The organism is Peptoniphilus obesi ph1 (genome assembly GCF_000311865.1).
Classification (GTDB): domain Bacteria; phylum Bacillota; class Clostridia; order Tissierellales; family Peptoniphilaceae; genus Peptoniphilus_E; species Peptoniphilus_E obesi.
The window spans coordinates 307,865-365,535 of sequence record NZ_HE978580.1; the positions used below are offsets into that span (position 1 = coordinate 307,865).

The following is a 57,671-nucleotide window of genomic DNA, read 5'->3' on the forward strand; positions in this document are numbered from 1 at the left end:
CTCTCTTGTACAGGATTTTTTATATCTAAACATAAATTAAAATAGTTTGCAAAATAAAAAACCATTATCCAACTCAATATATTATTTTAAAAACCTTTATTGATAAAATAATATATAAAGATAAAAAAATAACAGTCCAACTCAAAATGTTGGACTGTGTGGATATAAATGGTGCGGGAAAGAGGACTTGAACCCCCACTCCAAAGGAACTAGATCCTAAGTCTAGCGCGTCTGCCAATTCCGCCACTCCCGCAAACAGTTAACAAGATAATTATACTTGTTATATTTTTATTTGTCAAGAATTTTTTTATTTATTTTTTTCATAACTTGACAACAAAATCATTATACATTAGTTTTACATTTTTTACAATAGTTTTTTTTATTTTATAAAAAGCTTTTAAATGATATAATTGATTTGGTGATTGTATGAAAGAAAAATTTCTCAAATTTATGTATGGACGCTACGGATCCCAATACGGTTTAGATAGTTTAACAAAGTTCATACTTATATTATCGATTTTATTTAATATTTTAATTATTACAAATTTCATACCAAATAAGTTTTCAACTATTAATTATGTTTTAATAATTCTTCTTTATCATAGACTATTTTCAAAAAATATTCCTAAAAGATATGCTGAAAATCAAAAGTTTGAAGCTTTAACTAAAGACTTTACAAGACCTTTTAGAAGATTTTATAAAAATATAAGTGATAGAGAATATAAATATTTTAAATGCCCTAATTGCAATCAAGAGTTAAGAGCTCCAAGAAGAAAAGGCAAAATTATGATTAATTGCAATAAATGCAAACACAAATTTCAAGTAAGAACTTAAGTTTTATGGAGGAATTATGGATTTATCAAAAAAAATTAGAAACATTGAAGATTATCCCGCTGAAGGAATTATTTTCAGGGATATAACAACTCTTCTAAGAGAAGACGATTATTTTAAGGAAGCCATAGATCAAATGGCAGATTTAAGAAAAGATAGTAAAATTGATATTGTTGTTGGAATAGAAGCCAGAGGTTTTATAGTTGGTGCTCCTGTTGCCTATAAATTAAATTGTGGTTTTGTTCCAATTAGAAAAAAAGGAAAACTTCCTTCAGATAAGATATCTGCTAGCTATGATCTTGAATATGGTCAAGATGTAATAGAAATTCACAAGGATGCAATCAAAAAAGGTCAAAATGTTTTAATTGTGGATGACCTTCTTGCAACTGGCGGCACATCAAGTGTTGCTATTGATCTTATTGAAAAGCTTGGTGGAAATGTTGTTGGACTTGATTTTTTAATTGAACTTGTAGATCTTAAGGGTAGGGAGAAAATTAAGGATTATGATGTTAAATCAATAATTAAATATTAATAAAGATCTTTGAAGCTGAGCTGGAAAATATCAAAATCAACAAGGTTTGATGCAGATATACCCATAAGTCTTAGCTTTTTTTTATTATAATTTTTTTCAAATATTTCTATGCTATGTTTGTAGATATCTTGGTAACTTTTTATCGGGTTTAAAAATGATTTGGAAAAAGTTCTAATTTTAAATTCTGAATCTTTCATCTTTAAGGTCAAAGTTTTAAAGGCTCTGTTCTCTTTTTCTAAGTCTGCAGCAAGTTCCTTACTATAATTATCCAAATAACTTTTTAAAAGCTCTTCATCATTTGTATCGAGAAAAGTTCTCTCAACTCCCATGCTTTTTCTGATTCTTTTTGTTTCAACAGGTCTATTATCTATTCCTCTTATCCTTAAATAGATTTCAGAACCCATCTTCCCAAACATATCAACTAAAAATTCCTCATCTAATTTTATTAAATCTTCAACCTTATTTATTCCAATATTTCTAAGTTTAGCTTGAGATTTTTCTCCGATTCCCTTTATCTTTTTTATATCTAAATTATATAAAATGTCTGGCATATCAGCTTCTGAAATTATCATAAATCCGTCTGGTTTTCTCCAATCACTTGCAAGTTTTGCAAGAAATTTATTGTAGGACAAACCAATACTAACTGTTAATCCAAACTTTTCATGAATTTTCTTTTTAAGCATATAGGCAAATCCAACAGGATCTTTTTTATCGCTAATATCCAAATAACATTCATCAATAGATACTTTTTCTATATTTTTGCAATAAGATTTAATTAAAGAAAAAATTTCTCTTGATTTTTTTCTGTATTTTTTCATATCAGACTTTACTATTATTAAGTCTGGGCACAAGCTTTTTGCCATAAAAATTGGCATGGCTGAATGAAGATTGTATCTTCTTGCCTTGTAGTTTACAGTTGCTATTATTGACCTATCACTCACTCCACCAACAGCGACAGGTTTCCCTCTTAAGTTTTCATTTTCCACTTCTTCTACCGATGCATAGAAGGCGTCAATATCTATATGAATTATATTTCTCTTCATAAGTATCACCCTATTATAAGCTTATCATTGTTTTTATTATTTGATATAATTAATCCGAGGTGGACGATGATTAAAAAAATTGCATTCTTTGATTTTGATAAAACTTTAACTGACCAAGATACAATAATTTTACTATGGAAGTTTGCCATGGACAAGAATATGATAAGTAAAACTTATTATTACAAAATGATTTTATCTGGCGGAATAAATTACCTGAAAAAATTTAATTTTGATGATTTTAAATCAAGTGTATGTCAAATTTTTCATCATTTTTCAGAAGAAGACCTAGAAGAATTTGTGGATTATGTATACAAAAACCATATGCTAAAAGATGGCCTTGAATTCTTATCAAATTTAGAAGTTGATTATAAAATGCTTGTTTCTGCATCTCCAATAAATTATCTTAAATATTTTAATAAGTATTTAGATTTTGATAAGATTATAGGAACCAAGTTAGATATCTATTGCAATATTTTGGATGGAAATAATAAACATAATTTAAAAGTTAAGAGGATAAAAGAACATCTAGAGGAAGAAAATATAGAAATCGACTATGAAAACTCACTCGCTTTTTCTGATTCTTACAATCATGATAGACCCATGCTTGAACTTGTAAAAAATAGATTTTTAATAAATTCTAGAAAGAAAGTTTCTGGATATACAAATTTATATTGGCAATAAAAAAAAAGAGAGTTTTCACTCTCTATTTTTAATCATGCTAAATTTTTAATGTCCTCAAATTCTACTTCATCATCTAATATTGTGATTTTTACATTGTGGGTCAGTACGTCTGAATATGTGTAAGTAGATGTAGTTAATTCATCGCCATTTTCAACATCAACAGAAAAAATACTAGGATAAACAGATTTTAAAATACCTTTTCTAGTAACAAATTTTTTTCTACCTTTATTGGCTTTGACAATTACTCTCTTTCCTAAATTCTTTTCCAACTTATTCTTTATCTGCAACATTTGATCCATGGACATCTCTCCTATACTAGTATAAAACTAATTAATATTATAGTATAGAATTCTAAAATTGTCAACCGATAATTTTACTATCTAGCTTTGAGATTGTCAATAGAATTTTTAAATTTTTTATTTTTTTATATATATTTTTGTTTTAGTGCTTGTTCAATTTTCCTATTAGCATCTTTTTTAGCAAGGGTATCTCTTTTGTCGTATAATTTTTTACCTCTTGCTGTTGCAAGTTGGACTTTAACCCTCCCCCTTGAAAGATATAAGTTTAAAGGAATTAAAGTATAACCTTTTAAAGTCACAACCCTTTCAAGTCTTCTTATTTCTTCTCTGTGTAAGAGAAGTTTTCTTTTTCTAAGAGGATCCATGTTGTGTATATTTCCCTGTTCGTATGGAGAAACATGCATATTATTTATAAACACTTCTCCACCATCTATATCAACATAGGCATCAGATATATTGGATTTTCCTTTTCTTATTGATTTAACTTCTGTACCCTTTAATTCAATTCCTGCTTCTATCGTGTCTTCTATAAAATAATCATGTCTTGCTTTTCTATTTGTTGCAAGATTATTTGATTTTTGAGCCACTTAATCACCTATTCTATTATTTCAAAATCTATATTGCCCTTAATACTATCTGCTGCAACTACCCTAATCTTAACTTTATCCCCAATATGGAAAGTCTTATTGCTATCTTGTGCCTGAGCCTCATATAAATCTTCATTAAAAGTATAAAAATCATTTAACGAAGAATATGAAACAAATCCTTCAATTGTATTTGCCAATTGCACAAAAATACCAAAACTTGTGATACTAGAGATAACTCCCTTGTATTCTTCTCCAATTTTTGATTCCATATATTCTGCAAACTTTACAGATTCAACTTGTCTTTCTGCTTCCATTGCTTGGATTTCAGTTTTTGATGTCCTATCTGCTATCACTGGCATCATAGCTTCATAGTATTTTATTTTCTTTTGTCCCAAACTATTGCTTAAATAGTCTTTTATTACCCTATGGATGCTTATGTCTGAATATCTTCTTATTGGGGCTGTAAAGTGTGAATAATATTTTGATGCTAGTCCAAAGTGGATATAATTATTTTCAGAATATTTTGCTTTTTTCATGCTTCTTAAAACTAGACCTGAAACAAAAATTTCTTCATCTTTTCCCTTAACTTCTTCTATTAATTTTTGAACATCTCTTGAGCTAAGGTTTTGAGTTGAAAGTTTGAGTCCTAAGTGTCTAATAACAGCATTTAAAGCTTCTATTTTTTCTTCTGATGGTTCTTCATGAATCCTGTATAAAAACGGAAGGTGCATCCAGTAGAATTGTTCTGAAACGACTTCATTTGATATAATCATAAATTCTTCAATTATTTTATTTGCAATTCTTCTTTCTGCAACTTCTACATTTATAGGTCTGCCATTTTCATCTACTGTAATTTTGCTTTCTGGAAAATCAAAATCTATTGATCCTCTGTCATGCCTTTTCTTTCTCAATATTTCTGCAAGCTCGTCCATAAGTTTTAAATCTTCTTCTAAGCCTTTTACGCTTTCATCAACTCTTCCATCTTCGATGAAATCAGAAACATTTTTATACACTAACCTTTTATTAGAATTTATAACAGTTTCAACAATTTTGTGGTCTTTTACACTACCATTTTTATTTATTTCCATAAGGACTGAAAGACATAGTCTATCCTCACCTTCGTTAAGAGAGCAAATTCCATTTGATAATTCAACTGGAAGCATCGGTATAACCTTATCTATTAAATAAACTGAATTACCTCTTTTAAAGGCTTCCTTATCAATCTCATCACCATTTTTTACATAGTGAGCTACATCTGCTATATGGACTCCAAGTAAATAATTTCCATTTTCTAATTTTTCTATTGAAACAGCATCATCAAAGTCTTTTGAATCTTCTCCATCAATTGTAAATGTAGTCTTATCTCTTAAGTCTAATCTGTTTACTATTTCTTCTTCAGAAACCTTATCTGGCAATTTTTTTGCTAGGTCTAAAGCTTCTTGGCTAAATTCCATTTCCAAATTCATGGCAGCCGCTATACTTAAAATATCAACTCCCTTTTCTTTTGGATAGCCAAATACACTTATTATCTCACCTTCAGGATTTTTATCTTTTTCTGGCCACTTTTTAATTTTAACCAAAACTTTTTGTCCATCTTTTGCATCCAAGGAATCCGAATTTTTTATAAATACATCAAAAGCAATTTTGCTTTCATCTGGTAAAACAAATCCAAATTTTTTGCTTTTTTGATAGGTTCCAACAATTGTTTCATTTGCTCTTTTTAAGATTTCTACAATTTTTCCTTCTATGCTATCGCCCTTGGATTCTTTGTTTATCTTTACTAGGACTTCATCTCCATTTAAGGCTCCATTTATATTTTTCTTTGCTATAAATACATCTTCGCCATCTTGAAGTAAAAATCCAAAACCTTTTTCATTGCCTTGTAAGATTCCACGTCTATATTTTTCATTATCTACAAGCACATATTTATCTTTTACAAGGTAAAGTTTTTCCTCATCTACCAATTTGTCTAGAATTTTATAAAAATCATGTTTTTCTTTATTCTTTATCTCAAATAGTTTTGCTATCGCCTCTTTTTTCATCGGTGCTCTGTTTTTAAGTGCATCTAGGATTTTTTCCTTTATCATTGTATTTTCGCCCCATAATTTGTCATATTTAATAAATCAACATCATATGTAGTCAAGTTTTCTTTTCTTCTAGCATATTTAGACTTAGCTAAATCTATTAGTCTTGATATTAATTCTGTAAAATCTATTCCCTTTTCTTCCCATAGATAAAATGCTATTGATCCTGGAAGAGTATTTATTTCATTTACATATACTGTATCTTCATCCAATAAAAAGTCTATTCTTGCATCGCCAACAGCATCGATTGCATTAAAAGCTTTTTTTGCAAGCTCTTCAATTTCTTTTTGCACTTCATCTTTTAAATCAGCAGGTAAGGCTCTACTTTGTCCTTTCATTCCAGCTTTTCCTGAAGATTTAGATCCTTGTATATATTTATCTTCGTATTTTAAAAGGCCTGTCCAGCCAAGTGGTTCTTCGCAAGGAGAAACTATAAGATCATCTTCTTCTCCCATTACTGCTATATTTATTTCTCTTGGATTTTCTACTGCCTTTTCAATAATTATTTTCGCATCGTATTTAATTGCAAGTTCAATCGCTTCAATTAATTCTTCCCTGTTTTCTACTCTGGATATGCCAACTGAAGAACCTAAATTTGCAGGTTTTACAAATAAATTGTAGCCAATTTTTTCTGCTTCTTTTATTATGCTATCTTTTTTAGCTGGCCAATTACTTCTATAAAAACCAAAGTAGTCTGTCATCCTTATTCCATTTGCTGAAAATACTTTTTTCATAGTCAGTTTATCCATTCCAGCAGCTGCACTCATAACTCCACAACCAACATATGGAATTGAAATCATTTCAAGAAGTCCTTGAAAAACTCCATCTTCCCCGTTTGTTCCGTGTAGGGCTGGAAATACTATGTCGATATTTTTATAAACTTCAACTTGTTCAACTTTTGGTCCTAAAAATGAAGCTTTTTTTGAACTTATGGTATATAAATTGTGGTCATTTGCAAATCCTTTAAAAAATACTTCTACTGCTTCATCAAAATTTTTATGTTTAAAGTTGGCAATATTTTTTAAAGCATCTCCTGATAAAAATCTTCCCTCTTTTGTAATATATAAAGGAATTGGATTATATTTGCTTTTATCCATATTTTCCATAATTTGCATGCCTGTTATTATAGAAACTTCGTGTTCAACGCTCCTACCACCAAAAACTACTGCTACATTTTCCATAATTTCCCCCTACTCTTCACTGTAATTATCAGGAAGATCATTTTCAAATAATAATATATCATTAGGCCTGTTTATTTTTGCAAGTTCATCTGTTGCTGCCTTTAAATTTACAAATTGGTAAACTTTATCCATGTCATATCCTGCATCTTTTAAGCCTTCATAAATAGGTTTTGTCCTATTGATTCCAACTAAAAATACATAGTCACAAACTTTTGCTATTTCTTTACCAATCTTATAATTTTCTTCTTTTTCCAAAGCTCCTAGTTCAACCATGCCTGGAGTTATAATAAATTTTCTTTGTTCTTTAAATTCAGCTAGAACATCTAAAGCTGCCCTAAAACCAACTGGGTTTGAATTGTAAGCATCATCTATTACTAATATTCCTGTCTTTGGATCTATTAATTGAAGTCTGTGTTCAACTGCTTCAACTTTCTCTACTCCTCTTGAAATTTCTTCAAGGCTCATTCCCAAACTATAAGCTGCTGAAGCTGATGCTAAAAGATTTGAAATGTTGTGCTTGCCAAGTAAAATTGTTTTACAAGCTATCTCTCCAAGTCCTTTTATTCCTAAAGTAAAGCTTGAGCCGCTTGTAGTAACATTGATATCTTTAGCATATACATCTAATTTTTCTATGTTTTCTATTCCGTAATTAATTTTCTTAAGTCTTACTGTCTTATCGGATAATTTTTTTACATATTGATTGTCATAATTAAATATAGCAACTCCATCATCCGGAAGTGCTTCTATTAACTCATATTTAGTCTTCATAATATTTTCTATTGTCTTATAAATTTGCATATGAGTTGGACCAATTGCTGTAATTATTCCAATATTTGGTTGGACTAATCTTGCAACTTCTTCAATTTCTCCTGGTTTATAGGCTCCAAGTTCTGCTATAAAAACTTCTGCATCTTCTCTTAATTCATTATTTATAACCTTGGAAAGACCCATTGGTGTATTATAAGAAGAAGGTGTGTTTTTTACCCTCAAGGCTTCTGCTAAAACTGTATTTGAAATAAATTTAACAGATGTCTTTCCAAAAGATCCTGTAATTCCTAAAACCTTAAGTCCATGGTTTTCTTTATAATCTTTAATTTTTGCCTGTGCTTGAGTATAAAATCCATGGTTAATTTCAAGTTCTTTCTTTAAGGCTAATTTATTTGAAAGTAAAAGAATCCTATATTGAAAGAAGTATATACAAATAGAAAAAACTATAAAAACGCTTAAAGTGCTTAGTTTGCTGTAGGTTAAAATATAAACTAAATAGCTAAAACCTAGACCAAGAACTATAAAAATAATATTTACAAGATCATGCTTTTTCTTAAGCCTTTTTACCCTATCTGTCCAAACAAGCGGAGTTTTTTGCTCCTGATTTTCTTTATAGACAAGTCTATTTACTTTATCTGAATTAAGCTTTATCCAATCAGCATATTCTGAATTTTTATATTCAGAAAGTTGCAGCATATTTAAAGGATATTCAGTATGTTTTGAAGAAAGATAAAAGCAAATTCCTGCAATTAAAACAATAAAAACATAAAAAAACATAACTAACTCCTAACTTAAAAAAGAATTTACAACTTTTGAAAAAGTGTAAAAATCATCTAAATAACTATAATGGCCTGCGCCTTTTAATATAACTAAACCACTGCCCTTAATTTCTTTTTCAAACACTTCTGCCATATAAACAGGAGTGTCTTGGTCGTTTTCTCCCCAGATAAGAAGAGTTTCTGCCTTTATTTTTGGAAAATAATCAAGAGTTGACTCATTAACAACTTTTACAAAAGTTTTTCTCATAATTCCTTGTGAATCCTTGTAGTCATCTGAACCAAAACGTGAGTAAAAGTCTTTTATCCTGTCTTCTTTATTCTTGAAAATATTTAATTTAGTGTAAATAAATTTTAAAAATTTAAAAGAATATACCTTAAAATAATAATCTATTCCTCTTTTTGGAAGAACTCCAGAAGCATCAACAAGTATTAATTTATCAACAAATTCGGGATGTTCTGCAGCAAATATAGTTAGAGTTTTTCCTCCGAAAGAATGTCCTATAAAAGTGCCCTTATCTATATTTTTTTTCTTCAAAAATTCTAATAGATAATCACTATAATCTTTTGTTGATAAAACTTTCTTCGGATCATCACTTTGTCCAAATCCAGGGGCATCATATGCATAAACTTTATAATTTTCTTTTAAAAAGTTTACCATTGGCATAACTGTTTCAATGTAAGCTCCCCAGCCATGCAAAATTACGAGTGGGCTTCCCTCTCCCTCTTCTATATAAGATATATCACTATCAAAAATATTAATTTTCTTCCTTTGCATTATAATTTAAGCCTTTCTATAAATATTAATCCTCACCTTTTTCTAAATCTTTTTCTTTCTTAAAATCTGAATAAGACTTATCTCTGATGAGTTGGTCTTCGTTTATAGTTATAGAAGACTCTTTTTCTTGAGCTTTACTATTTTCAAAATCAGGTCCTGCTTTTTGTGTGTATTGATTATTGTCCGGATAGTTAACTGAATTGTTAAAATCGTCTAATTTTATTTTTAAAGATTCTAGCCTAGCTATACTTATATCAATTTGTTTGATATATTCTTCAAAATCTATTTGATCATTATTATTATCTTTATTTGCATCATAAACTTCTTTTCCAAGAGCTTGATAAATTTTTTCTAGACTTCTTTTTTCAGATGCAATTTCAAACTTTATCTTCGCTTGACTTTGAATTTGTTTAGAATTATCTTCTAATTTTTTGCTAACAAGATCAAGATTTTCTCTTAAATCTTTTAAATTATCTAAAAAATCATTAAATAGGCTCATAATATCACCTCTGATACGGAGTTATTATATCAAAAAATCAGCTATTTTTAAATGATTAATGATTATCTAGCTAGGGTATGAATTTTTTGAAGAGGTGATTTTGTGGAAAAAAAATTATTTGTAGGAACAGTTTGTCCTTTTTGCAAAAAAGTAGAAAATTTTATAGATTAAAATGATATTAAAGATGTTGAAATAGTAAATATTGATACTGACAAGGAAGCTAGAAATTATTTAGTCGAAAAGGGTGGAAAAAGGCAAGTGCCTTGTTTGTTCATTGATGAAAATCCCCTATATGAATCAGACGATATAATAAAATATTTAAAAGAAAATAAATAAGGAGTTTTAAATGAAAAATTTAAGTTTATATTTTTTCCCTGAATGTCCTTTTTGTCAAAAGGTATTAAAATTTATTGATGAAAATGATATTAAGAATATTGAATTTTTAGATATCAAAAAAGATGAAAAAAATAAAGAAGCTTTGATTGAAAAAGGCGGCAAAAATCAAGTCCCTGCCCTACTTCATGATGGCGAAATTCTTTATGAGTCAGATGATATAATTGATTATCTTAAAAAGAATAAATAAAAAGAAAAAACTATGCGAGACTGCATAGTTTTTCTTATTTTATACACACATTCTATTTTATTACAGAAATTAAAAGCTTTCCTTGTCCTTTGATTACAATGCTTTCTCCCTTATCAAGTTCTATAAGGCTCATATTTTCAAATGTATTTTGATCATACTTTAAATTAGAATCATAATTAAAGATCAACATTTTTTCATGGTCATTTTTAAATTCTTTTTCCCCATCAATACTTTCCTTGTATAAATCTGCTTCTAATCCATTTTTTACAATTAAATTGAAATCTCTTACCTTGCTGTGAGAACTCATTTGATCACTACCATCAAATTTATAAACTTCAAAAGGTTCAAGGTCAATTTTTTTGCCCATATGATTTAATTTTAAAACTTTATCAAGTGGAGTTATAAATCTTGTAAATCCACCATATTCAGAAAATTCACTACTATCTAGATTACAAGTTGCAGAAGAAATTCTGTAGTCAAATTTCCTATTTTTAAAATCATCCCCTTCTGGACAAATAACAATCTCGTCAGTTTCTCCTCCAGCCCATGTTGATGTTTTAAAATCATTCTTATTTTTTACTTTCATAATATCTCCTCTTTTTATTTTTATTAAAATCTCTAATTTAATTATATAGTTATTTATTTCTTTATTCTACTTTTACAAGAATTAAAGTCAAATTTATTAACTTTTATATATAATTTTTTAAAATAATAGATAAAAAGTTAAATTATTCACTTTATTTGATATATAATTTTGATATCGTTTGCTTTTGGTTTATAATAGGGTTAGTTATAAAAATATTGTGGAGGTAATCATGGATTTTCATAAAAGTTTAAAAAAACTAGGATACATAGAATCACGTTATATAGAAAATATTGATATTGACAAGTTGCATATAAGGGGCAGCAGTCTTCATGCAGAATATATGGACTTTTCACACGCAAATATTGATGCTCACGAACCAATTCCCGGAGCAATAAAAGAATTTAACTTTGGCTACAATCAAGGTAGACAATTTGCTTATACTCCAAACAAGGGAGATTTATACGTTAGGGAAAGATTGGCAGAAAAAATTTCTGCTTTTACAAATTCAAAAATAGATCCTAAGAAAAATATAACAATCACACCAGGAACTCACGCAGCTTTATTTTTAAGTATTGGATCTGTGATCTCTCCTGGAGATAAGGTAGCAATTATTGAACCTGATTATCTAGATAATAGAAGAATCTTAGAATTTTTAGGTGCAGAAACTCTTGCTGTAGGATTTAATTACCTAAGCAGTGAAGGAAATGATGCAGGAATTGACTTAAGACAATTAGAAAAAGCCTTCCAAGATGGTGCAAAACTTTTCGTATTCTCAAACCCTAACAACCCAACAGGTGCAGTATACTCACAAAGTGAAATTCGTAAAATTGCACAACTTGCAGCAGAATATGATGCAACTTTAATAGTTGACCAACTATATTGTAGACAAGTTTATGATGATAGAGAATTTATAAATATTTGCTCTAGAAAAGAAATAAATCCTGAAAAAATAATAACAATAATGAGTCCATCAAAAACAGAATCTTTAAACGGATTTTCTCAAGCAGTAGCATTTGGATCTGCAGAAATAATTGATAAGATGGAATCTCTACAAGATGTTGTTGCTTTAAGAGCAGCTGGATACAGTCAAGCTGTTTTAAATACTTGGTTTAACGAACCAGATTCTTGGTTAGAATATAGAGTTAATAGCCACCAAGAAATTAGAGATGCCCTATTAGTTCAATTCAACAGAATGGACGGAGTTAGACTTAGACCAACAGAAGCAGGATCAAATATGTTTGTTAAGCTACCAAACCTAGACATTGAAATGGATGAATTTGTAAAAGTTTTAAGAGTTCTAGCAAATATGGTAGTAATTCCAGGAACAGATTTTGGACCTCAATTCGATAAAAGTATCTTAATTAACTTCTCTCAAGACAAAAACAAGGCAATTGAAGGAGTTAAGAGAATAGAAGAAATTTTATCAAGATACAGAAGATAAAAATTAAAATTTATTAAAAGACCTAGATGTCTAGGTCTTTTTTTAGTTCTTCTGATTTTAAAATTGATACTTAAATAAATTTCTATTTTTATAAACTTTCCAATAAGATAAATCTAAATATAATTGCACAAAGAAGTCTAAGATCTGACTTAGACTTTAATTTTTTATTTTACTAATTCCATATTTACAAATCCTAAATCCCTATTAAAGATTTCATATTTTTCGTATTGATTAGCCTTGATTGAAAGTTCTACTTCCCTGTCTTCTAAAATATCTCTTGCCTTAATCTTATATTCATCTTGTAATATATCTGTATACATTACGTTCTCAAAAGTTTTTAGCCAGTCTTCAAAGCCGTACTTTTCATCATCAGTAATTAAATATCTTTCATCAATCATTGTAACTTTTAAAAATCCACCTTCTGTAACAAGATCGTCTAAAGTTAAAACAATACTCTTTTTATTTTCAGCTTCAAAATCCGGATAAATTTCATTAATTATTTTTTCAACCTCTTCAGAATTTTCACCTGTTAGCATTTCATACACAGTTTGGCTGTATATGCAGTCATCATTGATTTCTCCAGTATACCTAGTTCCGTTCCAATTTACCCTAAATAATTTTTCCCAGTTTCTACCTAAATCTCCTCGATAAAAGTGAGTATTATCTTCATTTTCATGAATTGTAATTACTGTATTTAAATCTAGATCCTTATCTTTTTCTTCTTCTAATAAATTTTTAAACTCTTCTAAGTCTCCTTTTAATATTAAATCATGCATATTTTTTATATTTTTTATCCTAGCTAAGCTTTTAATCATTTTAAAATCTCCTCTTTTATTTTACTTATTATATTTTTTAATTTTTTCATTTAATTTTTTATATTAACAATTTAATTTTGATTTTCTCCGCTTACCTTCTGATTATATCAAATAGTACTAAATATTTATATTCAAGTATATTTGTTTTAATACTTTATATAGAAATATCCTATAAATTTTATTTAAACTACTTTTTCATCTTTAATTATTTTTGCTATCTTTATAGTTTAAATTTTAAAGTAAAATCAAATTTTTAAATTATTATATAAAATCAAGCAAATTTCAAAATAAAAAAACACGTAAATCACTAAGACTTACGTGTTCTTATTGGTGCGCCTTCAGGGACTCGAACCCTGGGCCCATTGATTAAGAGTCAATTGCTCTACCACCTGAGCTAAAGGCGCAAACTACAATAAATATATTTTACAACTCATTTTTCATTTGGTCAATAGATTTTACAAATTTCTTAAATTTTATATTTTAATCTTCTTTAGCATAGTATTGACTTAAATTTAAAATTTTATTACAATTTTTGAAATGGAGGTTATTAATTATGAGTTTAATTGTTTCAAAATTTGGTGGTACTTCCCTAGCAAGTTCAAAAGCTATACTTCAAGTTGCAAATATTATAAAAGAAGACAAGTCTAGAAGATATATTGTTGCATCTGCTCCGGGAAAAAAGAAAAATGAAGATACTAAGGTAACTGATTTATTATATTTAACTTACGATCTAGCTAGTCATGATATAACTTTTACTGACACTCTAGACAAGGTTATAAAAAAATATAAAGAAATTATTGATGGATGCAATATTGATCTTGATATAGATGATTTTTTTGCTAAACTTTCTGATGAATTGAAGGGAAAAGTTTCAAGAGAGTATATAGCTAGTAGGGGTGAATATCTTAATGCCTTAATTCTTTCAAAAGTTCTTGGTTATGATTTTATTGATGCTAGAGATTTAATATTTTTTGATAATGATGGGAATTTTATCGAAAGTAAGTCCTACCAAGCTATAGAAGATATGAAAAATAAACATGAATATGCAGTTATCCCTGGCTTTTATGGAGAAAATTTAGATAAAAAGATTAAAACTTTTTCCAGAGGTGGATCTGATTTAACTGGTTCTATTATTTCAAAAGGAGTTATGGCTGACTTATACGAAAACTGGACCGATGTTTCTGGTTTTTTATCAGCTGATCCGAGAATAGTTAAAAATCCAAAACAAATTGAAAAAATTACTTACAGTGAATTGAGAGAGCTTTCATATGCTGGTGCTTCTGTTTTACACGAAGAAGCTATACTTCCCTTGATTAATGATGGAATAACCATCCAAGTTAAAAATACTTTCAAACCTCAAGACAAGGGTACCTTAATTGTTAGCGATTCAGCTAAAAAAGAAAACTCATCAGATATCACAGGAATTAGTGGAAAAAAACATTTTTCAGTTATTAATATTGAAAAAATTCAAATGAAAAAAGATAAATCTTTTTATAGAAAATTAATGAGTGTTTTGGAAGTTAATAGAATTGAGCTTGAACATATGCCAACTTCAATCGATTCTATCTCATTGATTGTAAAAGAAAACCAACTTGCTTCTAATTATGAAACAATTATTAACGAAATAAAAACCTTCTGTAGTCCAAATGATATTTCTGTGGAATCAAATATCGCCCTTATCACCGTTGTTGGTGCTGGAATGAAAAACCATGTTGGTTTATCTGCAAAACTATTTTCAGCCCTTGCTGAGGCGAATATAAATATAAGAATGATAATTCAAGGGTCAAGTGAATTAAATATTATTATTGGTATTAACCAAGATTATTACGAAAAGGCGATTGATGTAATTTATAAAGCCTTTATTAATTGATTAAAAACCCTTTATCTTTGGGTATATATTTTTTAGGAGGAGATTTATGAATATTAAGAAATTGACAGGCGTTATAACTATGGGACTTTTATTAACTGCATGTAACAAGGCAGACAATGCAGCTACAGTTAACAATAGTCCAGAAAAAACAGAAAATAATACAAAAGTAGAAAGCAATGTAACTAATAATACTTCAGCAACTACAAATGACAAAGCAGTTACTTCTAATACTGGCATTGATTACACTTCAGATTCTCTATATGCAAATCCTAATGTGAAATTAACAGCTAAAGAAGCTGCTGATGTTCTTCTTGCTAAGTATCCAAATGCAAAGATAAAAGATATAAGTTTTGATAGTGATACTTTTGAATATGAAGTTACTGGGATAGACGGAACTACTGAATATGAATTAGAAATCAATCCTGAAACTGGTGATATCATAAGAGAGTCACAAGAAAGTGAAAATGAAAAATTCTTTTTAAGTGATGAACAAATTTTAAAGGTTGAAAAACTTTTAGAAGTTGCTGTAAATCATTCTGGTAATGATTTTAAGGTAAATGAATATGGTATATCTTTTGATGATGGTATTTGCGAATTAGAAATTGAACTTAAAAATGCTGATGGTGCTGAAGTAGAATATAAATATGATGTTGATACAGAAACAGCTATCTAAATAAAATTTAAATATAGGATATAGATCAAAGGAGACTAAATAGTCTTCTTTTTTCTTGACTATAATTATCTTCAAGTATATAATCTTAGTATCTTATCAAGAGAGGTGGAGGGACTGGCCCTATGAAACCCGGCAACCTGTTTTACAAGGTGCTAATTCCTGAGTTTTAACTAGAGATAAGAGGCTTATGCTCTCTTATTGAGAGTATTTTTTTATGTAAAGATTAATTGGAGGAACTATGATAGAAGTAAAAAATTTAGTAAAAGAATTTTCTACTGATAATGGAACTCTAAGAGCTATAGACGATGTATCTTTTAAGGTTAATAAGGCTGAAGTTTTTGGAATTATTGGCTTGTCCGGTGCTGGAAAATCCACCTTGGTACGTTGTATAAATAAGCTTGAAGAACCAACATCTGGAGAAATAATTATTGACGATGTTCCAATCCTAGAATTAAATAATGAAGAGTTATTAAAACACAGAAAAGATATAGGGATGATTTTTCAATCTTTTAATCTTTTTATGCAAAAAACTGTTTATGACAATATAGCCTACCCGCTTAAAATTGTTGATACTCCTAAAGATAAAATTAAAGCTAGGGTTGAAGAACTTTTAAAATTTATAGATCTTGAAGATAAAAAAGACAACTACCCTGCTCAACTATCTGGAGGTCAACAGCAAAGAGTCGCTATTGCAAGAGCAATTGCTACAAATCCTAAAATTTTATTATCCGACGAGGGCACATCTGCTCTTGACCCAGCTAATACAAAATCAATTTTGGAATTACTTAAAAAAATTGTAGAAAAATATCATATGACTATAATTATGATCACACACCAAATGGAAGTTGCTCAAGATATCTGTGATAGGATTGCAGTTATGGAAAATGGAAAAATTATAGAAGAAAACACAACTGATGAACTTTTTAAAAATCCAAAACACTCTATGACTAGGTCTTTTATAAAAAATCTTGGTAGCAATAACTCTGAGACTGAAGTCCTTGCAAAAGATTTTGATAATCCTATTTATAGGTTGGCCTACTTAGATTCAAATTATAAGGAGGCTGTTTTATCTCAATGTATTAAAAAATTTGATGTAGATATAAACCTTATAGCTGGAAATATAAACAGAATCAAAGACAAGGCTGTTGGTTATTTAATCGTTGAATTTATCGGAAACGATACTGATAATGCAATTGAATATTTAAGAAGCTTAAATGTATCAGTAGAGGAGGTAAAAAATGAATGAAATTGCTAGCATAATTTTACCTGCTATTCCTCAAACTTTAATTTTAGTTTTTGTTTCATCTTTTATTTCAGTTCTGTTAGGAATGCCTCTTGGTATATTATTGACCTTGACAAGACCTGGTGGTTTAAAAGAAAATCCAAAGCTTTACTCTGTGATTGATTCAATTGTTAACTTTTTAAGATCCGTTCCATTTATTATCTTGATGTTAATATTGATTCCTGTTATGAGATTTATTGTAGGAAAATCATATGGTACTGCTGCAACTGTTATTCCTCTTAGTGTAGCTGCTATTCCTTTTTTTGGAAGATTAATGGAAACTTATCTTTCTCAAGTTGATAATGGAATTTTAGAAGCTGCAAAATCTATGGGATCAAATAACAAACAAATAATTTTCAATGTGTTAATACCTGAAGCTATGCCTCAAATTATTAATGGCATAACTTTGGTTATAATAAATATTATCGCCTATTCTGCAATGGCTGGTGCTATCGGTGGCGGAGGACTAGGAGAAGTCGCTGTAAGATATGGCTACACCTATAAAAGGACAGACGTTTTGTGGATTGCGGTAATTATAATTGTAGCACTAGTACAAGTAATACAATTATTAGGCAATTTTCTTGAAAAGAAAGTTGATAAAAAATAAGGAGGAGAAAAATGAAGAAAAGTTTATTAGCAATTCTTTTACTTTGCTTTGCCCTAGTTGGATGTAATAAATCAACTAACAATCAAGCAGCTGGCGAAGCAACAGCAGAAGGAGAAGACAACAAAATAGTTATTGGGGTTAGCCCAGTACCACATGGAGAAATTATTAACGGACTTAGCGAACAATTTAAAGAAGCTGGTTTAGATGTTGAAGTTGTAACATTTGATGATTATATTCAACCAAATGAACAATTAGCAGCTGGAGACCTAGATGCGAACTACTTCCAACACGGTCCTTACTTAGATGAATTTTGTAAACAAAATAATCTAGACCTTGTATCAATTGGAAATGTTCATATCGAACCAATAGCTTTATATTCAGACAAAATTAAAGATGTTAGTGAATTAAAAGATGGCGATGAAATTATCATCCCTAACGATCCATCAAATGGTGGTAGAGCTTTAATTTTACTTGATAAAATCGGTATAATTAAATTAAAAGACAACACTAATCTTCTTTCAACTGAAAATGATATAGCTGAAAATCCTAAAAATATCAAAATCGTACCAATGGAAGCACAAAATATTCCAAATACCTACACTGATGCAGCTGCAGCAGTTATAAATTCAAACTATGCTATTGGAGCAGATTTAAATCCAAACTCTGATGCCTTAGTTGTTGAAGATATTGATTCACCATATGCAAACCTAGTTGCTGTAAGAAATGGTGAAGAAAATCAAGAAAAATTTAAAAAATTAATGGAAGTTCTTCAATCTGAAGATTCTAAAAAATTCATTGAAGAAAAATATGATGGAGCTATTATTCCAGCATTTTAAGTAATTTAAAAAGGAGTTCAATTGAACTCCTTTTTTTGTACTCATTTTTATATATTATCTATTTGAATTTCTCCAAATACCAGCTGCTTCTGCTTGTTTAATTAAATCATCTCTAAATTCTGGAGCAGCTATATTTATAATACCTTCTGCTCTTTCCCAAGTTGATTTACCCTTGCAATTAAAGATACCATATTCAGTTACTATATAGTGAGTGTTAGGTCTTGCAGCAGTGATTGCTGATCCTTGTGGGAAATCCATTACTATTCTAGATTCATCTTTTCCTGTTTTCTTGTTGTGGAATTTAGATGATAGACAGATAAATGATTTTCCGCCTCTTGATAGGTAAGCACCTAGAACAAAGTCAAGTTGTCCACCCGCTCCTGATATATGTTTTCTTCCACTTGATTCAGATGATACTTGTCCAAGTAGGTCAACATTTACAGCATTATTAATTGATACAAAATTATCTATTGAAGAAATTATTCTTGCATCGTTTGTATATGATACTGGAGCTGACATACATTGTGGGTTGTTATCTATAAAGTCATATAGTTTTTTAGTTCCAGCAGCAAAAGCATAAACTTGTCTAAATCTATCAATTTCTTTTTTTGCTCCTGTTATTTTTCCTTCATTGTATAAATCAACAAAAGCATCAATAAACATTTCTGTATGAACGCCAAGGTCTTTTAAATCAGATTCTGCTATTAGAGAACCTACTGCGTTTGGCATTCCACCTATACCTAATTGTAGACAAGCTCCGTTTGGAATTTCATTTACAATTATTTCAGCAACTTTTCTATCAACATCTCCAAATGATCCTGCTGGTAGTTCAGGAATTTCTTCATTGTCACCTTCAACAATATAATCAACTTGGTCAATGTGAATTACGTTTTCAAATCCGCCAAGTGCTACTGGCATTTTTTCATTAACTTCAATTACAACCTTATCCGCAACTTCTATTGCTGCCATTAAGTGAGAAGCATTTAGACCAAAGTTAAAATAACCGTGTTGGTCCATAGGTGTAGCTGCTATATAAGCAACATCTACCTTACAGTTTTCTCTGTAATATCTTGGTAGTTCAGAATATCTAATTGGTTCATAGAATCCTGCATCTGTTCCATTAATTCTTTTTCTATCAGCTCCACCTGAGTGCCATGAATACCATATAAAAGCGTCTCCATTTGGATCTGCCTTGAAAATTTCAGGTTCAGCTAATAAAACCCCACCTCTAACTACAACGTCTTTAAGTTCTTTTGCTCTTTTGGCAAGTGCCTTATCAATTGCTACAGGAGTTTGTCCTGCCCAAGCAAAATCAACAAAGTCTCCACTTTTTACAAGTGAAGCTGCCTTATCAGCACTTACTAATTTTTCTTGATATTTTTGTTTATAGTCCATATTATCTCCTTATAAATATCTTTTTGTTTATTATAACATAAATATTACTAACAAGTTAATTAGCTAGTCAAGCTTTACCCTATTTAATCTTAAAGCATTACTTACAACAAATATTGATGAAAAACTCATGGCAAAAGCTGCTATCATAGGGTTTAATTTTAAATCAAAGCTTGAATAAAATAAACCAGCTGCAATTGGAATTCCAATTACATTATAGAAAAATGCCCAAAATAAATTCTCTTTAATATTTTTTATTGTTTTTTCTGATAATTTAAAAGCATCTACTAGATCAGACATATTAGATTTCATTAAAACAGCATCGGCTGATTCTATTGCTATATCTGTTCCTGCTCCTATTGCTATTCCAACATCTGCCCTGGCAAGTGATGGAGCATCATTTATTCCATCTCCTACAAAAGCTACTTTTTTTCCTTCTTTAATTTTTTCACTTACAATTTCTTCCTTGCCCTCTGGTAAAACTTCTGCATAAACTTTATCTATATTTAATTTTTTAGCCAGACTTTCAGCTGTGTTCTTATTATCACCTGTTACCATAATAACTTCTTTTCCCATAGAATGAAGTTCTTCTATGCTTAATTTTGCATCTTCTTTTACAGTATCAGCTAATGCAATTATACCAAGAACTCCATTTTCGTCTGCAAAATAAATTGGAGTTTTTGCATCTTTAGATAATAATTTTGCCTTTTCTTCAAAGTTTTTCATTTCTATATCTTCATTATCTAAAAGTTTTTTATTTCCTGTAAGATAAGATTTTCCATCTATTTTTCCTATCAGTCCAAGTCCTGAAAGACTTGTAAAAAATTCTGGTTCTTTTATTTCAATTTCATTTTCCCTTGCATATTTAACTATTGATTTTGCCAAAGGATGTTCTGATTTTATTTCCAAACTTGCAGCAATTTCTAAAAGTTCTTTTTCACTAATTACTTCGTCTGTAATTATATCAGTTACTGAAAATTCTCCACTTGTTATGGTTCCAGTTTTATCCAATAAAACACTTTCTACTTGGTGAAGATTTTCTAATGATTCTGCTGATTTAAATAATATTCCATGCTTTGCAGCAAGACCTGTTCCAACCATTATCGAAACTGGAGTTGCAAGTCCTAGTGCACATGGACAAGAAATTACAAGGACTGAAATAGCCATTGCTAAAGATAATTCTAAGTCCCCTCTTATAAACATCCAAGCTATAAAAGTGATTATAGAAATTGTTATTACTATTGGAACAAAGACAGAAGATATTTTATCTGCAAGTTTTGCAATTGGTGCCTTGCTCGAGTTTGCATCTTCAACAAGTTCTATAATTTTTGAAATTGTTGAATTTTTTAAGTCTGATTCTGCCCTGTATTTTATAAATCCAGTCTTATTAGTTGTTGCAGATATAAGTTTATCGCCAACTTTCTTTTCCACTGGAATACTTTCTCCAGTCAAGGCAGACTCATCTACATCGCTCGATCCATCTATAATTTCTCCATCAACAGGAATATTTTCTCCAGGTCTTATTAAGATAATGTCGCCAATTTTTACATTGTCAATCGATATTTCTTTTTCTTCCCCATCAACTTCTATGTTTACAGTTTGTGGTGTTAAATCCATAAGAGCTGATATAGCTCCGTTTGTTCTTCTCTTAGCCTTAGCTTCAAAATATTTTCCAAGAGTTATTAAAACCAAAATCATGCCTGCTGATTCAAAGTATAAATCGTGGGCAAAATGTTCTAACACGCTTGGATCATTATGTGATAAGCCATAGGCTAATTTATAAATAACATAGACTCCATAGACAAAGGCTGCAGATGATCCAATTGCAATTAAGGAATCCATATTTGGCATAAATTTAAAAAGTGATCTGAATCCATTTACAAAAAATTCCCTATTAATTATCATTATTGGAATTGTTAGAAACATTTGAGTCAGCGCCAGTATTAACAAATTTTCTTTTCCTGCTAAAAACCCTATTTCTGGTAAGCCAAGCATGGGACCCATGGCTATATAAAATAAAATTATCATAAATACAGCCGAATATTTTAATCTCTTTTTCTTATTTTCTAATTCTTCGTCATATATTTCTTCAAGGCTTGGTTTTTTTGAATTACTTTTCTCATCAGCAAGGCTGGCAGAATATCCTGCATCTTTTACTGCTGCAATGATTTCTTTTTCACTAAGCTTATCCTTGTCATAATCAACCTTCATGCTGTTTGTTAAAAGATTTACATTTACATCATTTACATCTAGTTTTTTAACTGCTTTTTCAACTGCATTTTGACAAGCAGAACAAGTCATGCCTTTGATATTATAATTTTCTTTGATGATAACCGCCTCCTAAATTTTGTAACTTTCTACATCCAAGATAAAATCTGAAAATTTTTCTAAACTTTTTTCTACTTCTTCCCTGCTAATATCAATTTCATATTCTTTTTCATCTAAAGTTGATAATAAAAAGGCAGAAGATATTTTTATATCTCTTAATTTTTCTATCGCTGCGAGATAGATATGAATTTGATGCTTATATAAATCTTTTGCTTGGTCATTTAAGTTACCAGTTTTTATATCAATAAGCTGATATTCTCCATTAACTTTTCTCAATTGGTCAATTTTTCCACGGACTATGCTAGTCTTAAATTTATAGAAAAATTCTTCTTCCCTGCTAAGAATTTCTCCCCTATTTAATTTTTCATAAGATTCTATGTGTTTTTTTATTAAATGCCTTGCCCTATCTTTATTTATATCATAGATGTCAAACTGGCTATCTATAAAACTATCTATGTTTTCTGAACTAATTTCTGCATATTTGTGGACAATATTTCCCAATATGATTGGATCTATTTCATATTTAATCCCAGTTTTTAATCCATTTTCAGTAAGATCTTTATCTTGATATCCTAGGAAATGTGATTTAAAAAAGTTTTCTTTATCATATAAATAATATAAAAAATCTGTTGGAGTATAGTATTTTATAATCTTGTTTTTTTCTATTTTATTTTCTATATAATGATCAGCTTCTGTGAAATTATCTAAAATCTCATAATTTGAAGCTAGATCAGTTTTTTCCAAGTTTGGAATTTGAAAAACTTCAAGATCCTTATCTTCTTTTTCATCTGCTTCTATAATTTCATAATCATGGAAGTCTAAATCTTTTAAAAAAGATAAATATGAAGCATTTTCTATGTCTATCTCGTCATCTTTTAAGTTTGCACCAAGAAATAGTTCTTCTCTCGCCCTTGTCATGGCAACATAGAGAAGTCTCAATTCTTCTTCATTTTCTTTTTTATTCTTCTCTTCTTTTATAATGGAATGCTTAGATTTAGATTTTTTTAAATCTAAACCAAGTCCTATATCTCCTACTGCGAGTTTTGACATGGCTTTTGACCTTATTGCCTTACCTGCATTGGCAAGAAAAACTATCTTAAACTCAAGTCCCTTTGACTTGTGGATTGTCATGAGTTTTACGCCCTTTTTATCATTTTCATCTTCGATTGATAAGTTTTCTATATATTCTGTAAAGGACATATATTTTTTCATTGACATGATTTCATATTCTTTTGCTGCCTTTATAAGTTTATCTATATTTATTAGGGAATTTTCTCCATTTTCTATTAGAGAAATTTGATAATAATTTAATTTTTCCAATATTTTAATTATCAAATCAGATATAGAATAATATTTATTGTAATTTCTAAAATATTCTAAATTTTCAATTGCCTCTAGGTATAAGGACTTGTATGGCTCAGCTAAGTTTTCTGAGGCCTCATGGTCTAATAAATTATTTTCCTTATAGTAGAGAGCTAGCTTAAAAATAGAATTCTCATCTAGACCAACATAGGGACTTTTTAAGTATGCCAAGATATTTACTATATCTTTTTTATTTTTTATGGCTTTTAATATTATTAGCAAGTCACTTATTTCATTTTCATCTTCAAATTTATTTGAAGAATCATTTACTCCAATCTCTCTTTTTATGAGTTCTTTTTTTAATGGAGCAATTTCCTTGTTAGTCCTAAATAAAACTGCTATGTCCTCTTCTTTTATTCCACTTTCTACTAGGTTTTTTATTTTATTTGCTAGTCCAATATTTTGGTCTTCCTCGCAAGTTAAGATTTTTATTTTCTCTTCCCCAGCAATATTTGCATTTATTGAACTGTAATCATCTTCTAGTAGTTTGGTAAAAATTTCATTAAAGGATTCTATGAGTTTTTTACTTGACCTATAATTTTCAGTCATCTCAAGCTTTATCGCACTTTCTTCTATCATTTGATTTGTAAAAGACTTATAGGTCTCTAGGTCTCCTCCCCTGAATCCATATATACTTTGTTTAGGATCCCCAACTACAAATAAATTTATATCACTCGATAAGTTTTTTGTAAGGTATTTTAGTATTTGAACTTGAAGTTTGTTGGTGTCTTGAAATTCATCCACTAAAATATATTTATATTGAAAGTTTTCTTCCTGGCTCAAGATATTAAGTGCCTGATCTTCCAAGTCAGAATAGTCAAAAACATTGGCATCTTTTTTATAGTTAGAATATTTTTCAATAACTTTTTCAAAAATTTCTAAAATAAAATCGTAAAATATTTGATTTTCAACTTCAAATGATATTGCTATATCATCTAATTCTTCCTTAATTTTATTTCTCAGGTTAAAGACTTCTTCTCTTTTTACGCTACCTAAATTTCTTCCTATCCTATCTAGAAAATCATAGTTAGGCTCTTTTAAAAAGTCTGCAAATTCCTGAGTTTTATAAAAGTTAGTGAATTTTTTTCCTGGATCTAAACTAGCATATTCTTCTAATAGATTTATTAACTTAACCAGGTCTTTTTTATCCTTACCCAAGATAAAATCTGCGTTTTTCGCCCTTATATCATTTATAGTCAAAGACTTGTTTTTCATTTCTTGGTAGAGTTCAAACAAACTTGACCTTAAATTGTCTAAATTATAGTTTTCTGTTATTTTTAAATAATCATAAAGCCTGCTATCATTTTTATAAATTTCTAAACTATCATCTATTGCATCGAATAACATTGCATCTGTTAAATTGCTATCAGCAACTTCAAAGTCTAAGCTAAGTCCGTATTTCATGGCATTTTTTTCTATATAATCTTTGCAAAAGCCGTGTATAGTAAAAATATTTGCTTTAGAAAAATACCTTGCCAAGTTTTTTAAATCCTGCTCCTCACTTGCTAGCAAGTCTTTTTTGATTTTTTCTTTCATTTCAGCAGCAGCCTTGTTGGTAAAGGTTATTGCTAAAATTTTTTCATAGGCTTCTGGTCCTAAGTTGGAAATTTCTTTTAAAGAATTAATAAACCTGCTGGTAAGTACCCTAGTTTTTCCAGTACCTGCTGCTGCATTTAAAACTATATTATTTTTTAAATTTATGGAGGCTTCTTCTTGAATTTTATTTAATTTTTCCATTAAAATCTTGCCTCCCTCAACATACTTTTAAAAGTATTTTCATCATAAGATCCATCCAAACTTGTGAAATTTCCTGATAAAATCCTGTCAATCAATTCTTTAATTTTAATTTTTACTTGGTCTATAAATTCTTCCATTTCTTCTGGACTTAAGGCTCTTTTACTTTTAGTGTTTTCATCTTTTAATAATAAGGCTGTCCTGTAACTAGCAGCTCTTATTATTCCATACCTCAATTCCTTGGTGTTCTCAATCGCCATCATATATATCGGCATCTGAAAAGACTTAAATTCTTCAACGCTCTTTGTGCTTGGAGCAGTTGAACTCTTGTAATCAGTTATGATTTTTAGACCCTGACTGTCGTCTATTCTGTCAATTCTGCCCTTGATTTTTATGCCTTCAATCTCAAGTTCAAAAGGCATTTCAAAACTTTCTGGTTGATTGTCTTTTCTAGTTTCAAGATCCATTTTTATAAATTTTTCTAAATTATCATAAGTATTTTCAAAAAATATCCTATCTAAAACTAGGCCAGTTTCTATGTCCCTGTCAAAAATATCTCTTATATTTCTTACAATCAATTTTTTTAGGTATTCTTGGTCCATAGAATCCTTATTGATCTTAAAATAGTCTTCTAAAACCCTGTGGAATAAATTTCCCATGTCTATATATTCTTGGGCTTTTTCTTCCAATTCTTCTATGCCAACTAGTCTAGAATATAAAAATCCGTAGCTAGATCTTATGTAGGCATCAAAATCAGTTGCGTGAAAGTCCCTATTTGCAACTAAATCTTTAATAATTACCAGACTGTCTGAATCTAAATTTATGGAATTATCTATTTTTCTTTTTTCTTCATTATATATTTTTTCATTTATATTTTTAAAATCAGAATATTTATAGTATTGAGCAAATTTCCCTTTATCAAGTTTTTTAGATTTTAAATCTGAAATTATAGAAAATCCCAGCTCATTTACAGAAGATATTTGGTCCAAGCTTATTTTTTCAATATTTTGAAAGATAGATAGAAGAACTGAAAAATCATTGCTATCTTTTATAGTTAAAATATAGGCAAGTTCTGAATTTACTAGCAATTTTATCAATCTCAAAAGTGAAGATTGGTAGACATCTTCTTCATCTAAATATTCAAAAGAAAGTTTTTCCAAAATTTGCTTGTTTTTAGGATTAAAAATCGGATCATTCCTCTTATAATTAGGATAATTTAAATCCAAACCTTCCAAGATTAGCTTCTTAAATCTCACACAAAGACTTTGGTCTATTTGATAAATACTCGGATCATAATAATTCTTTTCATAAATTTCTATATTGTCTAGGCTGTCCTCAAGCATTTCTATATAGGACTTTATGTCAATTCGTCCAAAATACTTGTCATATTTTTTAAAAATATCCAATATGCTTTTTATCTTGCCGATAACTTTATTGTTGACCAAAAAAAGTTCCTTGTCCTGATTTTCTTCATATATTTCTGCAACTCTATCACTAGCAGAAGTCATCAAATCTTCTATTATTTCAGAATAATTTTTAAAAGTGGACTTATTCTCAAATTTTTCATCTAGCTTTTTCATGCTCTCATAGAAAATATCTGGACCTATATATCTTAGTTCTACTGATTTTCTAGTTTTTTCATATAAATCTTGGTAATTTTTAAAATCAAAATTTTTAAATTCCTCAACTAGATAATTATTATCACTAAGTATCGGAAAATAAACTAGGTCCAGCCTTTTTAATAAATTAGTCCTAGATCCATTTGCCATATATTTTAATAAAACAATTAACTCTTTTACAATTTTTACAGAAAGTGCATTGTCGGCTTGTCCATTTATTCTTATGTCTTCTAAGCCCAAATATTCCTTAAAGTCCAAGCTTGAAGATGAGAAATTAACAAGGTCTATATCCTGAACATTTTTCTTGATTAATTTTATTAGCTGCCTATCTCTTAAATACTTGTTGTCACTTTCTAGTATTTTTATTTTATTAGATAATTTATCTAATAATTCTTCCTTATTATTTTCTCGATATAAATTTTCTTCTTCAAAACCAAGTTCTTTTAACTTATTTATTAACTTGTCATTGAAAAAATAGTCATTTATGTAATAAGGAATATTTACAAGAGTGTCTATTTCTTTAAAATCATTTTTTATTAAGTCAAAGTCTAGATTTTTTATTGAGAAAAATCCGTCTATAATTACTAAATCTAAATCTTCTTTTATTGGAAAATTTTCCAAAAGGTCTGTTAAATTATGCTTATCTAAAAAGTCGAGATAGTCCTTATAAATCAAGAGAAGCTCATCAAAAAATGGATCTTCACTAGCTTCTAATTTTATTTGGTCTTCTCTGGCCTTTCTAATAAAATTTAGAAGTTCATCCACCATGCCTGAGCTATTTTTAATATATTTATAATTATTAGACTGAAGATTTTCATATAAAAATCTTTTAAGCATATTTTTATCCATACTCTTCTTATTTAAGTTCGTATTTCTAAATGAATCGAAGGTAAAAAACTTTAGATCGCTGATGACAGATAATTTGTCTAAATATTCATTCCTTTTTGATTCAAGAGCAAAAGTTGAGGGCATTATATAGGCGATTTTTTTGCCCTCATCTATATATTTTTTTACTAAATCAAAGATAAAATCTCCATTAGAATCTATACTAGATTTGTATACTTTTTTTAATGCGGTCAATAATATCCTCTCCAAAAATATCTTTTAATATCTCTTCTTCTTTTTTAGGTAACTTTGAAAAGAAAGTCTTGTTATTTAAATATGAAAGTTCATCATCAAAATTCTTAAATTTTATAGCTATATTGTGAAGAAATTGACTTCTATAGCCGTATCTTTTTAAAAATTCTTGGTTAAGATTTCTGTCTCCATATTTGTTATCTCCAACTATGGGATAAGATCTCTTTTTTAAAACTGTTCTTATTTGATGAGTCCTGCCAGTTATTAATTCAACCCTTAGTAAAGAGTATTTTCCGTTGCCATAAATCTTTTTAAAACTGGTTAAAGATTCTTTTGAATCTTCTTTATAGTCATTTGTAGATTTCACCACATTGTTTTTGGTCTTTTTTAAATATGACTTATCAAAAAATTCATCTGGACAATTGCCCTTAACTAGGCAGATATAATACTTATCTAAGTCATTAGCTTTTATTTTTTCATTTATTAGTCTAAGACTTTTTGCATTTTTTGCCCCGATTAATATCCCCGATGTATTCCTGTCTAATCTGTTTGAAATGGCTGGTCTAAAAGATTTTTCTAACCTTGGTTTATATTCATCTTTTGCAATCAAATAATCAACCATCATATCCAACATATTTTTTTGAAAATTTTTTTGATCATTGTGAGATAAAATCCCCGCTTTTTTATCCATTAAAATTATATTTTCATCTTCATAAATAACATCTGGAAAGTTGTTTGATCTCTTTTTTATATCATTTCTTGTGAATTTCTCTATTGTTTCATCGCTAAAGTAGATTTTTATAGAATCACCATCTTCTAAAATTTGGTCATTCTTTGCTTTTTTATCATTAACAACTATATTTTTCTTCCTAATTGATTTATATATAAATGATAAGGAGGCTTTTTTTAGAAATTTTTTCAAAAATCTATCCAATCTTTGCCCTGCATCATTTTCATTTATTTTTATTTCTTGCATTCTTTCACTCTTCCTTAACTAATTTCTCATCTCGCCTTTATCCCAATATTATTGCAAAATCTACAAAAATGATATATATTTGTAGTAAATTAAATAGAAATGAGGTTCTTATTTGAAGTTTTTATATAACATAGTTGATTTTATTCTAAAAATCCTTAATATTCTTTTGGCTATATTCATTATAGGCTTTTTGTGTCTAATTATAAAATGGAAATCTGATACTTTGTTTTTAGAAAGCATTTCAGATACATCAATTAAATTTAGTCTCTTTGATGAATTTTCAAAAACTAAAAAAGATATACTTGCACAAGTTTCTGACCAAGAAACAGATAGCGTAAAAGAAATAATAGAAGTTGAACAAAATTATATTAAGGTCAACATAGGAAAAGATCAAAGCATTGATCAAATAGCTGATGAGCTTTTATCTAAAAGACTTATGACTGACAAGGCTGCTTTTAAAGCTCTAGTCCATGATATGGGTCTTGAAAGTAAATTTAAGCCTGGTACATACAATATTGAAGGCGGCACAAAGATAAAAGATACAGTTTTAAAATTAACTGGCAGTGTGGAAAAAGAATATACTATTAAAATTGAAGAAAATGATGATGGATTTAAGGTTGGTAAAAAATTAGAAGAAGCAGGCGTTATAGAATCTGGCCAAACTTTTGTTAAAGAGTTGAGTGATAGAAAACTTTACTACAGTGTAAAGCCTGGCGAACACAAAATTGTAACACCAATCAGAGATTCAAAATTGATAGAAGAATTAACAAAGTAAATTAAAAAACTCACTATTTTTTTACAATAGTGAGTTTCTTTTTTTCTATTTTACATCCAAGAGTCCGCCCTTGGTATAAAGCTCGTAGTAGTAAGCCTTTTTATCCATAAGGTCTTTATGCTTTCCTCTTTCAACAATTTCTTTGTCTTTCATAACTATAATTTCATCTGCATTTTGAACAGTTGTCAGTCTATGAGCAATTGATATTGTTGTTCTTCCTTTAGCAAGTTTTTCTAAAGATTTTTGAACTACTTCTTCTGATTTATTATCTAGGGCAGAAGTCGCTTCATCAAGTATTAAAATACTTGGATTTTTTAAAAATACCCTTGCTATAGATATTCTTTGTTTTTGTCCACCAGAAAGTTTTACCCCTCTTTCTCCTACATAGGTTTCAAATTTTTGGTCTAACTTTTCAATAAATTCCATAGCTCCTGCAAGCTCAGCAGCTTTTACAACTTCTTCATCGCTTGCACTAGGTTTTCCATATCTTATATTTTCCATAACTGTTCCAGAAAATAAATACACATCTTGTTGCATGATACCAATGTTTTCTCTTAGGGATTTTAAAGTTACATCTCTTACATCTTTTCCATCAACTAAAAGTTCTCCAGCATTCACATCATAAAATCTTGGTATTAAATTACAAACTGTTGTCTTTCCTGCTCCGCTCGGTCCAACAATCGCTATATTTTCTCCAGCCTTAATTTTTAAATTAAAGTCTCTTAATATATAAGGTAAATCTTTTTCATATCTAAAACTTACATTTTTAAATTCTATATCGCCTTTAACATTTCCTATATCAATTGCATCTTCCTTGTCTTTGATTTCTGATTCTATTTCCATAATTTCAGAAAATCTTTCAACAGCTGTTATGCCCTTTTGGAATTGCTCTGTAAATTCAACAATCCTTCTTACAGTTGCAAGAAGTGATGTTATATACATTACATAGGCTATCATGTCTCCTGCTTCAATTTGGCCTTCTATCATAAAGTAGCCACCAAGTATTATTAATAGCAGATACATTATCCCATCAAATAACTTTGTTACTACTGTAAAACCAGCAAGAGCTTTATAAAATACATTTTTTACAGATAAAAGCTTCACATTTTCATCATCAAACTTTTCTGATTCTATATCTTCATTGGCAAAACTTTTTACAACCCTGATCCCTAAAAGTGAATCTTGGATTGATGAGTTGAAATCTCCAATGCTAACCCTTTGCTGCTTCTGTGCCTGCTTCATTTTTTTATTATATTTTGATGCAAATATCATCATTATAGGTATAAATGCGTAGATTATTAAAGTCATCTTCAAATTTATACGACTTAATATGACAAATGAAAATATTATTTTTATACCACCAATAAAATATTCTTCTGGTCCATGGTGGCAAAATTCTGTAAGATCTGCAAGGTCATTTGTTATTCTTGACATAAGACTTCCGATCCTAGTTTCATTGTAAAATGAATCACTTAAACCTTGTAGGTGGTTATATAGATCAGATCTCATATCATTTTCAATTTTTGCCCCCATCATATGACCAATACTTGCCATGTAATAAGAAGCTATAAGTTCAATAACTTTTAATCCCACAAAAATAAGTGCCAGTCTTAAAACTAACTCCATAGTTAATGATTCATAATCATTCATACCAACATTTGTTAAATGTCTAAGTATAATAGGTAAAATCATTTCTGCTGCAGTTGTAAATCCAGCACAAAGTAAATCTATAAATAATATATTTTTATATCTTTTAAAATAAGGAAACATCTTTTTTATAAACATTCTTTTTCCCATCTCATCACCCAGATTTATTCTAACTTATAAAATATTTTATATCAATAGATCATGATATTGACTTATATTTTTATAAAATATATACTTCTTTATTAGGAGGTAAATATGGAATCCACTAAAAAAATAGCTAGGTCAACCTTAGCTATCATATTATTTTCTTTAATTGGAAAAATTCTTGGCTTTTATAGAGAGGCCTTGCGTGCAGCAAAATTTGGTGCTACATCTGAAATGGATGCCTTTGTAGCTAGTCAATCTGCTACAACTGTTATTTCAGCCCTTATTACAGCTGCAATAGCAACTACATTCATTCCTTCTTTACAAAAAGCTGAAAGAGATCTTGGACATGATGAAAAACTTAACTTCACTAATAATATGCTATTTATAGTTTCTCTTGTTTCTATAGGAGTTGTAATTTTAGGAATTATATTTGCTCCATTTCTAGCATCTTTAGTGACACCGAAAGATAAACTTTCTCCAGAAATGCTTAATCTTGTAACAAAATTAATTAGGGTAACTATTCCTGTAATTATCTTTTCTTCAATTGCTGGGGTTTTTACTGGATATCTACAATATGAGGGAAGATTTGCAGCTGCAGGAGCAATTGCAATTCCACTTAATCTTGTATTTATTTTTTACTTATTATTTCTAAGTCACAAGGGTGGCATAGTTGGTCTTTCTATTGCATCAGTTCTGGGTGTTCTTGCACAGATTTTATTTTTAATGCCAGATACTTTTAGGACGGGTTTTAAATTTAAACCAGCTTTAAATTTCTCAGATAAATATGTAAAAGAAGCAGCAATACTAGCTCTACCAATTCTTGTTTCTACAGCTATTAATGATGTAAATATAATCGTAAATAAAAGACTTGCTATGGGCATGGAAGTTGGATCAACTACCATAATTGACTATGCTAATAAAATGAATGTAATGGTTCTTGGTGTGTTTATAACTGCTATAACGGCTATAATCTTTCCTGCCATGAGTAGGGCTTTTGGATCTGGAAACATGATTCAAGGAAAAAGAGTTATGAGTGCATCTGTAAAAACTGTTTTATTCTTAACAGTTCCAGCTACAGTTGGAATGTTTATTCTTGCAAGACCAATAGTTGATATTGCATTTTTCTACGGAAAATTTACCCAACAAAATGCAATTGATACAACTGCAACTTTAAGATTTTATACTCTGGCACTAATTTCGATATCGCTTAGCAATGTTTTAAACAGGGTCTACTATTCAATATCTGATACAAAGACTCCATTTTATATAGGCTTGATAAATGTCTTAATTAATGTCGGCTTAAACGTTATGGTTGCCCATAAATTTGGAACTAGAGGACTAGCTTGTTCAGTAAGTATAGCAACAACAATTTCTGTTTTAGTATCTTTTGTCCTATTAAGAAAAAAAATCGGACATTTCGGTGCAAAAACATATATAAAAGCCTTGATAAAAACTCTAATGGCGTCATTTATCATGGCTCTGGTTGCACTTTTATATTATCCTATAGAAGAACTTGTACTTGCTAATGTTTCTTCTGTTGCCAGCACAAAAATATTAAAACTTATTATTTTATTAATTGTTACAGGCTTAGCTGCAACAGTTTATGGAATTTGTTTATATAAACTTGGTGTAAGAGAAATAAGAGATGTTGTTAAGATAGTTAAAAGAAAATTAAATAATAGAAAAGCAGAAAAACTAACTTCAAAAGAAAATTAATTTCTTAGAAGTTAGTTTTTTTTATGGTATTCCTATATATTTTGTAAAAATTATTCCCTTGTATTTGGGGTCTGCTAAGTCTATTCCTTTTTTTAATTTGTGGAAAGTAATTGTCATATCAGCCTCTATGCAAGTTCCCATAATCTTTCCATCATTTGCATTTAAACCAGATGCAATATCAACTGCAACTATATATTTTGCCTCATCATTTATAAGATCAATAAGTTCTTTATAAAATCCTTCAACATTTCTTGAAAGTCCAGTCCCAAATATGGCATCAATTAAAATTTTATCTTTAATATCATTTTTTAAATCATCATTTATTTTATCTAAAAAGATGGGATCTATTCCAAGTTTTAAAAGAATATCATAGTTTATTTTGCAATCCTTAGTCATCTTTTCTTTTTTACCGACCATATAAACTTTGACAGATTTTTTATTTAAAAATAAATGTCTAGCAATGGCAAGTCCATCACCACCATTATTTCCAGTCGATGCAACAATTACAAATTCATTTGCTAAATCTTTAACTTGATTAAAAAATGCCATGGCAGCATTTTCCATTAAAACAATTGAAGGAATTTTATATTCTTCGATTGCTCTTTTATCCTCTAGCTTCATTTGGTCGCCAGATATGATTTCAAAATCCATAATTTACTCCTTGATAATTTCCCAAAAATCAAACAAGTCTTCCAGAGAATATCTAGCATTGGCAGGCGATGTGCTAGGAAGTTTAAAAGCATCCATTCCTAAATTTTTACTCTGATATTTTTTATATAATTTATATGACAAACCGCCGTTGCAATAAATATTTTGAATATTAGCTTTTTTAATAATTTTTGAAAGATCAGTCGGTTCCACATTTTTTATACTCGAATCGCTCGAGCCTATGATATCGCACTTGTAAATTACATCCCACAAGGCAATTTGATGTCTGTGCAAAAATTCTTTTTTATCTTCTATTTTTTCTCCTATATCATCTTCAAAGATAAGAGATAAAAGTTTCCAAAACCTATTTTGCTTGTTACCATAGAAAAAACCATATTCTCTAGTTTTTACAGATGGAAAACTTCCCAAAATCAAAATCCTAGAATTTTCATCAAATTCTGCCTTCAAAGGATGGACTATTGTCTGATAATCTCCCATGATTAAAAACCTATCTTTTCAAGTTTTCCTATTAAATCTTTTACAAGATCATTTTCCTTGTATTCAAACTCATCTATTTGCCCAACTGGTAAAATTCCCATAAGTGAATTACAAATGAAACAAGCTTCATAATCTTTCATGTCATATTTTTTTAGATAAACTTCTTTGACATCATTTTTGCTGATTATATAATCCCTCATAGTTCCAGCTAAAATTCCTGTTTTTAAAGCTGGGGTGTATAAACTATTATCCCTAACAAAAAATATGTTGCTGACTGCTCCTTCAGCTAGAAAATTATTTTCATTGAAGAAAACAACTTCATCATAACCAGCTTCTTTAGCCTTTCTTTTTTCAATAATGTTGTCATAATAGTTAAAGGATTTGTGATAAACCGTATGAGATGTTGAATTTCTCTTTACATCTGATATGCAAAGTTTAAGCATCCTAGATTTATCCACTAGTCTATAAGGATCGGTCCTTATCGTAAATATAGTATTTTTTTCAGATACTGATAATTTTAGGGCATAGTCGCTATTTTTTTGTGATCTTACAAAGTTATAAACTTCGTCTTCAGAAATTTTCCTATCTATTCCAAAAAATTCCAAACTATTATTTAATCTAATAAGGTGTCTTGTTAAAAATAAAGCTTTTTTATCAACAACTTTTATTGTTTCAAATAAACCTCTTCCAAAACTATAACCATCATCTAAATTAATTTTCATAAAATCACTCTTTATATTTTTCTACTATTTGTTTATAACTTTCATAATCTATTGTTTGCTTTGCATCACTAAGTGCTGTGTCTGGATCTTTATGGACTTCAATAATAACTCCATCAAGTCCTGCTGCAAGCCCTGCAGCTGTCATTGGCTCTATTAAATCTCTTCTTCCTGTTCCATGACTTGGATCAAAGAAAACGGGTCTTGATGTTAATTTTTTTACTAAAACAGCTCCCGCCAAATCAAGTGTGTTTCTGGTGTAGTCATTAAATGTTCTAATTCCTCTTTCACAGAATATAACATTTTCATTTCCACCCTTAATTATATATTCTGCAGCATTCATCCATTCATCTAAGCTTGCAGAAAATCCTCTTTTTAGCATAACTGGTTTATCTTGTTCTCCTAGTTTTTTTAGCAAGGAATAGTTATACATATTTCTAGAACCTACTTGAAAAATATCAACATATTTATACATATCATCTATATCAAATTCACTCAATACTTCTGTGATCATAGGAACATCTGCTTCATCAGCTGCTTTTCTTAAATATTTAACTCCTTCTAGACCCAAGCCTTGAAAATCATATGGGCTGGTTCTAGGTTTAAATGCTCCTCCTCTTAAAATATCTAATCCAATTTCTTTTAAGCTAAGAGCTTCTTCTATAATATGTTTTTCCGATTCTATAGAACATGGGCCTGCTATGAATGCAGCTTTTCCGCTACCAATTTCTAGGTTTTTTAGTTTTATAATCTTTTTTTCTTGCTTTTCTAGCATTGTCTCTCCTATATTTCTATTTTACGTCACTAAGGTCTTTATTATAATATGAACTTAAGGCTTTTAGTGAACCCTTAGCCTTTAGTAATATTTCTTCGTATTCTTCTTCTGCATCGGATAAATAAATAATCGCTCCTCCGATTCCAATACTTGCTTTATCTTTTTCAATTAGTGCAGTTCTAATTACAATATTAAAATCCACACATTCATTATTTGAAATGTATCCTATTGATCCTGAATATATTCCCCTTGGATAGTTTTCAAGTTCATCAATTATTTCTAGAGTCCTCTTTTTAGGCGCTCCAGTCATTGATCCGCCTGGGAAAGTTGCTTCTATTACATCAATTATATCGTATGAATCAGAAATTTCTCCCTCAACGGTACTTACTAATTGATGAAGAGTTGAATAAGTTTCTACATCCATAAGTTTTGGAACTTTTACACTTCCAATTTTACAAACTTTTCCCAAATCATTTCTAAGCAAATCTACTATCATAAGATTTTCAGAAAAAGTTTTTTCTTCATTTTCTAGAGCATTTATAAGTTCAAGATCTTCCTTTTTATCTTTTCCTCTTCTTATAGTTCCCTTGATAGGTTTTGTTTCAATTATCCTATCCTTATTAATTTTAATAAATCTTTCCATTGATGAACAAGCTATTGAGATTTCATCAAAATTTACCAAACAGCTATAAGGTCCAGGACTAGCATCTCTTAAAAGCATATAATACCTATCTGGATTAATCGATCCTTTTATATCCAAGCGATTTGTAAGACAAACTTCGTAGCTTTCGCCTTCCTCGATTAATTTTTCAATCTCACCAATATCGCCTATATATTCTTCTTTATCCTTTACCAAACTTAATTCTGGTAAATTTTTATCATCTATTCCAGCTTCATCTATATTTTCATCAATATTATCTAAAATATTTTTAATTTCGTCTGAAAAATCTTCGTCATTCTTATATGACAATAAATATAGTTTATCCTTTTTATGGTCATAAACGGCTGCCCTATCTACATAGGCAAAGTATGCATCTGGATATGGATAACTGTGTTTATTTTCTTCACTTATTGTATCTTTTTTTAATTCATAGCCAAGATATCCAACATAACCCAATTGAAAATCAAATTCTAAATCCTCATTATACGGCCAAGAAAGTCTATTTTCTTTTAAATAGGAAAATATGTCTGTTTCAAATTCTTGAACTTTCCCATCATTAAAAATTTTTTCAACTATCTTCTTATCTACATTATACTTAATTAAATGAGATCTTCTACCATTTCTAAAAGCAAAAATTGTAAATCTTGACAATCCATCAATTACAGCTGAACTATCAAGCCAAATTAATTTTTCATCATATTTTTTTAAATTTTTATATAAAAGTCCTGTGTCAATTTTTTTATCCAGGCAAGTATATTTTAAGTCAGAATGATTTTTATAAAAATCTTCAGTGAGCCTTTTAAAATTTTCCATCATTTCATAACCAAATTCTGTTGATATAGATTCTGGATGAAATTGTAGGCCATAGATTGGCTTTGTTTTGTGAGATATTGCCATAATCTCTCCATCTTCTGACCTTGCATCTATATTTATATTTTCAATTTCTTGGTCTTTACAAACTAAAGAATGATATCTTGTAGCTTTAAAACCTTGTTTTATTCCCTTGAACAGATTCTTATCATTGTGATTAATTTTACTTAATCTTCCGTGCATTGGAGTTTTAGCCTTAACTATTTCTCCTCCGCTAAAATGAAATATTCCCTGTTGCCCAAGACAAACACCAAGTATTGGTTTATCCAATTTTTTTATAATTTCACCACATACTCCAAAATCTTCGATTTTATCTGGTCTTCCAGGTCCTGGCGATATAATGACATTATCAAAATTTAATTTTACAATTTCATCATAAGTCATTTCATCGTTCTTAATAACTATCGCCTTTTCCTTATTCACATCTGAAATTAGCTGATATAAATTGTAAGTATATGAATCATAGTTATCAATTATTAAGGTTTTCATTTTTCTCTCCTAAATACTTTTTCAAAAATAAAATCGCTTCTTCATATCCTAAAAAAGATAAACCTACATATCTTTTTATTGCATATTCTTTAACATAAGAAATTTGTCTATAAGCTTCTCTTTTACTTACATTTGATAAATGAACTTCAACAGTCGGTATATTAACCGCTTTTAAAGCATCTAATATTGCTATACTTGTGTGAGTATAGGCTGCAGGATTAATTATTATCCCATCATAAACTTGGTAAGCTTTTTGTATGCAATCGACAATTTCTCCTTCATAGTTGCTTTGAAACTCATCTATTTCTATTGCTTCTCTTTTGCCAATCATTTTTATATATTCTTGCAAGTCTTTATAGTTTTTGCTGCCGTAAATACTTTTTTCTCTTATACCAAGCATATTAATATTTGGTCCATTAATCACTAATAATTTCATGTTTTATAAGTTTCCTTTTTATTTTTTCATATGTTTTTGATATGCTTTCTTCAACATCAATCTCTATATCTGAAACTTCTTTATAATAAGAAATTCTCTTTTCATACATGTTTTTTAGACTTTCTAAGTCTTTTGAAAGGGGTCTCCTTCTTCTCGAAAGTTTTTCAACCGGTCTATTTAAAAATATAACAAATGAATTTTGTCTTATGGCATGCCTGTTAATTTCACTTAAAATTGAGCCGCCACCAGTTGAAATTATTTGTCCCCTTTCTTTAGAAAAATCAAGCAAGACTTGGCTTTCAATTTTCCTAAAATATTTTTCACCCTTATATTTAAAGATATCTTCTATATTTAACTTTTCTTTTTTTTCAATTTCTTTATCTATATCTATTAATTTTTTTCCTAAATCTTTTGCCAGCAAGCTTGCCATCCTAGTTTTTCCAGATCCTGGCATGCCAACAAAAGTTATATTCATAATTTCTCTTTCCAATAATTTGCAAGTTTTCTCTATACTAGCTTGGTCTAGTTTTTTATCAAAAAATATTTCAGCTGAATAAAAAGCTTGACCAACTAACATATCTAAACCAGATGCAATTTTTATATTTTCAGATTCTGCATCTAGCAAAAGTTTTGTTTTTAGTGGGTTATAAATTAAATCAACCACGCTATCTAACTTAGTAAATAAATCAATATCTATCTTGGATTCCAAATTTTTTGGATACATTCCAACTGGACTTGCGTTGACTATTGCATCGAAATCTTTGAATTTACCCAAATTTTCATAATTATTTTCTCCAGTCCTGGATATAACAATTATTTTTTTTGCATCCTTGTCCTTGCAATACTTTTGAACCATCTTACTAGCTCCACCACTGCCAAGTATCAAAACTTTTTTATCATCATAGCTAATATTTGCTCTTTTTAGCATATAGTCAAAGCCATAGTAATCTGTATTGTAGCCTTCAAGTTTGCCATTATTATTTTTTATTATATTAACTGCGCCGATATCTTCAGCTAAATCATTTAATTTATCTAAATATTTTATGACCTTTTCTTTATAAGGAATTGTTACATTTAGTCCCTTGAAATTTTTTTCTTTTAAAAAATAGTCAAGCTCAGACTCGTTCAAATTTTGTAATTTATAATCGTATCCCCAAAGGTCTCCATGTATATATTTAGACATACTATGGCCAAGAGATTTTCCTATCAATCCATAGTTTTTTAAATCAAATTCTTTCATTTTATCTTAAATCCCAACCAGTCATCATCAGGTCTAAAAGGCTTATCGCTGCCATAGCTTCTACTACTGGAACTGCCCTTATTCCTATGCAAGGGTCGTGCCTTCCAATAATTTTTAACTCAGTATTTTCTTTATTTTTTAAATCTACAGTTTTTTGTGTTTTTGAAATAGAGCTTGTCGGCTTAAAAGCTGTTCTAAAAATTATTGGCATAGAAGTTGTAAGCCCTCCTATAACTCCACCATGGTTATTAGTTCGGGTTTTAATCTTCCCTTCTTCATCTATATAGTATTCATCATTATGGTCTGATCCAAGCATTTCTGTCGCTGCAAATCCTCTACCAAACTCAATACCCCTTACTCCAGGTATTGAAAAAATTGCAGATGAAATTTTAGACTCAACAGAATCATACAAAGGCTCTCCTATTCCAACTGGAAGCCCAAAAGCAAAACATTCTACAACTGCTCCAACTGAGTCCTCTTTTTTCCTAACTTCCTCTATTAAATCAGACATTTGTCTTTTTTTCGTCTGGTCAAGAACTGGAAAATCTTTTAAATATAGATTTTCTAAATCAGAAAACTCTAAATTATCGTAATCAATTTTGCAATCTTCAATTATATTAATCGATTCCAGCCTAGTAACTATTTTTATTCCCTTTTTGCTTAAAATATCTTGTGCTATTGCTCCTGCAATTGTTATAGGGGCTGTTAATCTTCCTGAAAATTGTCCTCCACCACTAATATCATTAAAGCCATGATACTTAACAAAGGCTGGATAATCAGCGTGGGATGGTCTTGGATTTCTCCTTAGATTTTCATAATCTTTTTTTATATAATCCTTATTTTTTATTACAGCACATATGCTTGAGCCACAAGTATAGTCATCAACAATTCCGCTAATAAATTTATACTCGTCGTCCTCTTTTCTTTTAGTAGTTAACTTATTTTTGCCAGGTTTTCTTCTTTCAAGTTGCCTATCAATAAGTTCATAATTTATTTTTATTCCTGCACCTAGTCCATCAATTACAAGACCTATTGAATCTGAGTGTGATTGCCCAAAAACAGTGATTCTTAAATTTTTTCCAAAACTATATGACACTATAAGATCCTCCTAGCCTTTTAAAATCATCTAAAAAATTTGCGTAAGATTTATCAATGCATTCAGTTCCAAAAACTTTTATCTTATCTTCAGAAAAAGAGCTGGCTATAATCGCTGACATAGCAATCCTATGGTCATTATAAGTATTTATTTCAGCTCCAGTAAAGCTTCCTCTTCCTTCAAATTCGATTGAATCATCTTTATAAACAGCCTTAACTCCCAATCTGTTCAAAAGATCTAAACTTGATTTTATCCTGTCACTTTCCTTATACTTTAATCTTTCCACATTAACTATTTTTGTAAATCCTTTTTCTTTAGCAGATAAAACACTTAATATTGGAACAGTATCTGGCATATCTTTTGCATCAAGAATCCTATATTCATCAGCCTCTCTTTGTTTCTTAATTTTCACTCCGCAATTTGAAATATTTTCATAACCAAGCTTTTTTATAAAGTCCATGGCCTTCATATCGGCTTGTTTGCTATTAAAATTTAGTCCCCTGACTTCTACTCCCGCTCCTATAAAAAATAAAGAGTTGGACCAGTCTTTTTCAACCTTGTAATCAGTAGGTCTATAAGGTCCTGAAACTATATATTTGTTTTCTTTTTCTTCAACTGATGCAGAAAATTTTTCCATGACATCTATTGTCATATCAACATAGGATTTTGATTGGAGTTTAGTTTCTAATTTGACTAGACTTTTCTTATCATGATAAGCAAGGCTCAACAAAAGAGAGGATATAAATTGAGAACTAATATCCCCTCTTAAACTATAATTTCCTTGACCAAGAAAACCTTCAATATAAATATTTTCATTTTCTTCCCTGATCTTTACTCCAGCAGACTTTAAAAGATTAAATAGCAGGTCATTGGTCCTCTTGATAAGGCTTCCTCTTCTTATTATTTTAGCCTTAATGTTTAAAACAGGAAGAAGACCAAGTAAAAACCTAAGCGTTGTTCCAGATTCTCCTAAATCAACCACTATATTATTTTTAAATTCAGCTGAAGAATCTATTGTCAATGTTTTATCTTTATAATTAATCTTGCAACCAAGGGCTTTTGCACAAGAAATAGCTGACTCAATATCTTCTGATAAAGTGTCCAGCCCTATATTTGATTTTCTTCTTGCAAGTATTGCAGCAAAAATTGCTCTTTGCGCATATGATTTTGAACTTATTGCATCTATGGTCCCAGATAATCTTTTATTATCTAATAAAATGTCCATCTTATTCCATGCCGATTTCAATAAAATGTTTTAAACTTTCTAGGTTTACTTCCTTGTTTATAGCAGATCCTATTGATGTAGGAATAATCATATTAATCATTCCATTTTTTACTTTTTTGTCATGCTCTATAATCTCCATAGCATAATCAAGATTAAAATCATACTCTGTCATTAAACCATGTTTTTCAAAAGCATCTATAATTTCATTATAAAAATCATCTTCTGTTAATTTCATCCTATAAGCTGCCTTAGCCATAAATACTATACCAAGAGCAATAGCTTCTCCGTGTTTTACAGAATATTTACTCAAAGCTTCTATAGCATGACCAATAGTGTGTCCAAGATTTAAATACTGTCTTTTATCCATATCTCTTTCATCACCAGAGACATATTTTAATTTTATTCTTAAAGATCTTTCTATAACCTTTTCTAAATCTATTTCAGAAAAATCCTTACACAATTCATCAAACAAATCCCTATCATCTAAAATTGCATACTTAAACATTTCTGCCAAACCATTATTTATATTTCTCTTATCCAAAGTTTTTACAAAAGAATGGTCCACATGCACATAGCTTGGGAAATAAAAAGTTCCAACTTGATTTTTTAAATTAAAGAAGTTGATACCATTTTTACCTCCAACAGAAGAATCAACCATAGCTAATAAAGTTGTTGGAACGCAAACATATTCTATTCCTCTTAGATAAGTTGATGCTACAAAGCCTGCTAAGTCTCCTGTAACTCCGCCACCAAAGGCCAAGATTGTATCTGATCTTGTGAAATTATTTTCGCACAAGTAGTTTAAAATCCTTGTATAAAAATCGAAAGATTTAGAACCTTCTCCTGCCCTAATTACAAAAACATAATAATCAAGATCTCTAAATATTCTGTTTATTCTTTTTTTATAAATTGAATAGATATTAGCATCAGTTATTATAGCAATCTTCTTTTTTTCATCTTTTGATAAATAATTAATTAATTTTTTATCAATTCCCTCATCTATTTCTATATTATAATTATTTTCTTTTACTTCTATAAGCATAATCCACCACCTGTATTTATTATATATTATATTTTTTAACTTTTAATTATAGATCTTAAATATGAATTTATCATCTCTATTATACTAATAAATCAAGCATATTAAAGCTATTTCTTGATCCTTCCTTTAATTTTCTAAATAAATTAAAAAACCGAGGGTTTTATCCCTCGGTCTTAAAATCTTTAATTAGAAATCAATTTCTTTGTCATAGTAAACAGCCTTTAGAAGTTTTTCCATTTCTTCTTGGTTTGGTTGACGTGGGTTTGATCCTGTACAAGCATCAGCTATAGCATTTTTAGCTATTTCTGGAAGCCTTTCTAGGAATACTTCTTCTGGAACAAATCCTTCTTCTGTTGGATATGAATCTTTTCCATATTTATTGATTGAATGTGGAATATTTAATTCATCATTCATTCTTCTTAATTCTTTAATAATTGCTTGAACTTTTTCGTCATCATTTGCGCCTGTAAGTCCCATATAATCAGCAACTACTCCGTAACGTTTTTTAGCTACTGGATCTTTAGCATTGTAAGCTATTACTTTTGGAAGATACATAGCATTTGCTGCTCCATGAATAATATGAGCACCATAATCATCAAAAGCTGCTCCAGTTTTATGAGCCATTGAGTGAACTATACCAAGTAAAGCATTTGAGAAAGCCATACCAGCTAAACATTGAGCATCATGCATTTTTGCTCTTGCTTCTTGGTCGCCATTGTAAGATTTAATTAATTCATTATGAACAGTGTGGATTGCAGATAATGCAAGTGGATCTGAGTATGCACAATTTGCAGTAGATACATAAGCTTCTATTGCATGAGTTAAAGCATCCATACCAGTGTGAGCTACAAGTTTTTGAGGAAGTGTAGCTACAAGATCTGGGTCTACAATTGCTATATCTGGAGTTATTTCAAAGTCAGCTATTGGATATTTGATACCCTTTTCGTAATCTGTAATAATTGAAAAAGCTGTAACTTCTGTTGCAGTACCTGAAGTTGTAGAAATTGCAACAAAACGTGCTTTCTTTCTTAATTCAGGAAGTCCAAATACTTCGCACATTTCTTCAAAAGTGATGTCTGGATATTCATATTTAATCCACATAGCTTTTGCTGCATCTATTGGAGATCCTCCACCAATTGCTATGATAATATCTGGTCCAAATTCTTCCATAACTTTTGCCCCATTCATAACAGTATCAACTGATGGGTCTGCTTCGATTCCTTCTATTAATTTAGTTTCAATTCCTGCTTCTTTTAAGTAATCTTCAGCTCTTTGTAGGACGCCGTTTCTCTTAACTGAACCTCCACCTATACAAATTACTGCTTTTTTACCTTTTAAGTTTTTAAGTTCTTCTAATGATCCTTTACCATGATAAATATCTCTTGGCAATGTAAATCTAGCCATAAAAATACCTCCTAAAATTTATATATAAATTTACTTCATATCACAATTTATATACCCTTTAATTTGTACTAATATCACTAACTTTAAATAAGTAAACATATTTTTTCATCAAATGTAATATCTTTTTTTATTCCTTTTGTATTGCTTAAGATTTACAAATATTAAAAGATAACACAAATAAAAAATACCCTCCTCACTGTTTTGTCCAGTAAAGAGGGTAGATATCAAAATTAATAAATTTTTAAACAGAATTTCCAACTTCTATACTTATTTTATTAAATTCATCAAGAACATTATCAACATTTATTTTTTCTTTTTCTTGATCTTTTTTATCTAAGATTATTTCGCCCTTATGCATCATAATTATCCTATTGCCATATTTCAAAGAATATTTTAAATTGTGAGTTACCATAAGTGCAGTTAATTTTTTTTCTCTAATAATTTTATCTGTGATTTCCATAATTATATCTGCAGTTTTTGGGTCAAGTGCTGCTGTGTGCTCATCTAAAACTAAAAAATCAATTGGCGTTAAAGTTGCCATTAGTAAAGCAACAGCTTGCCTTTGTCCGCCAGATAAAGAAGCTACTTTTTCATCTAACTTATCTTCAAGTCCAAGTCCAATCGGAGCAAGAATTGACCTATAATAATCTTTTCTTTTTTTATTTATCCCCCAAGATAAATTCCATGGCTTGCCTTTATTATCTGCCATAGACATATTTTCAAGTAAAGTCATAGAAGGAGAAGTTCCCATTGAGGGATCTTGAAAAACTCTGCCAATTTTTTTATATCTTTTGTGTTCTTTTTCATTAGTTATATCTTTTTCATCTATTATTATTTTTCCCTTATCAGCTTCCACATTGCCACAGATAAGATTTAACATGGTTGTTTTTCCTGAACCATTACTTCCTACTATTGAAACAAAATCTCCATCATCAAGCTTAAAATTAAAGTCATTAAAAACTTGAAATTCATTTATAGTATCTGGATTATAATATTTATAAATATTTTTTAATTCAAGCATTTAATTTGACCTTCTTTCTCTTGATTCTTCCATCACCCATTACAAGAATTATTAAGAATATGATGGCTGTTATTAATTTCATTGAGTTTGCTGTAAGACCTATCATTATAGCAACTGCAATACTCAATTTGTATAGTATAGATCCAATTACCACCTTTGTTGTTCCCTTAATTGAACTTACTCCTTCAAGGAGCTTCATCCCTAAAACAACACTTGCAAGTCCCATAACCATAGAGCCTGTTCCCATTGAGATTTCAAAGAATTTTTGTTCTTGAGCAACCAAGGCTCCACTTAAAGCAACAAAACCATTTGATATGGCAAGCCCTTGAATTTTTATCATGCCAGGATCTTTTGCAAAAGTTTTTACAAGATTTGGATTATCTCCAGTAGCTTTTAATATAAAACCTGCTTTTGTTTTCATAAAAGCATCAAGACCAAGTTTAATAATTATTACTATTGGTAGCATGACAATTAAAACTTTATAATTTGATAAAGATTCTGGAACTACAGAATTTATAAAATCATTATTAAAAATTGTATCATTATTAAAAATTGGAACATTGGCCTTACCAGCTATAAATAAATTGATAGTATAGAGGGCCGTTTGCATAATTAATCCAGATAAAAGGTCCTTTACTCCTAATTTTATATGTATTAGTCCAGTTGCAATACCTGCTAGTGTTCCTGCAAAAAAACTTAATATCAAAGCTAGAAGTGGGTCTATTCCCTTTACTATAAAAAATACACTAACTGCTGCTCCGAGTGGAAAACTTCCATCAACAGTAAGGTCTGGAAAATCTAAAATTATATAAGCAATGTATAGTCCTAGAGCAAGGAAAACATAAGTTAAACCTTGCTCCAAAACTCCTTGTATCATATCCATCAAATCACCTTTAGTTTTGTTTAGCTGTTTCTATTTTATCGAATTTTTCAACAGCTCTATCCATTAATGATTGGTTAAAATCTATTCCTAAATTTTTAGCAACTTCTGTGTTTAAGTAAAGACTTGATTCTGTTATTAATTCAAATTTCATGTCACTTGCTTTTGCTTCTCCATTTAGGATTTTTGCTGCCATTTCTCCAGTTTGTTCTCCTAGAGAAATATATTCAATACCTTCTGATGCTAAACAGCCTATTCTAACTTGTTCAATTTCTGATCCAAATACCGGTATATTCTTTTTATTAGCCTTGTCTAATATTGTTGGTAGTGAATTAACAACTGTATTATCTGTTAAATTTGTCAAAGCATCTACCTTAGATAAAATATTATCTGCTGCCATTGGTATATCAGCTGTAGTTGTTACAGTTTCTGTTATTAATTCAAATCCATATTTTGGAGCTAATTCTTCATAAGTTTTTACCATTGAAATTGAGTTCGCTTCACTTGTTGTATACATTACACCAAGTTTTTTAGCTTCTGGTAAAACTTCTCTTATCATTTTTAATTGAGCTTCTATTGGAAGAGCATCACTTGTTCCTGTAATATTTCCTACAGAAGTTCCATCTTCATTTGCAAGTTGTGCACCAACTGGATCACTAATTGCTGTATACACAACGGGAATATCAGTTGACTCAGCTGCATTATAAGCACTCATTGCTGCTGGAGTTGCAATAGCAATTATCATATCGTATTTATTCGCTACAAATGAAGATGCTATTTGGCTAGAAATTCCCATATCAGCCTCAGCATTTTGATAATCTACTGTTAGATTTTCTCCATCTTTAAAGCCAGATTTTTCTAAACCTTGTAAAACACCTTCACGGCAATTATCTAAAGATCCATGTTGAGCAAATTGTATTATTCCTACTTTAAGATCTTTCTTATCTGCACTTTCTTCTACTCCAGTCTTGTTTTCTTTATTGTTTGCACCTTCTGTATTTTTTTTACTTGAACATGCAGTTAAAACCATCACCATTGCTAACACTAAAACTAATAATTTTTTTAATTTCACTTTCTTATCTCCTTTTATTTTTTATTTTTTCAATAGACAATTAAAGTGAGAAGGATGGAATAAAAAAAGACTTTCATCCCTTATAAAGGGACAAAAGTCATAACTTCTGCGGTACCACCCAATTTTGCAATTAAGCACTCTCATCAATACTATCATATTGGTCCCAGGATAACGGTCGGTTGCCGTTGGGCATTACTTTATATAAAATAAATTTATAAATTTCTTCCCACCCTCAGAAGTCCATTCATTAAAATTCCTTATAGGCATTTTCAGCTCTAGATGCCACTCTCTTAATAAGTTATTTTTTAATTACTACTCTTCGTTTTCGGTTTTGATAAATTTAGTATACTATAAAATTCTTTATTGTCAATAAGATATTTAGCTAATTTTATTCTTCAATTTCTTCTACAATATTATTTGAAGTTATCATAAGTATTCTGTCATTTTCTTCTATAACAGTGTCTGCATGAGCCCTTATGAATTTATGATTTCTATTTATTGCAATAATTAATTTATCAGACTTTAATTTTAAATCTATAACTTCTTTTCCAATCCAATCATGACCGTGGCTGATTGTAAATTCTAAAAGTTCGTATCCTTCTGGGTCAAAATATTCTTCTCCTGCAACAACAAGCAAGTCATTCGTTTCTAGCCTTACATTTCCTCTAGGCACAATTGTTTTTTGCCCTCTTTTAATCTTAGCTATTATAAAATCATAATCCGATTTTATTTCTTTTAATAATTTACCTTCTAGTGGTCCTCCTTCTTTAACTTTAGTTTTTAAAAAAGAAATATCACTCTTATCAACATAAAAGTTAAAAGTTTTTAAAACTGTATCATTTAAATCAACCATATCTGATTTTTTAGATATAAGTGGCATAAGACTTCCTTGAACTAAACAAGATAAAAAACAAATTCCAAATACTATATGGTAGATATCTATATTAATATTTTCCAGGTTATTTATTGCCATAATTGCAAACACAATGGCAGCTGCTCCTCTTAAACCTGCCCAAGAAACAATTGCAACCTGGTTTTTCTTTAATTTAAATGGTGCCATTAATCCAAAAACTACTAGAGGTCTTGCAATCAAGCTCACAAATACCATTATTAAAACTGCAATTGGAAGAGTCTCTATAATTTTTGATGGAGTAGCCAAAAGTCCCAAGATGAAAAACAAACCGATGCTCATAAGCTCTGTAAAACCATCAAAGAAAAATATTATGTCCTTTTTCCCAACGAATGATTTATTTCCAACTTTTATACCAAAAATATAAACTGCTAAAAATCCATTTCCTCCTAATACATTAGTCAAAGAATATGTAAAAAGAGCACTCGCTGTCATAAAAATTATGGCTAGACCATCTTTTTTTAAATCAATCTTGTCAATTAACTTTTCAATTATAACTGCAAAAACAAATCCTATTAAAATACCAAGAGAGAATTGTTTTAAAATTAAAAAAGGAATTGATATATCTTTCCCCAAAATTAAAGATATAAACAAAATAGTCATTGTATAGGCTGTCGGGTCGTTAGACCCACTTTCTAATTCCAAAAGTGAAGCTGTATTATATTTTAAGTTCAAGTTTTTTGAAGTCAAAATGTTTGATACAGAAGCGTAGTCTGTTGATGCAATAATTGATCCTACTAATAAGCTTTCTAAAAGAGGAAATTTAAATACAAGGTGTATGAAATATCCACTCACTAGTGCAGTAAAAACTACTCCAAGAGTCGCAAGCACAACTGCTTCTTTGATAACAGGCTTGCCCATTTTCCATCTTGTACCAAAGCCACCATAAAACATAATAACTATAAGTGCAAAAGTTGATAAATGTTCACCCAATTCATAGTTAACAAAATCAATTCCTATAAGCTTGCAAATAATTCCTAAAGATAAAAACAAAAGCAAGGAAGGAATTCCTGACTTAGATGAAATATTCATTGCAAATAATGCAAGTATTAAAACAATTGATATAAGTAAAAGTATCATTTCCTAACTCCCATGATTTTTTTATTGTGTCCTATAAAGATATTTTTATTACTTGGATAACATATCCATTGCAAATAATGTGAATATTAAAACAATTGATGTAATTAAAAATATCATTTTCTAGCTCTTTTGACTTCTACATTGTATCATATAAAAACCTTTTCATGATTTAATAAAATTTATAGACATAAAAAAACACGCCTTAAAAATAAGACGTGTTTCTACTTACTGTTTTATCTATTTAGAATTCTTTTTCTTCTTTATCTTTAAAAACAAGATTTAAAATTATTCCAACAATAGCAGAAAGGGCTGTTCCAGAAAGATTTGCAAGTTTACTAATTGGAAACATTGCTCCACCAAGGCCAAGAACAAGCATAGCTGATGCTATTATAAGATTTCTTTGCTTAGTAAAATCAACATTATTATCTACCAAAACACTAAGTCCATTACTAGCAATTACACCGTATAATAATAAACTCATACCGCCTATAACAGGAGTTGGTATAGACATTATTATTGCTTGAACTGGAGCAACAAAACTTAATAATATTGCAATTATAGCAGCTCCAAAAATTACACTTGTACTAGCAACTCTTGTTAGAGAAACAACTCCAGTATTTTCTCCGTAAGTTGTATTTGCTGGTCCTCCAAGAAAAGCAGATACAGCTGTTGCAACTCCATCACCTGATATAGTTCTTGAAAGTCCTGGATCTTTTAAAAAGTTTCTTCCACAAATTTTACTTAAAACTGTGTGGTCCCCTATGTGTTCAGATAAGGTTACAAGAGCCACCGGAAGAATTGCCATTGTTTCAGGGCCAAAGTATAAATGATATCTACCAAATGTTTTTGTTTCAAAAGGTAGATAAAAATCAGGTAGGTGGAAAAATCCATTTTGAACACTTTGAACTATTCCATCATACTCAACTATGCCAAGAGCCATAGAAAAAATATATCCACCAGCTATTCCCAGTAAAAATGGAATTATTTTAAAAACACCTTTAGCTTTTGCAGATATAGTTGCTGTTATTAAAAATGTAACCGCTGCAACAATCATATTTCTTACATCTCCTCCAGCAACAAAATCAGCTTGCTCAACTGCTGTTGATGAAAGTCCAAGACCTATAACTATAATCATTGGACCTATTACAATTGGAGGTAATAACTTATCAAGCCACCAAGTTCCTGTAAATTTTAAAATTATTGCAACTATTACATAAATAAGACCAATAAGCATTATTCCTGTTTGTGAAGCACTAATATCTCCACCCATGGCTTCCATTGCATACTTCATTGCAGAAATATAAGCAAAAGATGAGCCTAAATAAACCGGTACATTGAAGCCTGTAAGTAGTAGATAAATTATTGTTCCTATCCCACTACAAAACAAGGCAACTGATACTGGCAAACCAACCACAATAGGCACTAAAATTGTTGCACCAAACATTGCAAAAACATGTTGAAAGCTCAAAAAAATAGACTTGACTAAAGCAGGTCTTTCGTGAACATCGTATAATAAATTATTTTCCATTCCTAATCCTTTCTGTCTAATTATAAATTCGTCAGCTTACTCATAAAATTATATCTTTAAAAGGATACCATAATTAAAAGCTGCCTTCAATATTTTTTTACTAATAGTAAAGATTTTTTTATTAAATTATTCTTATAGAAATTATCAAAAAGATAGCATATACTTAAAACAAAGGGGTGAACAGTATGACTAAAATTTTAAGTTCAAAAAAATTTGCTGATAATTTAATAGAAGAAATCAAAGAAGAAATAGATAAATTTAAAATTGATGCAAAACTTTCTATAATAAGATTTGGAAATGATCAAGCTGATTTGGCTTACGAAAAGGGAATCAAAAGAAGCGCCGAAAAAACAAAAATTAAAGTTGATGTTAATGAATTAGATGAAAATGAAAGCCAAGAAAATTTATTAAAATTAATTGACAAGCTAAACAAGGACGAAACAGTTGGTGGAATTTTAGTTTATAGACCTCTTCCTGACCATATAGATACAAAAATTATAGACCAAGCAATAGATCCAAAAAAAGATATAGACTGCATGAATCCAATTAATAAGGCAAAAGTTTATTCAGGACAGCTTGATGGATTTATTCCACTTGCACCGCTTGCTGCTGTAAAACTTTTAGAATTCTATGGCTATGATTTGGAATCAAAAGATTGCCTAATAATAAACCACTCAGATGTAGTTGGAAAACCTCTTGCTATGTTACTTTTAGCAAATTGGGCATCAGTTAGTATTTGCCATGTAAAAACAAAAGATTTAAAATCCTACACAAAAAAAGCAGACATAATATTTACTGCCATGGGAAAGGCTGAGATGTTAGATAGGTCTTATTTTTCTAAAAACTCTACAATTATTGATATAGGACTTTCTAAAAATGACCAAGGAAAGCTAGCAGGCGATTTAGATGAAAAAGATGTTACAGATTATGTAGAAGCCTATTCCCCAGTTCCTGGTGGAGTTGGTTCCATAACAAATCTTTTACTACTAAAAAATGTTTTAAAATTTTACAAAAATAAAAAGTAATGGCTAACAACCATTACTTTTCTTTTTTTATATTTACCGATAGACCATATAGGAATTTTGTTTCCCCATTAAATTTATAAAATTTATCAGAAGAATTATTCCATCCATCAACTATTCTTACATACTTATTATTATCAGACTCATAATAACCAAGACCCATAACCCAATGCCAAGAAAATAACTTATCTGCTAAAAGCAGGAGCACAGGCCTGTTCTTATCAATAGAATTTTTTATATCTTCAAACTTTCTACAATATAAAATATCTATATCATATCCTCTTTTTTTGAAAATCTTTTTTATATCATTTGCAATAATAATTCTTGGTCCATTTCCAATATAAGAATAAACAGACATAAAAGTTTTATAAATATCCCCATCTACAAATAAATTTTTATAACCCTTATTGGCATAAAAAATTGATAGATTTGTAACAGCCGTCGCTGCACAGTGGTTTTTTGCCCTATCTGAAAATTTTGAGCTAGTTGCCCATGAAATATTTGGAAAATCCATAAATTTATGAGAGAAAATATTTTCTTTTAAGTCTTTTTTATCTATAAATTTCATTAAATCATCTTTTTCTAAAATAAATTTTATTATTTAAAATAACAAGCATTTTATTTTACTATTATAAACTTAAATCTTCATCTGGTCCAAGCGGCACAATGCCATTTGGATTAATATCAGGATGAGATCTGTAATAATGGTTTTTTATATGGTCAAAATTTACAGTTTCTGCCATCCCTTCTAGATTATAAATCCTTTTAGTGTAATTCCACAAATTTTTATAATCTTTTAACTGTCTTAAATTACATTTAAAATTCCCAAAATAAACAGGGTCAAACCTAATCAAACTTGTAAATAATCTTATATCAGCTTCTGTCAACCTATTTCCAACTAGGTAGTCTTTGCCTTCTAAGTGTTCTTCTAAATAATCTAGCGTTTTGAAAATATTTTTTACTTCCTTTTCATAAACTTCTTGGCTAGTTGCAAAACCTGCCTTGTAAACTCCATTATTTACATTTTCATAAACTATATCATTTATTTTATCTATCTCATCTCTTAATTCTTCTGGATAAAAATCCTTGTCATTGGCTCCATATCCATTAAAAGATGAATTAAATATCCTAATAATTTCAGAAGATTCGTTGTTTACAATCTTATTTAATTTTTTGTCATATAAAACTGGAACAGTTACATCACCAGTAAAGTTTGGATTGTCCTTTAAATAAAGCTCATACATATATTTTGCATTTATTACATCATCTTTTATAACACCAGAATAATCTTCAAAAGTCCATCCGTTTTCTAGCATCAAAGGATTTACTACATAAAGAGAAATTATATCTTCAAGCCCTTTTAATTTTCTCATCATAAGAGTTCTGCAAGCCCATGGACAAGCATAAGAAACATAAATAGCATACCTATCTTTTTCAGGTTTAAACTTTCCATCAGGACTTATACTATCCCTAAAATCAGTTTCTTTTCTTTTAAACGCTCCGTCCTCATCTGCTTTGGAACCAGCTTCAACCCACTCGCCCTTAAATAAAATTTTCATACTTGCCCCCCTTATTTTTTAATACCCATATAAACAAAATATAAATTTACAGCTTTATTAAATTAAATTAAAAAAAAGTATTGACATCTTTTTTTATATGAGTTACTATTGTGAAAATATAAAATTTCGAAGAGGTAACAAAAATGTTTAATTTAAATCTTAATCTAATTCTCATTATTAATATTATTACATAAGAGGCTTATTCTATATTTATTTTAATTAACAAAAAATAATTATCAGAATTGGTCCTATTTTAGATTTCAAAAAAAACAAGAATGGGACCTCTTCAACAAAGCTCTCATTCTATTTATCTAGAATGAGGGCTTTTTTTATTCTTTATTATTTAGGAGGGAAAAGGATGGAAAGTAACAAAGTATTTGAAACAGTAAGAGAAAAAGAAAAAGTTAGTTTTAGAAATGTAATGAGAGTTGCAGGTGCAGTCATTGCTTTTCTAATCGGATCTGGATTTGCATCAGGTCAAGAAGTATTTCAATTTTTAACAGTATATGGATATAGGGGAATTTTTGGATCACTAGTTGCCATGTTTCTTTGCTGCTGCGTATCTGGAATTTTAATGTCTTTTGGATATAGAACAAGAAATAATCCAAAGGCTAGCCCATATTTTCATTATCTAGGTAAATTTTTTGGACAATTTATGACCTACTACACTCCGTTTTTTGCATTTTTAATCACAATAGTAATGATTTCAGGAACAGGAGCAACCCTAAATCAATATTTTGGATTAGACCCAAGAATTGGAACTGTAGTAATGACAATTATAATAACCCTAGTTGCCCTACTTGGTTTGACAAAGGTTGTCGATGTAATTTCTTTAATAGGACCTGGACTTATAATATTTACTTTATCAATAGCACTTTATACTCTATTTACAAATCCCGGTAACTTTGCATCCGCAGACCAATTATTAAATAATCTAAATGATTTGCCTTACGGTGCAGGAAATTCTAGATCATATTGGTTATTGGCAGCAGTTTTATTTGTAGCCTATAACATAGTTGCAGGAGTTCCATTTATGGTAGAACTTGGTTCTAAAGAAGTTGCAAGTAATAAAGAAGCTTGGCTTGGCGGAATAGCAGGAGGAGTTGGACTTATATCAGCAGCTTTTGCTTTAAATTTAGCCATGCTTGGTCATGCCGATGTATTAGTTAAAGCCGAAGTTCCAGTCATAACACTTGCTCAAAAAATGAGTCCAGTAGTTAGTTTCTTATTTGTAATAATTTTGTTGGCAGGAATATTTTCAACATCAGTACCAATGCTTTTGACAGTAACAAATGCACTAACAAAAGAAAATACAAAAAAATCTACAAGAAATATATTAATAGTTGTAGTGGCTATCTTAGCCTTAATCGGTGGACAACTTCCATTCGGTAAATTAGTTGGCTTAGTATATCCATTCACAGGATACTTTGGAATAGCAATGATACTTCTATTTATAAAAAAAGAAGTTAAAGAAAGAAAAGCAAGAGAAGCAAGAAGATAAGAAGATAAAGAGTAAAGGAGAACAATCAAATGGAAAATTTAAAACACAATGAAAAATCTATGAAAATGGTAAAAAAATCTGACAAAGTTTATGCTGGAGCTGGACAAATCCGTTATTTCGATATCTGCCTAGAATCTGCTAAAGGAGCTATACTAAAAGATCTTGATGGAAATGAATATATAGACCTTTTAGCAACCGCTTCTGCTATGAATGTTGGTCATTCTCATCCAAAAGTTCTAGCAGCAATGGAAAAACAAATGAAAACTCTACTACACTACACACCAGCCTACTTCTATAACCCAAAAGTTGAACAACTTGCTCAAAAACTAATCGATGTTACACCAGGAGACTTTGAGAAAAAAGTTTTATTCGGCAACTCCGGATCAGATGCAAATGATGGTATGATGAAATTTGCAAGAGCTTACACAGGAAGAAAAACAATTGTATCATTTGTAGGTGCATATCATGGATCAACATACGGATCAATGACCTTATCAGCAGTAAGTTTAAATATGAGAAGAAAAATGACTCCACTTGTATCCGGAGTAGAATATATACCTTTCCCAAATACTTATGACAGAAAAGAAAACGAAAGTGAAAAAGAATTTGTAGATAGATATTGGGGCTATTTCGAAAATGCACTAAACACATATTTACCAGTAGATGAAATCGCAGGAGTAATAATAGAAGCAATCCAAGGTGATGGAGGATTTTTAAAAATGCCTCAAGAATACATGGACAGACTATATAAATTTACAAGAGATAATAATATCGTATTTGCAGTAGATGAAATCAATCAAGGCTTGGGAAGATCTGGAAAAATGTGGTCAATCGAGCACTTTGGAATAGCACCAGATATCTTAACAACTGCAAAATCACTTGCATCAGGCATGCCACTTTCTGCAATCGTAGGAAGAAAAGAAATCATGGATAGCCTAGAAGCACCTGGGCACTTATTTACAACTTCAGGAAACCCAGTTTGCTGTGCAGCAGCTCTAGCAAGTTTTGATGTAATCGAAGAAGAAAATCTTGTAGAAAAATCTAGAAAAGATGGCGAATATGTAAGAGAACGCTTTGAAAAAATGCAAGAAAAATATCCAGTAATCGGCGATGTAAGAATCTATGGATTAAACGGTGGCGTTGAACTTGTAAAGGATAGAAAAACAAAAGAGCCTGACTCAGAAAGTGCTTCAAAATTAATAACCTACCTAATGCAAAATGGAGTTTTAATGATTACAGTAAAAGGAAATGTTTTAAGATTCCAACCACCACTAGTAATAACAAGAGATCAACTAGACAAAGCACTAGACACAATTGAAAAAGGATTCTCAGAATTAGAAAAAGGAAACTTAGAACTTGCAGACGACAAAAAAATAGGTTGGTAAAAATAAACCCCTTGGTATTTAAGTTTGTACTTAAATACCAAGGGGTTTTTATTTATTAATTTCAAATCAAATATCTAAAATCATTTTAACATGCTCAATTCCATCTTCAAAAAAACTATCTGAAATAACTTTAAAGCCTTGTTTTTCATAAAGACTTTTTGCATAGGTCTGTGCTTCCAAGTAAATCTTTCTAGCAGCAAGATCATCTCTTGCAATTTTTATTCCTCTTTCTAAAAGCAAACTCGCTATTCCCTCTCTTCTCTTTAAAGAAATCACCCTGCCAAGAGCGACTTCTTTTGTCTTTTCATTTTTATAAAACAAACGTAAATAAGCAATAATTTTACCATCTTCTTCAAACCATATATGTAAAGCATCCTGGTCAATATTATCAAGTTCTTGGTAGGGACAGTTTTGCTCAACAACAAAAACATCAACCCTGAGTTTCATTATTTTGTAAAGCTCATAAATGTTTAATTCATCAAATCTTTTTACTTTTAAATCCATGCTTTTCCTTTCCTTAGCCAAAATTTATTAATAAATTATATCATAGTAAATTAGCTTTCCAAGACTCGCTTTTTTCTTATAAAAATTTCTTGTAATTAATAATATATTTTTATATCATTAAGTGTACTTAATTTATGAGGAGGCTTTATGCAAATAGATAGACGTTTTGCTAATGAAAAACTTAAAAAATTTCAATTTTTTAATGGAGCCTGGCTAAAATATATAGCCTTCGTCTCTATGCTAATTGACCATGTCAACAACGCTATCATAACTCCACTTTTGGATGGTCATGGTTTTTTATTGCATCTTTCTAATATTTTTTCAATTTTAGGAAGGATAGCCTTCCCAATTTTTATATTTTTAATTGTCGAAGGATTTTTTAAAACTAAAAGCAGAAAGAAATACCTAATTAACTTGCTTATTTTTGGGCTTATTTCCGAAGTGCCTTTTGATATGTTCACATCGAGGACCTTTTTTAATCCTAATTGGAACAATATGATGTTTACCTTGGCTCTGTGTTTAATTAATATCTGGCTGATAGATTTTCTTAAAGATAAATTTAAAAATAAATTTTCCTGGTA

At 29.7% G+C, this 57,671-nt stretch carries 51 protein-coding genes, 2 tRNA genes, 1 pseudogene, 1 riboswitch and 1 other annotated feature (1 of these 56 cut by a window edge); of the genes and pseudogenes, 17 read left to right on the forward strand and 37 right to left on the reverse strand.

Annotated elements, in window-relative coordinates; genetic code table 11:
* Positions 1–169: 169 nt before the first annotated feature.
* Positions 170–253 (reverse strand) — tRNA-Leu (locus HGPB_RS01415).
* A gap of 173 nt (positions 254–426) precedes the next feature.
* Here HGPB_RS01415 and HGPB_RS01420 point away from each other — a divergent pair.
* Both HGPB_RS01420 and HGPB_RS01425 read left to right on the forward strand, forming a co-directional pair.
* Positions 427–834, forward strand: a complete 408-nt coding sequence (locus HGPB_RS01420) for a hypothetical protein (protein WP_019131891.1) — start codon at positions 427–429, stop codon at positions 832–834.
* A 16-nt stretch (positions 835–850) separates the two neighbouring features.
* Positions 851–1,363: an adenine phosphoribosyltransferase gene (locus HGPB_RS01425; RefSeq protein ID WP_019131892.1), complete on the forward strand. Its 513-nt coding sequence runs from the start codon at positions 851–853 to the stop codon at positions 1,361–1,363.
* Here the strand turns inward: HGPB_RS01425 and HGPB_RS01430 are convergent.
* Positions 1,360–2,406 carry a DNA polymerase IV gene (locus HGPB_RS01430; protein ID WP_019131893.1) on the reverse strand — a complete coding sequence of 349 codons (1,047 nt, stop codon included), beginning with the start codon at positions 2,404–2,406 and terminating at the stop codon, positions 1,360–1,362. The genes HGPB_RS01425 and HGPB_RS01430 overlap by 4 nt on opposite strands.
* Positions 2,407–2,472: 66 nt before the next feature.
* Here HGPB_RS01430 and HGPB_RS01435 point away from each other — a divergent pair, with 66 nt between their 5' ends.
* Positions 2,473–3,087 carry an HAD family hydrolase gene (locus HGPB_RS01435; RefSeq protein WP_019131894.1) on the forward strand — a complete coding sequence of 205 codons (615 nt, stop codon included), beginning with the start codon at positions 2,473–2,475 and terminating at the stop codon, positions 3,085–3,087.
* Positions 3,088–3,119: 32 nt separating this feature from the next.
* Here the strand turns inward: HGPB_RS01435 and HGPB_RS01440 are convergent, their stop codons facing one another.
* From HGPB_RS01440 to HGPB_RS01470, 7 genes are all read right to left on the reverse strand, one after another.
* Entirely contained in the window at positions 3,120–3,386 is a 267-nt protein-coding gene (locus HGPB_RS01440) for a Veg family protein (protein WP_019131895.1), read from the reverse strand.
* A 125-nt stretch (positions 3,387–3,511) separates the two neighbouring features.
* The gene (gene smpB / locus HGPB_RS01445) at positions 3,512–3,973 is read right to left on the reverse strand and encodes an SsrA-binding protein SmpB (RefSeq protein WP_019131896.1); all 462 of its coding nucleotides are present in this window, start codon (positions 3,971–3,973) and stop codon (positions 3,512–3,514) included.
* An 8-nt stretch (positions 3,974–3,981) separates the two neighbouring features.
* On the reverse strand, positions 3,982–6,060 hold the full coding sequence (gene rnr / locus HGPB_RS01450; protein WP_019131897.1) for a ribonuclease R: 2,079 nt from the start codon (positions 6,058–6,060) through the stop codon (positions 3,982–3,984).
* Positions 6,057–7,238, reverse strand: coding sequence for a D-alanine--D-alanine ligase family protein (locus HGPB_RS01455; RefSeq protein WP_019131898.1), 1,182 nt, complete (start codon positions 7,236–7,238; stop codon positions 6,057–6,059). The genes rnr and HGPB_RS01455 overlap by 4 nt, the downstream gene beginning before the upstream one ends.
* 9 nt (positions 7,239–7,247) lie before the next feature.
* Positions 7,248–8,783, reverse strand: a complete 1,536-nt coding sequence (locus tag HGPB_RS01460; protein WP_019131899.1) for a UDP-N-acetylmuramoyl-tripeptide--D-alanyl-D-alanine ligase — start codon at positions 8,781–8,783, stop codon at positions 7,248–7,250.
* Positions 8,784–8,792: 9 nt separating this feature from the next.
* Complete coding sequence (locus HGPB_RS08750; RefSeq protein ID WP_019131900.1) at positions 8,793–9,560, reverse strand: alpha/beta fold hydrolase; 768 nt, start codon at positions 9,558–9,560, stop codon at positions 8,793–8,795.
* 25 nt (positions 9,561–9,585) lie between these two features.
* Positions 9,586–10,059, reverse strand: a complete 474-nt coding sequence (locus HGPB_RS01470; RefSeq protein WP_019131901.1) for a hypothetical protein — start codon at positions 10,057–10,059, stop codon at positions 9,586–9,588.
* Positions 10,060–10,161: 102 nt separating this feature from the next.
* Between HGPB_RS01470 and HGPB_RS08545 the strand changes: the two are divergent.
* Positions 10,162–10,395 (forward strand): annotated as a pseudogene (locus HGPB_RS08545) (glutaredoxin family protein).
* A gap of 10 nt (positions 10,396–10,405) precedes the next feature.
* Positions 10,406–10,642, forward strand: a complete 237-nt coding sequence (locus HGPB_RS01475; RefSeq protein ID WP_019131902.1) for a glutathione S-transferase N-terminal domain-containing protein — start codon at positions 10,406–10,408, stop codon at positions 10,640–10,642.
* A gap of 52 nt (positions 10,643–10,694) precedes the next feature.
* On the opposite strand, the gene HGPB_RS01480 is transcribed toward HGPB_RS01475, so the two are convergent.
* A complete protein-coding gene (locus tag HGPB_RS01480; RefSeq protein ID WP_019131903.1) occupies positions 10,695–11,228 on the reverse strand; it encodes a HutD family protein in 534 nt (177 codons plus the stop codon).
* Between the two features lie 229 nt (positions 11,229–11,457).
* Here HGPB_RS01480 and HGPB_RS01485 point away from each other — a divergent pair, with 229 nt between their 5' ends.
* Positions 11,458–12,669 (forward strand): pyridoxal phosphate-dependent aminotransferase, encoded by a 1,212-nt coding sequence (locus tag HGPB_RS01485; protein ID WP_019131904.1) that lies wholly within the window; start codon positions 11,458–11,460, stop codon positions 12,667–12,669.
* A gap of 164 nt (positions 12,670–12,833) precedes the next feature.
* Here HGPB_RS01485 and HGPB_RS01490 read toward each other — a convergent pair whose 3' ends face one another.
* Positions 12,834–13,484: a hypothetical protein gene (locus HGPB_RS01490; RefSeq protein ID WP_019131905.1), complete on the reverse strand. Its 651-nt coding sequence runs from the start codon at positions 13,482–13,484 to the stop codon at positions 12,834–12,836.
* A 328-nt stretch (positions 13,485–13,812) separates the two neighbouring features.
* Positions 13,813–13,888 (reverse strand) — tRNA-Lys (locus tag HGPB_RS01495).
* Between the two features lie 149 nt (positions 13,889–14,037).
* Here HGPB_RS01495 and HGPB_RS01500 point away from each other — a divergent pair.
* The 5 genes from HGPB_RS01500 to HGPB_RS01520 all read left to right on the forward strand — a co-directional run bounded on the left by HGPB_RS01500 (position 14,038) and on the right by HGPB_RS01520 (position 18,752).
* Positions 14,038–15,354 carry an aspartate kinase gene (locus tag HGPB_RS01500; protein WP_019131906.1) on the forward strand — a complete coding sequence of 439 codons (1,317 nt, stop codon included), beginning with the start codon at positions 14,038–14,040 and terminating at the stop codon, positions 15,352–15,354.
* Positions 15,355–15,400: 46 nt separating this feature from the next.
* Positions 15,401–16,027 (forward strand): PepSY domain-containing protein, encoded by a 627-nt coding sequence (locus HGPB_RS01505; RefSeq protein ID WP_019131907.1) that lies wholly within the window; start codon positions 15,401–15,403, stop codon positions 16,025–16,027.
* 90 nt (positions 16,028–16,117) lie between these two features.
* Positions 16,118–16,210: riboswitch (SAM riboswitch) on the forward strand.
* A gap of 55 nt (positions 16,211–16,265) precedes the next feature.
* The gene (locus HGPB_RS01510) at positions 16,266–17,273 is read left to right on the forward strand and encodes a methionine ABC transporter ATP-binding protein (protein ID WP_019131908.1); all 1,008 of its coding nucleotides are present in this window, start codon (positions 16,266–16,268) and stop codon (positions 17,271–17,273) included.
* Entirely contained in the window at positions 17,266–17,916 is a 651-nt protein-coding gene (locus HGPB_RS01515; RefSeq protein ID WP_019131909.1) for a methionine ABC transporter permease, read from the forward strand. Before HGPB_RS01510 ends, HGPB_RS01515 begins: the two co-directional genes overlap by 8 nt.
* 11 nt (positions 17,917–17,927) lie before the next feature.
* Positions 17,928–18,752: a MetQ/NlpA family ABC transporter substrate-binding protein gene (locus tag HGPB_RS01520; protein ID WP_019131910.1), complete on the forward strand. Its 825-nt coding sequence runs from the start codon at positions 17,928–17,930 to the stop codon at positions 18,750–18,752.
* A 54-nt stretch (positions 18,753–18,806) separates the two neighbouring features.
* Here HGPB_RS01520 and HGPB_RS01525 read toward each other — a convergent pair whose 3' ends face one another.
* From HGPB_RS01525 to HGPB_RS01545, 5 genes are all read right to left on the reverse strand, one after another.
* Entirely contained in the window at positions 18,807–20,147 is a 1,341-nt protein-coding gene (locus HGPB_RS01525) for a butyryl-CoA:acetate CoA-transferase (protein WP_019131911.1), read from the reverse strand.
* Positions 20,148–20,210: 63 nt separating this feature from the next.
* Complete coding sequence (locus HGPB_RS01530; protein WP_342626102.1) at positions 20,211–22,475, reverse strand: heavy metal translocating P-type ATPase; 2,265 nt, start codon at positions 22,473–22,475, stop codon at positions 20,211–20,213.
* Between the two features lie 9 nt (positions 22,476–22,484).
* Positions 22,485–25,571, reverse strand: coding sequence for a UvrD-helicase domain-containing protein (locus HGPB_RS01535; RefSeq protein ID WP_019131913.1), 3,087 nt, complete (start codon positions 25,569–25,571; stop codon positions 22,485–22,487).
* A complete protein-coding gene (locus tag HGPB_RS01540; protein WP_019131914.1) occupies positions 25,571–28,267 on the reverse strand; it encodes a PD-(D/E)XK nuclease family protein in 2,697 nt (898 codons plus the stop codon). The genes HGPB_RS01535 and HGPB_RS01540 overlap by 1 nt, the downstream gene beginning before the upstream one ends.
* Entirely contained in the window at positions 28,236–29,240 is a 1,005-nt protein-coding gene (locus HGPB_RS01545; RefSeq protein WP_019131915.1) for an RluA family pseudouridine synthase, read from the reverse strand. Before HGPB_RS01545 ends, HGPB_RS01540 begins: the two co-directional genes overlap by 32 nt.
* A gap of 223 nt (positions 29,241–29,463) precedes the next feature.
* Between HGPB_RS01545 and HGPB_RS01550 the strand changes: the two genes are divergently transcribed.
* Positions 29,464–30,015 (forward strand): endolytic transglycosylase MltG, encoded by a 552-nt coding sequence (locus HGPB_RS01550; RefSeq protein ID WP_172635020.1) that lies wholly within the window; start codon positions 29,464–29,466, stop codon positions 30,013–30,015.
* Positions 30,016–30,060: 45 nt separating this feature from the next.
* On the opposite strand, the gene HGPB_RS01555 is transcribed toward HGPB_RS01550, so the two are convergent.
* Positions 30,061–31,812 carry an ABC transporter ATP-binding protein gene (locus HGPB_RS01555; protein ID WP_019131917.1) on the reverse strand — a complete coding sequence of 584 codons (1,752 nt, stop codon included), beginning with the start codon at positions 31,810–31,812 and terminating at the stop codon, positions 30,061–30,063.
* A gap of 105 nt (positions 31,813–31,917) precedes the next feature.
* On the opposite strand from HGPB_RS01555, the gene murJ reads away from it, so the two are divergent.
* Positions 31,918–33,525, forward strand: coding sequence for a murein biosynthesis integral membrane protein MurJ (murJ, locus tag HGPB_RS01560; protein WP_019131918.1), 1,608 nt, complete (start codon positions 31,918–31,920; stop codon positions 33,523–33,525).
* A gap of 21 nt (positions 33,526–33,546) precedes the next feature.
* On the opposite strand, the gene HGPB_RS01565 is transcribed toward murJ, so the two are convergent.
* The 16 genes from HGPB_RS01565 to HGPB_RS01640 form a co-directional block, all read right to left on the reverse strand.
* Positions 33,547–34,176: an NAD(P)H-hydrate epimerase gene (locus HGPB_RS01565; protein WP_019131919.1), complete on the reverse strand. Its 630-nt coding sequence runs from the start codon at positions 34,174–34,176 to the stop codon at positions 33,547–33,549.
* Between the two features lie 3 nt (positions 34,177–34,179).
* Positions 34,180–34,671, reverse strand: a complete 492-nt coding sequence (locus tag HGPB_RS01570; RefSeq protein ID WP_036738006.1) for a DNA-deoxyinosine glycosylase — start codon at positions 34,669–34,671, stop codon at positions 34,180–34,182.
* A 2-nt stretch (positions 34,672–34,673) separates the two neighbouring features.
* The gene (locus HGPB_RS01575; RefSeq protein ID WP_019131921.1) at positions 34,674–35,393 is read right to left on the reverse strand and encodes an aminotransferase class IV; all 720 of its coding nucleotides are present in this window, start codon (positions 35,391–35,393) and stop codon (positions 34,674–34,676) included.
* Between the two features lie 4 nt (positions 35,394–35,397).
* A complete protein-coding gene (gene aroF, locus HGPB_RS01580; RefSeq protein WP_019131922.1) occupies positions 35,398–36,165 on the reverse strand; it encodes a 3-deoxy-7-phosphoheptulonate synthase in 768 nt (255 codons plus the stop codon).
* Positions 36,166–36,181: 16 nt separating this feature from the next.
* On the reverse strand, positions 36,182–38,185 hold the full coding sequence (pabB, locus tag HGPB_RS01585; RefSeq protein WP_019131923.1) for an aminodeoxychorismate synthase component I: 2,004 nt from the start codon (positions 38,183–38,185) through the stop codon (positions 36,182–36,184).
* Positions 38,166–38,621, reverse strand: a complete 456-nt coding sequence (gene aroQ / locus HGPB_RS01590; protein WP_019131924.1) for a type II 3-dehydroquinate dehydratase — start codon at positions 38,619–38,621, stop codon at positions 38,166–38,168. The genes pabB and aroQ overlap by 20 nt, the downstream gene beginning before the upstream one ends.
* Positions 38,602–39,861: a shikimate kinase gene (locus tag HGPB_RS01595; protein ID WP_019131925.1), complete on the reverse strand. Its 1,260-nt coding sequence runs from the start codon at positions 39,859–39,861 to the stop codon at positions 38,602–38,604. The genes aroQ and HGPB_RS01595 overlap by 20 nt, the downstream gene beginning before the upstream one ends.
* Before the next feature lies 1 nt (position 39,862).
* The gene (aroC, locus tag HGPB_RS01600) at positions 39,863–40,957 is read right to left on the reverse strand and encodes a chorismate synthase (protein WP_019131926.1); all 1,095 of its coding nucleotides are present in this window, start codon (positions 40,955–40,957) and stop codon (positions 39,863–39,865) included.
* Positions 40,947–42,182, reverse strand: a complete 1,236-nt coding sequence (locus tag HGPB_RS01605; protein ID WP_036738009.1) for a 3-phosphoshikimate 1-carboxyvinyltransferase — start codon at positions 42,180–42,182, stop codon at positions 40,947–40,949. Before HGPB_RS01605 ends, aroC begins: the two co-directional genes overlap by 11 nt.
* A gap of 1 nt (position 42,183) precedes the next feature.
* Complete coding sequence (gene aroB, locus HGPB_RS01610; protein ID WP_019131928.1) at positions 42,184–43,224, reverse strand: 3-dehydroquinate synthase; 1,041 nt, start codon at positions 43,222–43,224, stop codon at positions 42,184–42,186.
* A gap of 186 nt (positions 43,225–43,410) precedes the next feature.
* A complete protein-coding gene (locus HGPB_RS01615) occupies positions 43,411–44,628 on the reverse strand; it encodes an iron-containing alcohol dehydrogenase (RefSeq protein ID WP_019131929.1) in 1,218 nt (405 codons plus the stop codon).
* A 241-nt stretch (positions 44,629–44,869) separates the two neighbouring features.
* On the reverse strand, positions 44,870–45,649 hold the full coding sequence (locus HGPB_RS01620; protein ID WP_019131930.1) for an ABC transporter ATP-binding protein: 780 nt from the start codon (positions 45,647–45,649) through the stop codon (positions 44,870–44,872).
* Positions 45,642–46,532, reverse strand: a complete 891-nt coding sequence (locus tag HGPB_RS01625) for an ABC transporter permease (protein ID WP_019131931.1) — start codon at positions 46,530–46,532, stop codon at positions 45,642–45,644. Before HGPB_RS01625 ends, HGPB_RS01620 begins: the two co-directional genes overlap by 8 nt.
* Positions 46,533–46,542: 10 nt before the next feature.
* Complete coding sequence (locus HGPB_RS01630) at positions 46,543–47,601, reverse strand: ABC transporter substrate-binding protein (protein ID WP_019131932.1); 1,059 nt, start codon at positions 47,599–47,601, stop codon at positions 46,543–46,545.
* 83 nt (positions 47,602–47,684) lie between these two features.
* Positions 47,685–47,936, reverse strand: a binding site (T-box leader).
* Positions 47,937–47,989: 53 nt separating this feature from the next.
* The gene (locus HGPB_RS01635; protein ID WP_019131933.1) at positions 47,990–49,591 is read right to left on the reverse strand and encodes a potassium/proton antiporter; all 1,602 of its coding nucleotides are present in this window, start codon (positions 49,589–49,591) and stop codon (positions 47,990–47,992) included.
* 241 nt (positions 49,592–49,832) lie between these two features.
* The gene (locus tag HGPB_RS01640; protein WP_019131934.1) at positions 49,833–51,119 is read right to left on the reverse strand and encodes a uracil-xanthine permease family protein; all 1,287 of its coding nucleotides are present in this window, start codon (positions 51,117–51,119) and stop codon (positions 49,833–49,835) included.
* A 185-nt stretch (positions 51,120–51,304) separates the two neighbouring features.
* On the opposite strand from HGPB_RS01640, the gene HGPB_RS01645 reads away from it, so the two are divergent.
* Positions 51,305–52,144: a bifunctional 5,10-methylenetetrahydrofolate dehydrogenase/5,10-methenyltetrahydrofolate cyclohydrolase gene (locus HGPB_RS01645; RefSeq protein ID WP_019131935.1), complete on the forward strand. Its 840-nt coding sequence runs from the start codon at positions 51,305–51,307 to the stop codon at positions 52,142–52,144.
* 13 nt (positions 52,145–52,157) lie between these two features.
* Here HGPB_RS01645 and HGPB_RS01650 read toward each other — a convergent pair whose 3' ends face one another.
* Together HGPB_RS01650 and HGPB_RS01655 are read right to left on the reverse strand one after the other, a co-directional pair.
* A complete protein-coding gene (locus tag HGPB_RS01650; protein WP_019131936.1) occupies positions 52,158–52,709 on the reverse strand; it encodes a C39 family peptidase in 552 nt (183 codons plus the stop codon).
* Between the two features lie 61 nt (positions 52,710–52,770).
* The gene (locus HGPB_RS01655) at positions 52,771–53,700 is read right to left on the reverse strand and encodes a glutathione S-transferase family protein (protein WP_019131937.1); all 930 of its coding nucleotides are present in this window, start codon (positions 53,698–53,700) and stop codon (positions 52,771–52,773) included.
* 358 nt (positions 53,701–54,058) lie between these two features.
* On the opposite strand from HGPB_RS01655, the gene HGPB_RS01660 reads away from it, so the two are divergent.
* Positions 54,059–55,201, forward strand: a complete 1,143-nt coding sequence (locus HGPB_RS01660) for a YkvI family membrane protein (RefSeq protein WP_019131938.1) — start codon at positions 54,059–54,061, stop codon at positions 55,199–55,201.
* Between the two features lie 29 nt (positions 55,202–55,230).
* The gene (locus tag HGPB_RS01665; protein WP_019131939.1) at positions 55,231–56,586 is read left to right on the forward strand and encodes an aspartate aminotransferase family protein; all 1,356 of its coding nucleotides are present in this window, start codon (positions 55,231–55,233) and stop codon (positions 56,584–56,586) included.
* Positions 56,587–56,652: 66 nt separating this feature from the next.
* Here HGPB_RS01665 and HGPB_RS01670 read toward each other — a convergent pair whose 3' ends face one another.
* Positions 56,653–57,090, reverse strand: a complete 438-nt coding sequence (locus HGPB_RS01670) for a GNAT family N-acetyltransferase (protein WP_019131940.1) — start codon at positions 57,088–57,090, stop codon at positions 56,653–56,655.
* 147 nt (positions 57,091–57,237) lie between these two features.
* On the opposite strand from HGPB_RS01670, the gene HGPB_RS01675 reads away from it, so the two are divergent.
* A protein-coding gene (locus HGPB_RS01675; protein ID WP_019131941.1) for a TraX family protein crosses the window boundary here: on the forward strand, positions 57,238–57,671 show its 5' portion. It continues 298 nt past the right edge of the window; 434 of the gene's 732 nt are visible here — the first part of the coding sequence; the start codon lies at positions 57,238–57,240; its stop codon lies off the right edge, out of view.

What these genes read in the sequence shown, in the direction of transcription:
- HGPB_RS01575 (WP_019131921.1), bottom strand. Translation starts at nt 35,393, where the DNA reads ATGAAAATTAATTTAGATGATGGTTATAGTTTTGGAAGAGGTTTATTT.
- HGPB_RS01525 (WP_019131911.1), bottom strand. Translation starts at nt 20,147, where the DNA reads ATGGACTATAAACAAAAATATCAAGAAAAATTAGTAAGTGCTGATAAG.
- HGPB_RS01665 (WP_019131939.1), top strand. Translation starts at nt 55,231, where the DNA reads ATGGAAAATTTAAAACACAATGAAAAATCTATGAAAATGGTAAAAAAA.
- HGPB_RS01460 (WP_019131899.1), bottom strand. Translation starts at nt 8,783, where the DNA reads ATGTTTTTTTATGTTTTTATTGTTTTAATTGCAGGAATTTGCTTTTAT.
- HGPB_RS01625 (WP_019131931.1), bottom strand. Translation starts at nt 46,532, where the DNA reads ATGGATATGATACAAGGAGTTTTGGAGCAAGGTTTAACTTATGTTTTC.
- HGPB_RS01505 (WP_019131907.1), top strand. Translation starts at nt 15,401, where the DNA reads ATGAATATTAAGAAATTGACAGGCGTTATAACTATGGGACTTTTATTA.
- HGPB_RS08750 (WP_019131900.1), bottom strand. Translation starts at nt 9,560, where the DNA reads ATGCAAAGGAAGAAAATTAATATTTTTGATAGTGATATATCTTATATA.
- HGPB_RS01435 (WP_019131894.1), top strand. Translation starts at nt 2,473, where the DNA reads ATGATTAAAAAAATTGCATTCTTTGATTTTGATAAAACTTTAACTGAC.
- HGPB_RS01555 (WP_019131917.1), bottom strand. Translation starts at nt 31,812, where the DNA reads ATGGGAAAAAGAATGTTTATAAAAAAGATGTTTCCTTATTTTAAAAGA.
- HGPB_RS01490 (WP_019131905.1), bottom strand. Translation starts at nt 13,484, where the DNA reads ATGATTAAAAGCTTAGCTAGGATAAAAAATATAAAAAATATGCATGAT.
- HGPB_RS01670 (WP_019131940.1), bottom strand. Translation starts at nt 57,090, where the DNA reads ATGGATTTAAAAGTAAAAAGATTTGATGAATTAAACATTTATGAGCTT.
- HGPB_RS01420 (WP_019131891.1), top strand. Translation starts at nt 427, where the DNA reads ATGAAAGAAAAATTTCTCAAATTTATGTATGGACGCTACGGATCCCAA.
- HGPB_RS01455 (WP_019131898.1), bottom strand. Translation starts at nt 7,238, where the DNA reads ATGGAAAATGTAGCAGTAGTTTTTGGTGGTAGGAGCGTTGAACACGAA.
- aroF (WP_019131922.1), bottom strand. Translation starts at nt 36,165, where the DNA reads ATGCTAGAAAAGCAAGAAAAAAAGATTATAAAACTAAAAAACCTAGAA.
- HGPB_RS01475 (WP_019131902.1), top strand. Translation starts at nt 10,406, where the DNA reads ATGAAAAATTTAAGTTTATATTTTTTCCCTGAATGTCCTTTTTGTCAA.
- HGPB_RS01510 (WP_019131908.1), top strand. Translation starts at nt 16,266, where the DNA reads ATGATAGAAGTAAAAAATTTAGTAAAAGAATTTTCTACTGATAATGGA.
- HGPB_RS01640 (WP_019131934.1), bottom strand. Translation starts at nt 51,119, where the DNA reads ATGGAAAATAATTTATTATACGATGTTCACGAAAGACCTGCTTTAGTC.
- HGPB_RS01535 (WP_019131913.1), bottom strand. Translation starts at nt 25,571, where the DNA reads ATGGAAAAATTAAATAAAATTCAAGAAGAAGCCTCCATAAATTTAAAA.
- HGPB_RS01480 (WP_019131903.1), bottom strand. Translation starts at nt 11,228, where the DNA reads ATGAAAGTAAAAAATAAGAATGATTTTAAAACATCAACATGGGCTGGA.
- HGPB_RS01620 (WP_019131930.1), bottom strand. Translation starts at nt 45,649, where the DNA reads ATGCTTGAATTAAAAAATATTTATAAATATTATAATCCAGATACTATA.
- HGPB_RS01660 (WP_019131938.1), top strand. Translation starts at nt 54,059, where the DNA reads ATGGAAAGTAACAAAGTATTTGAAACAGTAAGAGAAAAAGAAAAAGTT.
- HGPB_RS01485 (WP_019131904.1), top strand. Translation starts at nt 11,458, where the DNA reads ATGGATTTTCATAAAAGTTTAAAAAAACTAGGATACATAGAATCACGT.
- HGPB_RS01515 (WP_019131909.1), top strand. Translation starts at nt 17,266, where the DNA reads ATGAATGAAATTGCTAGCATAATTTTACCTGCTATTCCTCAAACTTTA.
- HGPB_RS01545 (WP_019131915.1), bottom strand. Translation starts at nt 29,240, where the DNA reads ATGCAAGAAATAAAAATAAATGAAAATGATGCAGGGCAAAGATTGGAT.
- HGPB_RS01595 (WP_019131925.1), bottom strand. Translation starts at nt 39,861, where the DNA reads ATGAAAGAATTTGATTTAAAAAACTATGGATTGATAGGAAAATCTCTT.
- HGPB_RS01470 (WP_019131901.1), bottom strand. Translation starts at nt 10,059, where the DNA reads ATGAGCCTATTTAATGATTTTTTAGATAATTTAAAAGATTTAAGAGAA.
- HGPB_RS01645 (WP_019131935.1), top strand. Translation starts at nt 51,305, where the DNA reads ATGACTAAAATTTTAAGTTCAAAAAAATTTGCTGATAATTTAATAGAA.
- HGPB_RS01425 (WP_019131892.1), top strand. Translation starts at nt 851, where the DNA reads ATGGATTTATCAAAAAAAATTAGAAACATTGAAGATTATCCCGCTGAA.
- aroQ (WP_019131924.1), bottom strand. Translation starts at nt 38,621, where the DNA reads ATGAAATTATTAGTGATTAATGGACCAAATATTAATATGCTTGGTATA.
- HGPB_RS01500 (WP_019131906.1), top strand. Translation starts at nt 14,038, where the DNA reads ATGAGTTTAATTGTTTCAAAATTTGGTGGTACTTCCCTAGCAAGTTCA.
- HGPB_RS01565 (WP_019131919.1), bottom strand. Translation starts at nt 34,176, where the DNA reads ATGGATTTTGAAATCATATCTGGCGACCAAATGAAGCTAGAGGATAAA.
- HGPB_RS01440 (WP_019131895.1), bottom strand. Translation starts at nt 3,386, where the DNA reads ATGGATCAAATGTTGCAGATAAAGAATAAGTTGGAAAAGAATTTAGGA.
- pabB (WP_019131923.1), bottom strand. Translation starts at nt 38,185, where the DNA reads ATGAAAACCTTAATAATTGATAACTATGATTCATATACTTACAATTTA.
- HGPB_RS01635 (WP_019131933.1), bottom strand. Translation starts at nt 49,591, where the DNA reads ATGATACTTTTACTTATATCAATTGTTTTAATACTTGCATTATTTGCA.
- HGPB_RS01615 (WP_019131929.1), bottom strand. Translation starts at nt 44,628, where the DNA reads ATGGCTAGATTTACATTGCCAAGAGATATTTATCATGGTAAAGGATCA.
- rnr (WP_019131897.1), bottom strand. Translation starts at nt 6,060, where the DNA reads ATGATAAAGGAAAAAATCCTAGATGCACTTAAAAACAGAGCACCGATG.
- HGPB_RS01655 (WP_019131937.1), bottom strand. Translation starts at nt 53,700, where the DNA reads ATGAAAATTTTATTTAAGGGCGAGTGGGTTGAAGCTGGTTCCAAAGCA.
- HGPB_RS01520 (WP_019131910.1), top strand. Translation starts at nt 17,928, where the DNA reads ATGAAGAAAAGTTTATTAGCAATTCTTTTACTTTGCTTTGCCCTAGTT.
- HGPB_RS01430 (WP_019131893.1), bottom strand. Translation starts at nt 2,406, where the DNA reads ATGAAGAGAAATATAATTCATATAGATATTGACGCCTTCTATGCATCG.
- aroB (WP_019131928.1), bottom strand. Translation starts at nt 43,224, where the DNA reads ATGCTTATAGAAGTAAAAGAAAATAATTATAATATAGAAATAGATGAG.
- HGPB_RS01605 (WP_036738009.1), bottom strand. Translation starts at nt 42,182, where the DNA reads ATGGACATTTTATTAGATAATAAAAGATTATCTGGGACCATAGATGCA.
- HGPB_RS01650 (WP_019131936.1), bottom strand. Translation starts at nt 52,709, where the DNA reads ATGAAATTTATAGATAAAAAAGACTTAAAAGAAAATATTTTCTCTCAT.
- murJ (WP_019131918.1), top strand. Translation starts at nt 31,918, where the DNA reads ATGGAATCCACTAAAAAAATAGCTAGGTCAACCTTAGCTATCATATTA.
- HGPB_RS01570 (WP_036738006.1), bottom strand. Translation starts at nt 34,671, where the DNA reads ATGGGAGATTATCAGACAATAGTCCATCCTTTGAAGGCAGAATTTGAT.